The organism is Agrococcus sp. SGAir0287, from assembly GCF_005484985.1.
Taxonomy (GTDB): domain Bacteria; phylum Actinomycetota; class Actinomycetes; order Actinomycetales; family Microbacteriaceae; genus Agrococcus.
The window spans coordinates 282,485-340,155 of sequence record NZ_CP027942.1 but is presented as its reverse complement, the minus strand read 5'-3'; the positions used below and the strand labels follow the sequence as shown (position 1 = coordinate 340,155).

The window sequence follows — 57,671 nt, the reverse complement described above, 5'->3', positions numbered from 1 at the left end:
GCAGCGAGCCTCGAAGGGTTGCCTGGCCGGGCGTTCCTGACGCGGCTCCTTTCGAGGCTCGCTTCGCTCGCACCTCAAGGAGCGGTGCTGGGCGCGTCTCGGATGTAGGAGACCGGTTCTGGGGCGCAGCGCAGCGCAGGGGCTCGGGTGCGGGCTGCTCCCCACCAGCTGGTCGAGGAGCGCGCGAGCGGAGCGAGAACGCGTCACGAGACCACGCGACCGCCCCTCCTGCGCAGCCACGCGCCTGGTCGCGCCCGGCGCGCACGTCGCGTGGTCTCGTGACGGCTCCTCGCCTATGGCTCGGGGCCTCCTCGACCAGCTGGCGGTGCCCCTCACCCGCTCGGCGGAGCCGCGAATCCACCATCCGCCGGATCCTGCGCGCGCGCCGCATCCGTAGCGTCGAAGGCATGATCCAGCTGCGAGGCATCGACAGGACGTTCGGCACGACCCAGGTGCTGACGGACGTGTCGTTCGACATCCGCCCCGGTCGCATGACCGGCTTCGTCGGCGCGAACGGCGCCGGCAAGACCACGACCATGCGCATCATCCTCGGCGTGCTCGACCCGAGCGCGGGCTCGGTGCTCGTCGACGACGCGCCCATCACCGCCGACTACCGCGCGCGCATCGGCTACATGCCCGAGGAGCGCGGCCTCTACCCGAAGATGCCGCTCGACGACCAGCTCGTCTACCTCGCGCGCCTCCACGGCCTCGACGCGAAGACCGCGCGTCGTCGCGCACTCGACCTGCTCGATCGGCTCGGGCTCGGGGACCGCCACCACGACTCCCTCGAGTCGCTGAGCCTCGGCAACCAGCAGCGCGCGCAGATCGCCGCCGCCCTCGTGCACGACCCGGCGGCGCTCGTGCTCGACGAGCCGTTCTCGGGCCTCGACCCCATGGCCGTCGAGGTCACGCTCGAGGTGCTGCGCGACGTCGCCCGCACGGGCGCGCCCGTGCTCTTCTCGAGCCACCAGCTCGACGTCGTCGAGCGCCTCTGCGACGAGCTCGTCATCATCGGCGACGGCCGCGTGCGCGCCGCCGGCACCCGCGACGAGATCCGCGCCGCGCACACGAGCCCCGAGTGGCGGCTCGTCACCACCGGCGACGCCGGATGGGTGCGGGATGCGCAGGGCGTCGAGGTCGTCGACCTCGCGGGCGGCGAGGTGCGGTTCACCGCCGCCGACCCGGCCGCTGCCGACCACGTGCTCCAGGAGGCCGTCGAGCGCGGCGGCGTGCGCGTCTTCTCCCCCGTGACCCGACCGCTGACCGAGATCTTCCAGGAGGTCGTGCGATGAGCACCGCATCCCCCACCCACGTCCACGCCGCGGGGCGCGTGCCCTTCTGGCGCGCCGTCGGCATCGTCGCGCAGCGCGAGATCATGGTGAACCTGCGCTCGAAGGCGTACCTGATCTCCGCCGGCATCGTGCTGCTGGGCGCGCTCGCCGCGGTGATCTTCTCGTCGGTCGGCCCGCAGCTGTTCCAGTCGACGACGACCGTCGCGGTCGTGAGCCAGACCGAGGCCGTCGCCGAGGCCGTGCCCGACACCGAGGTCACCGTCGTGTCGAGCGAGCAGGAGGCGCGCGACCTGGTCGCGAACGAGGAGGTCGACGCGGCCGTGCTGCCTGGCGACGGCCCCTCCGGCATCCTCGTGCTCGGCGACCGCGAGGCGCCCGAGTCGCTCATCGCAGCGCTGTCGCTCGCGCCGGAGGTCGAGCTGCTCGATCCGCTCGCGCCGAACCCCGGCATCCTCTACCTGATCGCGCTGGGCTTCGGGCTCGTGTTCATGATGGCGTCGATGTCGTTCGGCTTCGGCATCGCCAGCTCGGTCGTCGAGGAGAAGCAGACCCGCATCGTCGAGATCCTGCTCGCCTCCGTGCCGGCGAAGGCCCTCATGGCCGGCAAGATCATCGGCAACTCGCTGCTCGCGTTCGTGCAGATCGGGCTCATCGCGGCCGTCGTGCTCATCGGTGGCGCGATCACGGGCAACAGCGTGATCGTGGATGGGCTGGGCGCGCCGATCGCGTGGTTCGTCGGCCTGTTCACGGTGGGCTTCGTGCTCATGGCGTCGCTCTTCGCCGCGGCGGCGGCGCTCGTGTCGCGATCGGAGGACCTCGGCTCGACGACGACGCCGCTCATGATGCTCGTGATGCTGCCGTACTTCGCGATCATCCTGTTCAACTCGAACCCGCTGGCGCTGCAGATCATGTCGTACGTGCCGTTCTCGGCGCCGGTCGCGGTGCCCATGCGCGCCTACCTCGGGGTCATGGAGTGGTGGGAGGGGCTGCTCTCGTTCGGCATCGTGCTCGCCACGACGCTGCTCGTCGTCACGGTCGCGGGGCGCGTGTACGAGCGGTCGCTGCTGCGCACCGGCAAGCCGGTGAAGCTGCGCGAGGCGCTGCGCTGACCCCACCCCTCCCGCAGCAGAGAGGAGGTTCGCGGCCAGATGTGACCTCACATCCGGCCGAGAACCTCCTCTCTGCCGGGGAGCGATGCTGGCGCACGGGACGGCGCCGGGCGGAGCGGGCATGATCGGTGCATGAGCACGGCGCCCGCATCCGCCGCGTCGCGCGTCGTCGCCATCGACCTCGCGCGGTGGCTCGCGATCGTCGGCATGATGTGCGCGCACCTGCTGTCGTCGGTCGCCGCGTCGTGGACGGGCGGCGCGGATGCGCAGGCGAACGCCGCCGACGTCGTCATCGGCGCCGCGAACGGCAACGCCTCGTCGCTGTTCGCCGTGCTCGCCGGCGTGAGCCTCGTGCTCGCGACCCGCTCGCTGCTCGCCCGCGGCGCCCGCGCGGCGGCGCTGCGCTCGGTGCTCGGCCGCGCGATCGTCGTCGGCGCCGTCGGCGTCGTGCTGGCCGCCGCGATGCCGCCCGTCCACGTCGTGCTCAACTACCTGGCCTTCGCGATGGTCGTGGCCGCTCCGCTGCTCCTCGCGCCGAGCTGGGTCGTCGGCGCCGTCGCCGTCGCGCTGTGGCTCGGCGGCTCGCAGCTCGCCCTCGCGGTGCGCACGTGGCGCTTCGGCGACGACGTCTTCCCCACCGGCGACGCGCTCGCCGGCTCGCCGTGGGCGGCGCCGGTCGACCTCGTCGCGACGGGCGAGTACCCGGCCGTCACGTGGGTCGCGATGCTCGCCGTCGGCATCCTCGTCGCCCGCGCGGTCCTCGGCGCCCGCTCGCCGGGCCGCTCGCGCATCCTCGGGCTCGGGATGCTCGCGGTCGGCGCCGCGCTCGCCGGCGTCGCGGCGATCGTCTCGCAGCGCACGATGGATGCGTTCGCCGAATCCTGGGCGGCGCAGCAGGGACTCGTCGAGCTGCTGCCATGGCTGCTGCGCTTCGGCACCGGCACGCCGCCCGATGCGTCGTGGTGGTGGCAGGCGACGGCGATCCCGCACACCGGCACGATCGGCGACGTCGCGCGCGGCACGGGCGTGGGCGTCGCGGCGATCGGCGCGCTCGTCGCGCTGCTGCCGCCGGACGCGCGGATGCCGCGCGCGCTCGCGCCGGTGCGCGCCGCGGGGGCCGCGCCGTTCACGACGTACACGCTGCACGTCTGCGCGCTGCTCGTCGCCTCGGCAGCCTGGGCGGCCGCGGGCGGCGGCGAGGTCGCGGTCGCAGCGGGCTCGGACGCGACGCAGCCGCCCTGGTACGTCGCCGGGTTCGGGATCCTCGCGCTGCACGTCGGCGGCTCGCTGCTGCTCGGCGCGATCCTCGCGCGCACGGATGCGAAGGGGCCGCTCGAGCGAGTGGCGAGCGCGCTCGCCGACTCCTTCGCCCGCCCCCGCGAGGACGCGCAGCTGCGCTGACGACGGTCCGTCGTGCGACTGGCACAGCCCAATGCCCCACGGCACGAGGTCGTCGGCGGCGGACCAGGCTCTCAGCCGGCGAGGAGGAGGCGCACACCGTCGCCGACGGCGGACCACGCCCCGGAGCCGCGACGATCCGCACCGACGCCGACGGCCAGCGGAGGCACGGCGTCGGTCTGCGAGGATCGGTCGGTGACCGCGCAGCCTCCCGCACCCGTCAGCGCCCCGGACCTCCAGGCCGCGGCCGCCATGTGGGCCGCGTACGCCGCCGCCCACCCGGAGGCCGTCGCCGACCCCGAGCACACCGTCGAGCACTTCGGCGATCACGAGGCGCTCGCCGACGAGCTGCTCGACCTCGTGCTGTCGGGCCGCAAGCGCGCGACCGCCGAGCTCGTCGCCGAGTTCGCCGCCCGCGGCGACCGCATGCCGCGCATCGGCTCGCACTGGATCGCCTGCGACGGCCGCGGCGCGCCGCGCATCGTCATCCGCTCCACCGAGCTGCGCCTCAGCGACTTCCCCGGCGTCGACGCGGCGTTCGCCGCCGACGAGGCCGAGGACGACGGCTCGCTCGAGGCGTGGCGCGAGGGCCACCGCCGCTACTGGCAGCGCACGTGCGCCGCCCGCGGTGCCGAGTGGCGCGAGTCCGACGAGATCGTGCTCGAGCGCTTCCTGGTCGTCTGGCCGCCGGAGCACGCCGACCGCCGCGCCTGATCCGCTGGTCCACCCTGCCTGATCCGGCGGCCGCCCGTCCGATTCGTCGGATCCACCTCGTCTGCTCCGCTCGGCCCGACCCGCTGCGCCGGCCCCAGCACGCCTGACCCGCTCCGGCTCGCCCTCGCCCGTCGTGCGCGTGCGCATCCTGGGCAGGGCGGCGGGTCGCCGCACGTTCCGCCTCGCGGCCGCGACGCCATCGACGGGCTCTTGCGCGCTCCGAGGTTCTGTGGTTCATTAGTCGAGTAATGAACCAGCGAGGTCGAGCGGATGCGCACCGCGACGCCGAGCCGGATGCGCGCGCATCCACCACCACCCACCACCCGAGAGGACGAGCACATGCTCGATGACGGGAAGCCGCTGTTCCAGCAGATCGCGGAGCAGCTCGCGAACGACATCCTCGACGGCACCTACCCCGAGGAGACCGCCGTGCCCTCGACGAACGAGCTCGCGCAGTTCCTGCGCATCAACCCCGCCACGGCGGGCAAGGGGCTCAACCTGCTCGTCGACGACGGCGTCCTCTACAAGAAGCGAGGGATCGGCATGTTCGTCGCCACCGGCGCTCGCGACCGCCTCATCGAGGCGAGGACGCGCGCATTCACCCACGAGTACATCGCACCCATGCTGCGCGAGGCCGCCAAGCTCGGCATCACGCCGGCGCAGCTCACGGACATCATCCAGGAGGAGTCGGCATGACCGCCGTCATCGAGACCACGCGTCTCTCGAAGCACTACCCCAAGGGCGTGCGCGCGCTCGACGAGGTGTCGATCGCGCTCGAGCCGAACCGCATCCACGCACTGCTGGGCCGCAACGGCGCCGGCAAGACCACCCTCATGCAGCTGCTGACCGGCCAGCTCGTCGCGACCTCGGGCGACATGCGCGTGCTCGGCGAGCACCCGTTCGAGAACGCCGACGTGCTCTCGCGCACGTGCTTCATCCAGGAGTCGCAGAGGTACCCGGACGGCTACCGTCCGCAGGACGTGCTCGCCATCGCCCGCACGCTGCACCCGCAGTGGGACGAGGATCTCGAGCAGCGGCTCGTCGCCGACTTCCGGCTGCCGGTCGACCGCCAGATCAAGAAGCTCTCCCGCGGGCAGCTGTCGGCGATCGGCATCGTCGTGGGGCTGGCATCCCGCGCGCCCGTGACGTTCTTCGACGAGCCCTACCTCGGCCTCGACGCCGTCGCCCGGCAGCTGTTCTACGACCACCTGCTGGCCGACTTCGCCGAGCACCCGCGCACGATCCTGCTGTCGACGCACCTGATCGACGAGGTCGCGAACCTCCTCGAGCACGTCGTCGTCATCGATCAGGGCAGGGTGCTCGTCGACGCCGACGCCGACGAGCTGCGCGGTCGCGCATACGACGTGTCGGGACGCGCGGATGCCCTCGCCGGCTTCCTCGAGGGGCGCGAGGTCGTGGCGCACCAACGTCTCGGCGGCCTCGCCAACGCGACCGTGCTCGGCCGCATCGACGACGCCACCCGCGCGGCGCTCGTCGCCGCCGACCTCACGACGAGCCCCGTCTCGCTGCAGTCGCTCGTCGTGCACCTCACCCGCACCCCCGAGCTCGCCGACGCGAGCGCATGAGAGGAGCAGGAGCCATGGACCGCACCGCCTCCGTCATCCGGCTGCAGACGCAGCACCGCTTCCAGACCTTCGGGCTGCCCTTCGTGATCCTCGGCATCGCCACCGCGGTCGTGCTGCTCATCGGGATCATCGCCAACGTCGCCGCCGGCGGCGACCGATCCGAGCTCACGGGCATGTACGACGGGATGCGCTGGAACGGCGCCATCTGGTCGCTGCTCGGCCCCCTCATGGGCCTGGGCTTCACCGCGATGCTGCAGATGTTCCCCCTCGCGCTCGGCCTCGGCGTCACGCGCCGCGAGTTCGCGCTGGGATCCGTCGCCGTCTTCGGCATCCTCTCGGTCGGGTTCGCAGCCGTCGTCACGGCGCTGCGCGAGATCGAGCGGGCGACCGACGGCTTCGGCCTCAGCATCCGCATGTTCGACGTCACCTACGTGGGCGAGGGGCCGTGGTGGTTGACGTTCGTGCACACCGCGCTGCTGCTCATGATGGCGATGCTGCTGAGCGCCGCGCTCTCGACCGTCTTCCTGCGCGGTGGGCAGACGGCGCTGTGGATCGTGATCACGAGCGTCGCGGTGCTCGCGCTGCTCGGCGGCACGCTCGCCGTGCTCTTCGTGCCCGGCGGGCTCGCCGCCATCGCGGAGGCGATCTTCGCTGCGCCCTCCTGGGCGTGGCTCGTCGGCTTCGTCGTCGTCGGCGCCGCGTCCGCGTTCGCCTGGATGCTGCTCATCCGCAGGGCGCCCGTGCGCTGAGCGCCCGTCGCGCAGGCGCCCCGTCACCCGCTCGGGTGGCGGGGCGTCGACGCGGGGGGGGGGGGGGGGGGGCGTCTGCGGGCGGTCTTGTGGACGAGTTCCTGCGTCTCGCAGGCGATCGCGGCGGTCCGAGGGAAGATACCCCTCTGCCCACCCGGATCGCCTGCGAAACGCGATCTCTCGTCGCGGGACGTGACCCCCGCGTGCGCCGGGCGTCAGCGCTTCGTCGCCTCGAGCCGCCGCAGCGCCTCCGCGCGCTCCTCCTTGTGGTCGAGGATGCGCTCGGGGTAGCCCTCGTCGTAGGCGCCGTCGACCTTCCACGGCTCGTGCACGGCTCCTCCGCCGATGTGCCGCAGCTCGGGCACCCAGCGGCGCACGTACTCGCCGTCCGGATCGAACCGCTGCCCCTGCAGCACGGGGTTGAAGACGCGGAAGTACGGGGCGGCATCCGTGCCCGTGCCCGCCGTCCACTGCCAGCCGTGGTTGTTGGATGCCATGTCGCCGTCGACGAGGTGGTCGAGGAAGTGGCGGGCGCCGTGCGGCCACCACACGTGCAGGTCCTTCACGAGGAAGGAGGCCGTGAGCATCCGCACGCGATTGTGCATCCATCCCTCGGCGAGCAGCTGCCGCATGCCGGCATCCACCATGGGGTAGCCCGTGCGGCCGGCCTTCCACGCCTCGAACGCCTCGCCCGGCTCGTCGTACTGCATGCCATCGAGCGCGTCGGTGAGGTCGTGCCAGTCGCTGCGCGGCGCGTGCCAGAGCACGTCGGCGTAGAACTCGCGCCACGCGAGCTCCGTGCGGTAGCGCAGCAAACTCGTCATCCGCTTGCCCGTACGACCGCGGGCGCGGCGCTCGAGGTCGGCGAGCATCGTGCGGGGGTGGATGGTGCCCCACTTCAGCTGCGCCGACATGCGGCTCGTGGAGTCGTCGGCCGGGCGGTCGCGGCCATGGTCGTAGTCGTCGAGGTCGTCGTCGAGGAAGGCGTGCCAGCGCTCGAGCGCGGCCTCCTCGGAGATCGTCGGGATGTCGGCGTCGAGGCTCGGCGCGCTCGGCAGGTCGTCGGAGTCGGCCTGCCTGCACCAGCGCAGCCCCTCGGGATCGCCCGCGGGGGCGCGCCATCCGTGCTCGAGCCACGCCTTCGAGAATGGCGTGAAGACCTTGTAGCGCTCGCCCGACCCGTTGCGCACCCGGCCGGGCGTCACGGCGTAGGGGCTGCCCGTCTCGACCCAGGACACGTCCTTCGCCTCGAGTGCCTCCTGCACGCGCCCGTCGCGGCGACGGCCGTAGGGGAAGGGCTCGGCGCTGACGTGCACGGCCTCGGCGTCGACCTCGCGGGCGAGCGAGGGAAGGATGCGGGCGGGATCGCCGGTGCGCACGACGAGCGCGCCGTCGGTGGCGCGGCGGAGGTTCGCGAGCGCGTCGACGAGCGCCGCGACGCGCACGTCGCCGGCGGCCCGCAGCAGGCTCCGGTCGAGGATGAACACCGGCAGCACGTCGCCCTCGGCCGCCGCGGCGCCGAGCGCGGGGTGATCGCCGAGCCGCAGGTCGCGGCGGAACCACAGGATCTGTCGAGGCATCGCCTTCACGCTACGGATGCCGTCCGCGCGCGCACGTGGGCTTGACGCGGCGCGCGTCGGCGACCGCTGGTGCATCCTCACCGCCCGTGGGCACGCGGGTGCGGCGCGGAGCCCCCGCTGATCGGTCACTCGATGTCGTTCCGCGCGGCGTGACGCAGCATCCGGTGACCAATCACCGGAATGCATCGACCAATCGGAGGGATGGAGTCGCGCGGGCGGGATGCGGGAGCGCGGGAGCGTCGGATAGCCTGGCCGCATGGGAACGATCGCCTCGATCCGCATCCGCCGCGCCTGAGCGCGGGCCGATCCCCTCTTCGCTCGGCTCGTCGCCGACCGCCGGTCGCCGGCCGCAGCAGCATGCTGCGCGCGCACCGCTCGGTCCGCTCATCAGGTCGCGGCACTCGTGCTGCCACCGCCACCCACGAGCCTCGCGGAGCCTCCCATGCCCCGGCATCCACGCCGACGCGCCGATCGCGGCGCCCCCGACCACCGACCGCCGCGTCCCTCGCACCATGAGCGACGCCGCCCGTCCGACGACGAGCGCACCGACCCCGTGCGCCGATCGGGCGAGCCGGGCGACGGCGCGCAACCGCGGCGCCACCGCTCCGCGCCCGATGCCGACAACCTCCGCGGCCGCCGATCGCGCCGCACGCCGACCTCGGGTGAGCGCCCCGCGCGGCCGCCGGTCGCATCCCGGCACGCGCCCGGACGGCACGAGCTCGGCCAGAGCTTCCTCGTCGATCGCACTGCAGTGCGGCGCATCGTCGACCTCGTCGCCGACACGGAGGGCCCGATCCTCGAGATCGGCACGGGCGACGGCGCCATCACCCTGCCCCTCGCACGCCTGGGACGCCCGGTGCACGGCCTCGAGCTCGACGGCCGCCGTGCCGAGCGCCTCGATCGCCGCACGCCGGGCCACGTGCGCATCGAGCACGCCGATGCGCTCGCGCACCGTTTCGACGCACGGCCCCACGTGGTCGTGTCGAACCTGCCCTTCCATCTGACGACCGCGCTGCTGCGTCGCCTGCTGCGCGCGCCCGGCTGGACGGATGCGGTGCTCGTCGCGCAGTGGGAGGTCGCGAGACGTCGAGCCGGCGTCGGCGGATCGACGCAGCTGACGGCGCAGGCGGCGCCGTGGTTCGACTTCGCGCTCGATCGACGCATCCCACGCTCCGCGTTCCGGCCCATGCCGGCGGTCGACGCCGGGCTCTTCACGATCGCGAGACGGCCGGACCCGGGCATCCGCTCGCGCGCGGCGTACGAGCGCATGGTCGCCGACGTGTTCGGCGCGTCGGGACGGGGCCTCGCGCGCATGCTCGCGCAGGCGCGCGTGCTGCGGCTCGATGCCGCGACGGCGTGGATGCGCGGGCGCGGCATCGCACGCGACGCATCCCCCACCGCACTCACCCGCGACGACTGGATCGACCTGTGGCGAGCGAGCGGAGGACGATGAGGGCCCGATCGCGCAGGCGAGCAGGTGGGATTCGCCCGCCGTCTGCCGATCGCTCTGCCGGAGTCGTCAGGCGGCATACGGCCGGAATCGGGTGGCAACGAGGGTACACCTGACTTGTCCTCGCGGATGCGAGGGACGCACGCTTGCCGAGTCGGCATGATCGGGAGGTCGAGCAGTGAGAGGTGCAGCCATGACGCAGGAGGCCTCCGACCCACCGCGGCGACCGTCGCTGCGCGAGCGCAAGCGCCTGCACACGCGCCGTGCCATCGCCGACGCCGCCTTCGCGCTCGCCTCCGAGCACGGCCTCGAGGGGCTGCTGCTCGAGGACATCGCCGAGCGCGCGTTCGTGTCGCCGCGCACGCTCTCGAACTACTTCCCCTCGAAGGAGGCGGCGATCGTCGCGGCCGACGAGGACGACCTCGGCCGCCTCACGCGGGCGCTGCTCGCGCGACCCGCCGACGAGCCGCCACTCGACTCGCTGCGCGACCTGCTGGGGCGCGCCGTGCGCGAGTGGACGCCCGAGCAGCTCGCGGCGCTGCGCACGAAGGAGCATCTCGTCGCCGACTACCCCACGCTGCTGCCCTTCCGCATGGCGCAGTACGACGCGCTCGAGGATGCGATCCGCACCGCGCTCGCGGAGCGGATGGGCGTCGCTGCGACCGAGCCGCATCACCGCCTCATCGCGTCGGCCGCCGCGAGCGTCGTGAAGACCGCCGTGCGCACATGGGTGCTGCAGGACGCGGAGGCGCCGACGATCGGCGAGCTCGTCGACGCAGGCTTCGACGACCTCGCCGCCGGGCTGGCGAGCTGACGCCGAGCTCCGCGCGTCCACGACGAGGTTCGCGGCGCTGCGGCGGCCGCCCCCTGCACGCGCCCGGCTCCACGACACGCCGCGGCGACACCCGCTGCGTGAACGTCAGGTAACGACCTCGTCGCGATCCGGTGCGGATGCCTCGCCGATCCATAGGCTGGCCACATCCGTCTCCCTACCGACATGAGGATCACGCACCCATGACTCGATCGAACGCGCGTCGCGGAGCCCTCTCCGCCGTCGCCGCGGCGGGCGCCATCGCGCTCGGCCTCGGCGTCGCCGCACCGGCCTCCGCGACGCTCAACGACGATGGCAGCATCACCGTCGACCTGCTGAACATCACCGACTTCCACGGCGCGCTGCCCACGGCACCGAACATCGCGCAGCAGGTCGCCGCCATCCGCGCCGCGAACCCCGACACGGTCTTCTCGTCCGCGGGCGACTCGATCGGCGGCTCGACGTTCGAGTCCGCCGTCGCCCAGGACGTGCCGACGCTCGACCTGCTCGACGAGGCCGGCCTCGAGGTGTCGGCGGTCGGCAACCACGAGTTCGACCAGGGCTTCGCCGACCTCACCGAGCGCGTGCAGCCGCTCGTCGACTTCCCCTACCTCGGTGCGAACGTCATCGACGAGGCCACGGGCGAGCCCGCGCTGCCGCCCTTCGAGATCATCACGACGGACAGCGGCCTGCGCGTCGGCTACGTCGGCACGGTGACGGAGTCGACGCCCACCATCGTGAGCCCCGCGGGCATCGAGGGCCTCGAGTTCACCGACCCGATCGCCGCGACGAACGAGTGGGCCGCGCTGCTCTCCGACGGCATCGACACCCCCGACAACCCCGAGGCGGACATCGTCGTGGCCCTCGTGCACGAGGGCACGGCCGTCGTCGCGTCGGGCCTCTCGGACGACGTCGACGCCGCGTTCACGGGGCACTCGCACGAGACGACGTCGGCCACGACGCCGTCCGGCGCTCCGGTGGTGCAGGCGGGTGCATCGGGCAACGTCCTCGCGCGCATCCAGCTCACGGTCGCGAACGACGGCGAGGTCACGACGGTCACCACCGTCTCCGCCGCGAACCTCCCCGTCACGGAGATGACGGAGGAGCAGATCGAGTCGACCGAGCCGCTGCCCGCCGAGACCTTCGACGCGGAGTCCGTCGCGATCGTGCGCGCCGCGTACGAGGATGCGGCAGAGCTCGGCGACGAGGAGATCGGCACGATCGGCGCGCCGTTCAACGCCGCGTCGCGGAACAACACGCCGAACACGGGGACGCCCTCGAACCGCGGCGCCGAGTCGCCGCTCGGCAACCTCATCGCCGAGATCGCGCTCGAGACCGTGAACGAGTTCGGTCTCGACGCCGACTTCGGCATCATGAACCCCGGTGGCCTCCGCGCCGACCTCGACCCGAACGCCGACGGCATCGTCACGTTCCGCGAGGCCTTCAACGTCACGTCGTTCAGCAACACGATCGGCACGATCGACCTCACGGGCGAGCAGGTCGTGACGCTGCTCGAGCAGCAGTTCGACCCGCGCCCGCCGCGCCCGATGCTCGCGCTCGGCCTGTCGCCGCAGCTGTCGTACATCTACGACCCGGCCGCCCCCGTCGGCGCCCGCGTCGTGGCCGTGTTCCTGAACGGCGCGCCCATCGACCCCGCGGGCACGTACCGCGTCGCGTCGAACACGTTCCTCCTCGACGGAGCCGACGGCTTCACGGTGCTCGGCGAGGGCACGAACCTGCAGGAGTCGGGCGTCGTCGACTGGCAGGCCACGGCGAACTTCCTCGGCCGCCCCGAGAACGTGGGCCTCGTGCCGACGTACCTGCAGCAGTCGGTAGGCGTCACCGAGGTGACGTCGCTCGACCAGGTGTTCGCCCCGGGCGACGAGATCACCGTGGCGCTCTCGTCGCTGTCGTTCACGTCGACGGAGCCGAACCCGACCGAGGTCGTCGCGACCGTGGCCCCGGAGACGGCGTCCGCTCCCGGCATCGAGCTCGACTCGTCGTACGCGGACGCCGTGCCGGCTGCCGCTCCCGGGACGGTGCTCGCCGAGGTGCCGGTCGACAACACCGTCGTGCTCGTGCCGTCGATCCCGGTCGACGGCGCCCCCGTGCCGCAGCCCGACAACGGTCAGGGGTCGAACGAGACCGGTCGCGCGACCGTCACGATCACCATCCCCGAGGACACGGAGGGCGACCTCTTCACGGTTCGCTACGCGACCGAGGTGATTGGCGAGAGCGGCGGTGTCGCAACCGAGTGGGTCGACGTGACCGTCGCCGTGGCCGCCGACGACGTGCCGCCGACCGAGGAGCCGGAGCCGTCGCAGCCCGCGCCGTCGCAGCCGGGGACCTCGCCCAGCGCCCCGCCCGCCGCGGGCGGCGCCGGTGGCTCGCTGCCGCAGACCGGCGCCGAGCTCGCCGGCCCGGCCGTCGCGCTCGCCGCGCTGCTGCTCGCGATCGGCCTCGGCCTGGTCGTGCGTCGCCGCCGCTCGGCCTGACGCATCCGCTGATCGAAGGCGGTCCCTGCTCGCGCCGGGGCCGCCTTCGGCCGTTCCGCCGACCTGGTCGGCATGCGACCCGCGGACCCGCGAGGATGGAGTCGTGCAGCAGATCCACGACCCCAGCATCCGCACCTTCGCGAGCGACAACTACGCGGGCGTGCACCCGGCGGTGCTCGCCGCGATCGCGACCGCGAACGAGGGGCACGTCGTCTCGTACGGCGCGGACCCGTACACCGTGCGGCTGCAGGAGGTCGTGCGTCGGCACCTCGGACCGCAGGCGGAGGCCTTCCCCGTCTTCAACGGCACCGGCGCCAACGTGCTCGCGCTCCAGTCGTGCCTGCCGCGCTGGGGAGCGGTCATCTGCTCGAGCGGCGCGCACATCCAGGTCGACGAGGGCGGCGCCCCCGAGCGCGTCGGCGGCCTCAAGCTGCTCACGGTGCCGACGCCCGACGGCAAGCTGACGCCCGAGCTCGTCGATCGCGAGGCGTGGGGATTCGGCGACGAGCACCGCGCGCAGCCGGGCATCGTGTCGATCACCCAGTCGACGGAGATCGGCACGCTGTACACGGCCGACGAGATCCGAGCCCTCGCCGACCACGCGCACGAGCGCGGCATGCTGCTGCACGTCGACGGCGCGCGCATCGCCAACGCGGCGGCCGCGCTCGACGCGCCGCTGCATGCCTTCCTCACCGACGCGGGCGTCGACATCCTCTCCCTCGGCGGCACGAAGGACGGCGCGCTCGCCGCCGAGGCCGTCGTGACGCTCTCGGAGCGCGCGGGCGCCGGGCTCACGTACCTGCGCAAGCTCGACATGCAGCTCGCGTCGAAGATGCGCTTCCTCTCGGCGCAGCTGCTCGCCCTCTACGACGGCGACGTCTGGCTCGAGAACGCACGGCACGCGAACGCGATGGCGGCACGGCTGCGCGCGGCGCTCGAGGGCGTCGACGGCGTGGACTTCGTGCAGCCCACGCAGGCGAACGGCGTCTTCGCGCACCTCCCCGCCGGCGTCGCGGATCGCGTGCGCGAGTCGTTCATGTTCTACGACTGGAACGGCACCTCGGGCGAGGTCCGCTGGATGTGCTCGTGGGACACGACGGAGGCCGACGTGGATGCGTTCGCCGCGGCGGTGCGCGCGGCGGTGGCGTCGGCGTAGCGCGCGTCATCCGCGGCGGCCTCGACCACCGTCGATTGGCGACTTCCGCCGTCGATTGGCGACTTCCGCCGTCGATTGGCGACTTCAACCGTGCCGAAGTCGCCAATCACCGGGGCTGGCCCGTGCCGAAGTCGCCGATCACCGGGCGAGGCTGTGCCGCACGGGGCCCGCGACGGGCGGCGGTGTCGCACGCGCGTGGCATCCTGACGGCATGACGTCGCCGGGTACGCCAGGCGGGAGCGCCGAGCGTCCCGCGCTCTTCTTCCGCGACGCGGCCGAGCTCCGCTCCTGGTTCGAGGCGAACCACGAGACGGCGACCGAGCTGTGGATGGGCATCCACAAGCGGTCGTCGCCCGTGGCGGATCCTGGGCTCGGATGGGCGGATGCGGTGCCCGAGGCGCTCTGCTTCGGCTGGATCGACTCCGTCTCGCAGCCGATCGACGAGCACACGCGCCGCCAGCGCTGGACCCCTCGGAAGTCGGTGAGCACGTGGTCGGCCGTCAACGTCGCGCACGTCGAGCGGCTGCTCGTCGAGGGCCGCATGCATCCTGCCGGCATCGCCGCCTACGAGCGACGTCTGCCCGACCGCACCGCGACCTACTCCCACGAGCAGGCATCCGTCGACCTCGCGCCCGCCGAGCAGGCGGCGCTCGCCGCGAGTCCCGTCGCGACCGCGTTTCTCGGCGCGGCCTCGCCCAGCTACCGCAAGGCCGCGCTCCACTGGGTCGCGTCGGCGAAGCGCGACGAGACGCGCGCGCGCCGCATGGCGCAGCTCGTCGAGCGGTGCGAGGCGGGCGAGCTCGTGCCGATGCTCAGCCCGACGACGCCGCCTCGGTGGGTCGAGCGCGCGGCCGCCGCGGGCGACGCCGCGCGCTGAGCTCGGCGATCCGCGGACCGGCTCGACATCCCCGCAAGCGACGCACACGATCGACGCGCGGACCGCAGCATCGACCCGCGCGACTCGACCGACCGAGCCGGCACGATGGAGCGACGCCGGCGTCGCGCATCGACGCACGCAGCACGACGGGCGGCGCCGAGGTCGCACGCACGCCGCACGGGCCATGACGCAGCCCGAGGCACGACCGCACGCCCGACGCACGCGGCGAGCGCCGACGCCGGGCCGCAGACCGTCAGCACGCGGACCTCGGATGCCGTCACCCGCACGCACGCAGCGAGCGCCGACGTCAGGCCGCAGACCGTCAGCGCGCGGCGACCTCGGATGCCGCCGCCCGCACGCACGCGGCGAGCGCCGTCGCCAGGTCGTCGATCGTGAGGGCGGTCGCTGCACCGCCGACCGCGTCGGTCTCGGCCCCCACCCCTGCGACGCCGCTGGATCGGACGGCGGGCACGTGCACGAACGCCGCGGGCACGCCGAGCCCGGCGACCTCGACGGCGATGCGGTTGCAGACGAAGCCTCCCGCATCCTCCGACGCCTCCGCGGGGACGCCGGCCTCGCGGATCGCGGCGACGAGCAGATCGACGTCGAGGGTCGCGGGACGCGCGGGGGCGCCGTCGTCGATGGCCGCGCCGCGCGGCTGGTCACCGCGCTCGTCGGGGATCCGCGCGTCCATGCGGTTGCGCCCATGGCGCTCGGGCGTCACCACCGCGCGACCGCCGGCCTCCCCGACGGCGAGCACGGCATCCGGGGCGTGGGCGTCGACGAGCGCACGGAGCGCGAGCGGTGCCGTCGCGAACGCGACGGGCAGCACGCCCGTCACGACCTCGTCGCCGGCGGCGGCGTGAGAGGCGAGGCGCAGCACCGCCTCGCGGCTCGCGTTCTCGGGGTCGCCGCCGAAGGGCTCGAAGCCGGTGACGAGGATGCGCACGACACCATCCTGCCCCCACGACGGGGTACAGGACTGATGATCCCTCACATGGCGCGGCTAGCATCGGCACTCGGCCCCGCCGCTCGCCCGCGCGATGCGACGTCGACGCGAGAGGAGTGGCGATGACGCTCGAGCTGCACGAGACCGCGGCGATCCGCGCCGTCCTCCGCGACGAATGGGATGCGCTCCAGCCGCGCCTGACCGCGATCGCCCAGCGCGTCGTGCGTCGGCGAGAGGTCGCCGAGGACGTCGTCTCCGCGACCGTCGTCGAGCTCATCGATCGGATCGACCGCGGCGAGGACATCCGCGATCCCGCCGCCTACCTCGCGCGTGGCGTGCGCTTCCGCGCGATCGACGTCGTGCGCTCGAAGGATGGGCAGGCCGTCGTCGGCTCGGAGGTCGCGGACGACGCCCTCGCGTCGATCGCCGACACACGACTCGGGGCCATGGCCGTCGACGACGTGGATGCGCTCGCGCCGGTCCGCGAGGCGTTCGGCGCGCTGTCCGAGCGCCACCGCGAGGTGCTCAGGCGCACCGTGATCGACGACGAGCCCGTGCGCGACGTCGCACGCGACATGGGGATGTCGGCCAACGCCGTCGCCGTGCTCGCGCTGCGCGCCCGCCGTGCCCTGCGTGCGGAGCTGCAGGCGGTGCTCATGGAGCGCGCCGGCGGCGAGTGCGCCGTGCACGCGCGCTCGAAGGGTCGCGCCGCGATCGCGCACGTCTCGCGCTGCGACCATTGCCTCGAGGTGCGCGGCGGCCGCGGCTTCGGTCGCTGGGTCTTCGCGGTCGTGCCGCTGCTCGTGGGCGGCGGGATGGCAGCATCCTCCCGCGCGAGCGTGGCGCAGGCCGCCGTCGGGACGATCGTGCCCAAGCCGCTCGTCGCCGGCATCGCCGTGTTGGGCATGACGGCGGCGACGACGGTCGTCGTCGTCGCGAGCGTCGCGGCGTTCTCGCCCGTGCAGGCGCCGGCGGCGACGCCGATGCCTGCGGCGACGACGCCCGCGACCGCGGCGCCGACGCCGTCGGTCCCGATGACGGAGCCCGTTCCTGCTCCGCAGCCCGTCGCCGAGGACGAGCAGACCACGGCGCCCACGGCGCCCACGGCGCCGGATGCCGCGCCCGCCCCTGCGACGCCGATCACGACGCCCTCGGTCTCGTCGCCCGCGACGCCGCCGGAGACGGAGGCGCCTGCCGAGCCGCCGCCCGCCGAGCCCGCACCGAGGGTCGATCCCACGCCCGTCGACCCCGCACCGATCGACCCCCCGCCCGTCGACCCGGCGCCGGTCGAGCCTCCGCCCGTCGACCCTCCGCCCGTCGAGCCTCCCCCGGTCGAGCCGCCGCCCGTCGAACCTCCGCCGGTCGAGGTGCCGACGCTGACGCTCGCCGCGCAGCCGACGTGGGCGCCGACCTCCCCCATCTCCGTCAGCACGACCTTCGTCGTCACGGGACTCGTCCCAGGTGCGACGTACCAGGTCGCTGCGCCGGCGGGACTCGTCGCGACCTCCGTCGACGGCACGCTCGTCGACGGCGCCTGGGTCGCCACCGCCGACGCGGTGACGTTCCAGGTCGACGCGATCGACGTGGCCGGCATCTGCTCGGCAGCGCATGAGGTCGCGCTGACGCCGACGACGACGGGGCAGACGCCCCTCATCGTCACGCTGCCGCAGCTCGATGACCCGACGACCTGCCTCGTCACCCTCGGTCCCTGACCGCGCGCCGACACGCCCGGGCCGCATGAAGCCGCGCGCAACCGTCATGCGATGCCCACCCCATTCGTCATCCACGTGGCGCAGCGATGCGTCGGCTCGACCTCCCGTGTCGGGTCGAGCGGAGGGGCGCGGGTCGGCGCCTCTCCGCTCGCGAGCGGCGGCGAAGGCGCAGCGAGCAGCGAGCAGCGGTGTCCGCCGTCGCATGCCGCGCACGGCAGGATGGTGCGGTGACTGTGCTCGGGATCGACGTCGGCGGCACCAAGGTCGCGGGCGTCGCGATGACCGAGTCGGGCGAGGTGCTGCACCGGTCGTGGCGCGAGCACCGCATCCGATCCGCCGAAGGCCTGCTCGACGAGATCGCCCGCACCGCCGACGAGCTGCGCGCAGCGCTCGCCGAGGCCGCGCAGCCGATGCCCGAGCGCCTCGGGCTCGGCATCGCGGCGTGGCTGACGCCCGACGCGTCGACGATCGCGTGGGCGGCGCACTTCCGCATCCGCGGCTTCCCCGTGCGCGACGCCGTCGCCGCGCGCGTCGACCTCCCGGTCGTCGTCGACAACGACGGCAACGCGCACGGCCTCGGCGAGCACCGCCTGGGCGCGGGCCGCGGCGCGCAGTCGCTGCTGCTCGTGTCGCTCGGCACGGGCGTCGGCGGCGCGCTGGTCATCGGCGGGCGGCCGCTGCGCGGTGCGCACGGGTTCGCGGGCGAGCTCGGGCACGTCACCGTCGTCGAGGACGGTCCGCTGTGCTCGTGCGAGGCGCACGGATGCCTCGAGGCGTTCGCCGGCGGGCAGGCGCTCGCCCGCGTCGGCTCCCGCATCGCCGCGGCGCGCACGCTCGCGGGCGGCCGCCCCGTGACGGCGAAGGATCTCGTGGATGCCGCGCTCGCGGGGGATCCCGCATCCATCGGCGCCGTCGGCGACGCGGGCATCGCGATCGCCGCCGCGCTGCGACGGATGCTGCCGGCGTTCGACCCCGAGATCGTCGTGCTGGGCGGCTCGGTGGGCATGGCGGCGCACTCGATCCTGCTGCCGATCGTCGAGCAGGAGCTCGACGCGCTCGCACCGCTGCAGTCGGTGCCGCAGCCGCGACGCATCGTGCCCGCCGCCCTCGGCCGCTGGTCGACGGCGATCGGCTCCGCGAGCCTCGCCCTCCCCCAGGAGTGAGGAGCTCGGCCGGATGCGAGGTCGCATCCGGCCGAGAACCTCGAGCCTGTCGGGTCAGACGAGGCCGGCGTCGCGCGCGAGCACCGCGGCGCGCATGCGCGACGGCGCGCCGAGCTTCGCGAGCACGCGCGACACGTGCGTCTTCACCGTCGGCTCCGAGATGCCGAGGCGATCCGCGAGCTGCGCGTTGGAGAGGCCCTCCCCGAGGCCGACGAGCACCTCGCGCTCGCGCGCCGTGAGCTCGTCGATCCCCGCGGGCGGCGCGACCGCCTCCTGCGGCGTCGACCGCATCCGCTCCAGCACGCGCATGGTCACCTCTGGCGCCAGCACGCCCTCGCCGGCAGCGACGCGGCGCACGCCGGCGATGATCGCGTCCGGCTCCGCGGTCTTCAGCAGGTAGCCGGATGCGCCCGCAGCGAGCGCGCCGTCGACGTGCTCGTCGACGTCGTACGTCGTGAGCACGAGCACCGCGACGCCGAGCGCGACGACCTCGGCGGTCGCGGCGATGCCGTCGAGCCGCGGCATCCGCACGTCCATGAGCACGACGTCGGGGCGCAGCGCCGTCGCCTGCTGCACCGCGGCGCGGCCGTCCGCCGCCTCGCCGACGACGACGATGCTCGGATCGGCGGCGAGCACCGCGGCGATGCCCGCGCGCACGGCGGCGTGGTCGTCGGCGACGACGACGCGCACGATCGGCTGTGGCTCCCTCACGCGTGCACCCCGCCCGTCGGCACCGCGACCTGCACGACCCAGCGCCCCTCGCGCTCGCCGACGCTGCCCGACCCGCCGACGGCCCTCCAGCGCTGCGCCATGAGCGCCGTGCCGAGCCCGTTGCCGGCCGACCGATCGGCGTGCTCGACGAGCGCGTTCGTCACCTCGAGCGACGCGACGCCGTCCTCCACCGACGCGCGCAGCCGCACGCGCTCGCCGGGGGCGTGCCGTGCGGCGTTGACGAGCGCCTCCCGCGCGATGCGCACGAGCGCGTGGGATGCGGAGGTCGCGATCGCGCCCTGCGGAACGTCGACGTCGGCGTCGAGATCGACGGCGAAGCGCTCGGCGTCGTGCCGCAGCGCCTCGACGTCGTCGATGCCGACGGGCACCTCGTCGTCCTCACGCCCGGTCGTGAGCACGGCGATGAGCTGCCGCAGCTCGTCGAGCGCCTCGACGCTCGACGAGCGGATGGCGCGCACGGCGGTCGCCGTCGCCTCGTCGGCTGCAGGCCGGGCAGCGAGGGCGGCCGACTGCAGTGCGATCGCCGACAGCCTCGCCGCGAGCTCGTCGTGCAGCTCGCGCGCCATGGCGGCGCGCTCGTCGCGCACCGCGCTCTCGCGCTCCGCCTCGGCGGCGCGGGCGACGGCATCCGCACGCGCCGTCTCCGCGGCGAGCAGGTCGTCGCGCTGCCGCACCGACAGGCCCCACACGGCGGGCGCGGCGACGACGAGCGCGAGCGCGATCGCCAGCTGCACCCCGCCGACGAGGTCGACGTCGCTCGTCACGAGCCACAGGACGATGAGCGCGACCGCGATCGCGACGGCCTCGGCGAACGCGATGCGCCGCACGTGTCGCCGGGCATCGAGCATCGCTGCGTAGATCGTGTCGAAGAACGCGATCACGGGGACGATCGAGAGCGTGTCCGTGACGCTCGACACGTCGAGGATCACGATCGCGCCCGCGACCGGCACGGCGACGAGCGGCGCCGCGCGCTTCACGAGCAGCGCGAGCGCCGCGGCGATCGCGACGGCATAGGGCATCCAGGGCAGGCCGAGCGGCAGCGCGGGATCGGCGGACGCCGTCCATCCGAGCGCCGCGGCGACGATGCCGCCGACGCCCGCGAGCGCCGCGAACGCCACGACGCCCGCACGCGTGCGGTAGCGCACGCGCGGCAGCACGTACTCGTCGATCGGCGCGGGACGCTCGGACATGCATCCATCCCAGCACGAGCGCCGCGGCGCCGGATCATCCGAACGACGGATGCCCGCGCGCCCGCATGCGACCTTCCGCCGACGCGCGCCTGACGCGCGCTCGCGACGGTGGAGCCATGGACCTCCCCACGATCGGCACCCTCGTCGTGCTGGCGCTCGCCGACTCGACGAGCTTCGGCACCCTGCTCATCCCGATCTGGCTGCTGCTGGCGTCGACGAGACCGAGCGTGCCGCGCATGCTCGCCTACCTCGGCACCGTCGCCGGCTCGTACCTCGTCATCGGAGTGCTGCTGTCGCTCGCCGCTCGGCTGCTGCTCGACGACCTGCAGGCCTGGATCGCCTCGCCCGTCGGCGGTGGCGTGCTCATGGCCGCGGGCGTCGCGCTCTTCGCGGCGTCCTTCTGGATCGCCAGGCGTGCGAAGGCGGGGCGCGAGGGCGGCGTGCCCGAGCGCATCCTGCGCTGGCGCGACCGTGCGCTCGACGCGGAGTCCGGCTCGGTCGCGCCCCTCATGACGCTCGCGCTCACCGCGACCGCCCTCGAGGTCGCCACGCTGCTGCCGTACCTCATGGCGATCGGGATCATGGAGGGCGCGGACCTGCCGCTGCCGGTGCACGGCGCCGCGCTCGCGGGCTACGTCGTCGTCATGGTGCTGCCCGCGCTCGTGCTGCTGGTCGTGCGCCTGGTCGCGCATCGACGCATCGAGCCGTGGCTGCAGCGCGTGAACGACTGGCTCATGCGGCAGGCCGGCGAGCTGACCTCCTGGATCGTCGCGATCGTCGGCATCCTGCTCGCGCGGGCGGGCGCGGATGCGTTCGGAGGGATCGGCGAGGTCGCCACCGCGGTCTCGAGCGTCGTGCAGCAGGCCGTGCAGGGGCTCGTGCCGTTCGGGTGACGAGCACGCGGGAGACCTCTTCCGTCTTCCGTCCCCCACGCGGGCCGCGCCCCGTCTCCGGCGCTACGCTCCACCACCACCTGAGCGATGCGACGAGGCGAGGGGCGAGCCATGACCGACGCGAGCGAGGGCTTCGAGCGACTGCTCGGCGCCGACTGGCGGTCGGTGCGCGCCGAGCTCGATGCGCTCGCGGGCCGCTTCGTGCGGCACGCCGACGACGCCTCCGCCGTCGCACGCCACGCGATCGACCAGTGCGACCCATCCGCCTTCGCAGCCGACGCATCCGGCCGCCGGGATGCCGTGGACGCGCTGCGCGCCGCCGTGCGCGCAGCCGCAGCCGAGGCGCTCGACGTCGGCGCGACGCCCGCGGTGCCGCGCTCGATCGACGAGTCGACGCTCGCCGCCTTCGCCGTGCCGATCGCCGACGACCTGGCGGTCTCGCCCGTGCGCGAGGCGCTCGGCGCGTTGCCAGAGCTGCAGCGCGACGCGGTGCTCGCCCGCGTCGTGACGGGCTACCGCGCGTCGGAGGTCGCGGATGCGCTCGGCGTCGACCATCGCACGGCGGCCACCGCCATCCGTGCGGGCCGCCGCGCGCTGCGCGCCGAGGTGCGCGTCATCGTGCTCGACCGCGCGGGCGGCGAGCATGCGGCGTTCGCGCGATCGGGCAGTCAGGCGGCGCGCGCCCACGTCGCCGCGTGCGATCTCTGCCGACGCGTGCGCCATCCCGAGCGGGACGCCGACGTCGACGGTGCGCCATCGGCCCGCGTCGTCGCGGCGACGCGACTGGGGCTCGCCGGCGCAGGCGTCGCCGGGCTCGCAGCAGCGGGTTCGCCGGCGAGGGCGTCGACGGGCGCGGCGTCGAGCGGCCAGGCTCGCGACGACGCAGCGGACCCGATGGACCATGCGCCGGCGGACGGCGACGGCGGTGGCGGTGGCGGTGGTGACGGCGCTGGCACGGACGTCGGAGGCGATGGCGCTCGAGCCGAGGGCCGGGACGACCGCGCTGGTGTCGAGGTCGGCGGCGACGGCGCCGAGACGGGCACGGCGGGCGTCGAGGCCGCGAACGCCGGCGGGACGGATGCCGACGCAGCGGACGCCGACACGGCCGGCTCGTCGGACGACGCCGGCGACGAGGGATCGCGCCTCGGCGCGCCGGCCGCGGTCACGACCGCCACCCTGGGCGCGGTGGACGGCGCCGGCTCGTCGTCGACCGGGACCGCGACCGACGACGCGTCCGCCGCCGCAGGTGCGAGCGCACCTCGGGGTGCGAGTGCGGTCGCGGCCGACGCCGACGCAGCTGGCGTCGGCGACACTGCGGCGGACGACGGCAGCGCGATCGGCGACCCGTCCGCCGCCGACGCCGAGACGGCGCGAACAGGCTCCGAGGGCGGCCCCGCGTCGCCCGAGGCCACCGTCCCGACGGCGTCGGCGGGCGCCGACGACGCACGCGGATCGACGGGCTCGGGCGGCGCGCTCCCCCGCCGCCGGCGTCGACGCGGCGCAGCCGTGACGCTCGCCGCGCTCGGTCTCGCAGCGGGCACGACCGTCGCGGTCGCCATGTGGGGCGGCGGTGCGACGCAGCCTCCCGAGTCGGACCCCGGCGCCGTGATCCCTGCATCCGCGCGGCCCGACCCCTCCCTCGCCGACGACGAGCCGGGCGCCGCGCCGTCCGCGACCGCGAACGCGCAGCCGGCCCCGTCGCCCACGGCGACCCCAGCCGACGGCGGCCCCTCGACCCCGCCGACGACCTTGGCGCCTGCGCCGACCTGGTCGTCCGAGAGCGGATGGACGACGCCAGCGACGACGACGGCTCCGACCTGGTCGAGCCCGCCGACGTGGACCACGCCGCCGACGTCGACGCCGACGCAGCCGGCGCCGAGCGTCACGCCGACCGAGTCCGCGACGCCGACGACGCAACCTCCCGACCCCGCGCCGAGCGATCCGCCGGAGGACGACGACGGCGGGCTGCTGCCGCCCATCCTCCCGCCGATCCTCCCCTCCATCCTGCCGACGCTGCCTCCGCTGCTGCCCTGACGGATCGCGGCGGGACGCGGGCGGGACGACGAACGCGCCGCCGCCCGCGAGGGGCGACGGCGCGCGTCGAGTGGATCGGGGTCAGCCCTGGGCGCGACCGGCGCGACGCGAGCCGCCACCGGAACGTCCGCCGGAGCGACCGCCGCGGCCACCGTCCTGCAGCGAGCCGCCGCCGCCCGACGACCACGCCACCGACGAGCCGCCGCGCGTGCCGCGCTCGTCGCGACGCTGACCACCCTGGCCGGCGCCGCCACCCTGACCGCGCCCGCGGCCCTGGCCGCTCTCGCCGCCGGTGCGCTCGCGGCGCTGCTGCTTGACCTCGGGCCGACCCGAGCGGTCGCGACGCGGACGCCCGGCACCCTGGCCCGCATCCGCGCCCTGACCGCCTGCCGAGCCGCCGCGACCACCGCGGCCGCCGCGCGAGCGACCGCCGCCGCCGCCCTGCTGCGGGATCTCGTTGCCCGAGCCCGGTCCGCCCGGCACCGGCTCGACGTGCGGCGCGATCTCGCCCACGAGGCGCAGCACCGCATCCGACGTCGGCGTCACCTTCTGCGGCTGCACCGAGATGGCGGCCTTGCGCAGCAGGTGCATGGTGTCCGAGCGCTGCGCGGGCAGCATGATCGTCGCGACGTCGCCCTCCGAGCCGGCACGCGCCGTGCGGCCCGAGCGGTGCAGGTACGACTTGTGCTCGAGCGGCGGCTCGACGTGCACGACGAGCTCGATGTGGTCGACGTGCACGCCGCGTGCGGCGACGTCGGTCGCGACGAGCACCTTCACGGAGCCGTCGGTGAATGCGCCGAGATTCCGCTCGCGGGCGTTCTGCGACAGGTTGCCCTGCAGGTCGTGCGCGGGGATGCCCCACGCGGTGAGCTGCTTGGCGAGCTTCTTCGCCTGGTGCTTCGTGCGCGTGAAGAGGATGCGGCGCCCCGAGCCCGAGGCGAGCGTGCGCACGAGCGCCATCTTGTCGTCGGCCGAGACCTCGAACAGGTGGTGCGTCATCGCGGCGACGGGCGAGTTCGCCTCGTCGACCGAGTGCAGCACCTGGTCGTGGAGGAAGCGGTGGACGATCTTGTCCACGCCGTTGTCGAGCGTCGCCGAGAACAGCATCCGCTGCCCCGTCTGCGGCGTCTTGTCGAGGATGCGCGTGACGACGGGCAGGAAGCCGAGGTCGGCCATGTGGTCGGCCTCGTCGACGATCGTGATCTCGATGGCCTCGAGGCTCGCGATGCGCTGCTTCATGAGGTCGTCGAGCCTGCCGGGGCAGGCGACGACGATGTCGACGCCGTTCCGCAGCGCGGTCTCCTGCGGGCCCTGCTTCACGCCGCCGAAGATCGTCGTCACCGTGAGGCCCACCGCGTCGGCGAGCGGACGGATGGTCGCGGCGATCTGCGTCGCGAGCTCGCGCGTCGGCGCGAGCACGAGGCCGAGCGGCAGCCCCTTGCGGCGACGGCCGCCGGCGAGCTCGCCGCTCAGGCGCTGCACGAGCGGGATCGCGAACGCGAGGGTCTTGCCCGAGCCGGTCTTGCCCCGGCCCAGCACGTCGCGACCCGCGAGCGTGTCGGGCAGGGTGTCGGCCTGGATGGGGAACGGCGAGGTGCGGTCCATGCCGCGCAGCGCCTCGACGAGGCGAGGGCTGACGCCGAGGTCTGCGAAGGAGGGCAGGTCGGCGTGCTCCTGGCCGGGGGTGGATGCGGGCGCAGCCGTGGGGCGTGCGCCGGCGATGGTCGATGGGGTGATGGTGCTCATGCTTCTTCTCTGGCAGCGCGGTCGGCATGCCGTGTCGGCCCACGCGCACGCTGTCGCGTGCCGGATGGGCGGTGGGCGTCGTCGCGTCGGAGGGGCGAAGGCGACGGTCGTCGCATCCGTTCGCCGCAGTCCGATCGCCTGCTGCTCGCCGGTTCGAACCGGATCGAGGCTGGGGCGCGTCCACGACGCAGGCGAGCGGGATCCGCTCGCAGGTCCTCCCAGTCTAGCGGGTCGCGGTGCGCGGCGCGCATCCGCCGTCGGCGGACGCGCGAGCACCCGTCCGCCGAGTGGTCGATTCCGTCCGCTGAGTGGTCACGAGAAGCCGCTGATTGGTCACTCGTTGTCGTCGACACGCCGTGCGAGGCAGCACCGAGTGACCACTCCCCGTGGGTCCCGCGAGGAAGGAGGCGGGCGACGCAGCGACGCGGCCGCGTGTCAGCCGCGCGGCGCCGCGAGGTACGTGCGCACGATCGACGCGACGAACGCGTGGTCCTCGAGCTGGGGGAGGCCGGAGACGCCGACCGCGCCGACGACCCCCGCGCCGCGCACCGTGATCGGCAGCACGCCGCCGTGCGCCGCATGCGTCGCCGGGTCGAGCCGCGCCTCCGCGAAGTCCTGTCCGCGCGCGCGGAACCGCTCGCCGACCCCGAGCGACGAGCGGTGGAAGTGCAGCACGACGTTCGTCTTCCGCTCGAGCCAGCGATCGTTCTCGGGCGTCGTGCCGGGCAGCGCGGCGTGGAAGAGCCGCTGTCCGTTCGCGACGATGCCGATGACGAGCGGCAGGCCGCGGTCGACCGCCGCCTCCCGAATCATCGTGCCGAGCCGCCACGCATCCGAGAGGTCGAAGCGCTCGAAGACGAGCTCCGCCTCGTCGCGCTCGACGATCGCGCGCAGCTCGTCGCTGCCGTGCGGGGGCATGTCCACGTCGCTCATGCTCCCCATCCTCGCGCATCCGCCACCGCTCGATTGGGCAGCAGTGGTTCACCCAGCGGCGTGTCGTCGACCACTGCTTCCCAATCGAGCGCCAGAGGTGACCAATCGGGCCGCGTCACTCCTCCGGGTCCGCGTCGGGGTCGAACGACCACTGCGGCGCGGAAGGGCCGGATGCGGCCGGCGGCGTCGCACCCTCCGGTCCGAGCCACAGGCCGTCACCGCCGGGCGCGACGTCGACGTGCACCGTGTCGCCGTCGCGCACCTCGCCCGCGAGCAGCGCCCGCGCGAGGCGGTCGTCGATCTCGCGCTGCATGAGGCGCCGCAGCGGCCTCGCGCCGTAGAGCGGGTCGTAGCCACGCTCCCCCAGCCACCGACGCGCCGCATCCGACACGTGCACCGTGAGCCTCCGCTCCTGCAGCCGCCGGTCGAGACCGCCGATCTGGATGTCGACGATGCGTCCGAGCTCGTCGCCCGACAGCGCGTCGAAGATCACGATGTCGTCGAGCCGGTTCACGAACTCCGGCTTGAACGCCTGCCGCACCGCGCCCATGACCTGCTCGTGCGCCGTGCGCGCGTCGATCGTCGGGTCGATGAGGTACTGCGAGCCGAGGTTCGACGTGAGCACGAGGATGACGTTGCGGAAGTCGACCGTGCGCCCCTGCCCGTCCGTGAGCCGGCCGTCGTCGAGCACCTGCAGCAGCAGGTCGAAGACCTCGGGATGCGCCTTCTCGACCTCGTCGAGCAGCACGACCGAGTACGGACGCCGCCGCACGGCCTCGGTCAGCTGGCCGCCCTGCTCGTAGCCGACGTACCCGGGAGGGGCGCCGACGAGTCGCGCGACCGAGTGCTTCTCGCCGTACTCCGACATGTCGATGCGCACGAGCGCCTTCTCGTCGTCGAACAGCAGCTCGGCGAGCGCCTTCGCGAGCTCGGTCTTGCCGACGCCCGTGGGGCCGAGGAAGAGGAAGGATCCCGTGGGCTTGTTCGGGTCGGACACGCCTGCACGCGAGCGGCGCACGGCATCCGACACGGCGCCGACCGCCTCGCGCTGCCCGACGACGCGGGAGGCCAGCTCGTCCTCGAGCCGCAGGAGCCGCTCCGTCTCGCCCTGCATGAGGCGGCCGACGGGGATGCCGGTCCACGCCGCGACGACGCCGGCGATGTCGTCGGCGGTCACCTGGTCGGAGACCATGCGACCCTCGCCCGACTCGCCGGCCTCGGCCTCCTTCAGCTCGGCCTCGACCTTGGGGATGTCGCCGTAGAGCACGCGCGAGGCGCGCTCGAGGTCGCCTTCGCGCTGGGCGCGCTCGGCCTGGATGCGCAGCTCGTCGAGGCGCTCGCGCAGCGATCCGATGCGGTTGAGGGACGTGCGCTCTGCCTGCCAGCGGCGGTCGAGGTCGCCGAGCTGCGTCTGCTTCTCCTGCAGCGTCTGCTCGAGCGCCGCGAGGCGCGCCTTGGATGCGTCGTCGCGCTCGCGTCGCAGCGCGAGCCGCTCGAGCTGCAGCCGGTCGACGGTGCGGCGCAGCTCGTCGATCTCGACGGGCGCGGAGTCGATCTCCATGCGCAGGCGCGAAGCGGCCTCGTCGATGAGGTCGATGGCCTTGTCGGGCAGCTGGCGAGCGGTGATGTAGCGGTTGGACAGCGCGGCGGCGGCGACGAGCGCCGAGTCGGCGATCGTGACCTTGTGGTGCGCCTCGTAGCGCTCCTTGAGACCGCGGAGGATGGCGACGGTGTCCTCGACGGACGGCTCGCCGACGTAGACCTGCTGGAAGCGCCGCTCCATGGCGGCGTCCTTCTCGATGAACTCGCGGTACTCGTCGAGCGTGGTCGCGCCGATGAGGCGCAGCTCGCCGCGGGCGAGCATGGGCTTCAGCATGTTCGACGCCCCCTGGCTGCCTTCGGCGGCGCCGGCGCCCATGATCATGTGCAGCTCGTCGATGAACGTGATGATGCGCCCGTCGGCCTTCTGGATCTCGGCGAGCACGTTCTTCATGCGCTCCTCGAAGTCGCCGCGGAACTTGCTGCCTGCGACCATCGCGTTGACGTCGAGCGTCACGATCGCCTTGCCCTTGAGGCTCTCGGGCACGTCGCCGGCGACGATGCGCTGCGCGAGGCCCTCGACGACGGCGGTCTTGCCGACGCCGGGCTCGCCGATGAGCACGGGGTTGTTCTTGGTGCGCCGCGACAGCACCTGGCTGATGCGGCGGATCTCGGCGTCGCGCCCGATGACGGGGTCGAGTCGACCGGCCCGCGCGATCGCGGTGAGGTCGGTGCCGAACTGCTCGAGCGCGGAGCGCTCGTCCTGCTGGCCGGGTTGCATCCCGCCCATGCGTGCCATGCGGTCTCCTTCAGATCATGCATCCGCGGCGCCCGTCGGCGCCCGGATCGAAACTTGAGTGTGCTGCGCTCAAGTCTACTCCCGGGCGCATCCGTGCGCCAGGGGATGCGTGCGCCCGGTCCGAGTGCGCCACGGCGTGCCCCACTGCCGCACGCGGTGGAATGTGCGCGCCAGCAGGCACCGGCGACGCTCAGCGTCACGAGTGCCCGCTCACGCGCGCATTCCACGGCTCGCGACGAGCGCAACCCGCTGGGGAGCGGCACGGCATCCCGCATGCGGGCCCGTCGCTCCGCTGACGTGCACGTCTCGCGATCCGCAGCATGGATGCGTGAGCGACGCTGCGGCAAGCCCGCCCGCTCAGCGCCCGACCCAGCGCACCTCGCCGTCGACGATCGTCGTCGTGGGCGCGAGCCCGATCGCACGAGCGACCGCGACGGAGGCGGCGTGCTCGGGATGCACATGCGCGACGAGCTCGTGCACCCCGCGGGCGCGCAGCCACGCGGCGAGCGCGACCGCCGCCTCCGTCGCGATCCCGCGCCCCTGATGGTCTGTGGCGACGACCCACGCGACCTCTGCCGTCGAGCCGTCGCCTGCGACGGTCGCCTGCACCGTGCCGACGAGCACGCGGCTCGCGTCGCGCACCATCCAGCTGCACCAGAGCTGCGAGCCGTCGGGCGAGCGGCCCGCGACCTGTCGCGCGTACCGCGAGCGCAGCTCGTCGGCGGTCGCCGGCGCACCCCCGGTGAACGCGTGCAGCGCGACGTCGTCGAAGGCGACCGCAGCCTCGTCCGCGTGCGCGACGCGCAACGGCTCGAGCAGCAGGCGTGCCGTGCGGATGGGCTCCGCCTCGAACGCGGGCGTCGTCATGCCGCCACGCTACGGGTTCGCGACCGGCAGGATGGATGCGTGAGCGACCTGCACGTGACCCGGCTCGGCGACCACGGCTCGCCCGTCGTCCTCTGCCACGGGCTGTTCGGGCAGGGGCGCAACTGGACGCAGATCGGCAAGGCGCTCGGCCACGACCACCGCGTGACGCTCGTCGACATGCCGAACCACGGGCGCTCGGGGTGGACCGAGCGGATCGACTATGCCGAGATGGCCGACGCCATCGCCGGGCTGCTCGAGGAGCCGACCGCCCTCGTCGGGCACTCGATGGGCGGGAAGGTCGCGATGCTCGTCGCGCTGCGCCATCCGGGGCTCGTCTCGCGGCTCTGCGTCGTCGACGTCGCGCCCGTCGCGTACCGCGCCTCCGACGAGTTCGCGGGCTTCATCGACGCCATGCTCGCCATCGACCTCGCCTCGCTGACGTCGCGGGCGGATGCCGACGCGGCGCTCGCCGACGCCGTGCCCGATCCCGGCGTGCGCGCCTTCCTGCTGCAGAGCCTGCGGCGCGACGACGCTGGCTGGGCATGGATGTCGAACCTCGAGGTGCTGCGCCGCGACCTCGGCGTCATCCGCGACTGGCCGGCGACCGAGGGCTCCTTCGACGGCCCCGTGCTGTGGATCGCCGGCGGCGACTCGCGCTACGTGCGCGACGAGCACCGCGCCGCCATGGAGGCGCTGTTCCCGCGCGTGCGTCGCGCGACGGTCAAGGGCGCCGGCCACTGGGTGCACTCGCAGGAGCCTGCGATCGTCACCGAGCTGCTGACGCGCTTCCTCGCCGACTGAGCGAGCGCTCGGCTCAGCGCGCGAACACGGTGCGCCCGGCCACGATCGTCCGCTCGATCCGCGCGTCGAGCAGCGCGCGCTCGCCGTCGACGAACGGGTCGCGGTCGACGATCACGAGGTCGGCGGCGAACCCTGCCGCGAGGCGGCCGCGCCATGCGCCGTCGCCGACCGACGCGGCGGCGTCGCGCGTGGCATGCCCGATCGCGTGGGCGAGCGGGATCGCGAGCGCCGGCTGCTTCGCGTCGACCGACGGGTCGAGCGCCGAGGCGCGCGTCGACGCGACGTACATGCTGGCGAGCGCCTCGTGCGGCGCCGTGGGGGTGTCGGTCGAGAATGCGAGCAGCGCGCCGGCGTCCTCGTACTCCGCCCACGCGAAGCCGCGGTCGACGCGCGCGTCGCCGAGCATCGCCGCCCAGTTGTCGAAGATCGCCGGATCGGCGTGCACGGGCTGCATGGATGCCGTGACCCCGAGCCGCGCCATGCGCTCGGCCGTGCCAGGTGCGGCGTACTCGAGGTGCTCGATGCGGTGGCGGCGCGGGCGCTGGCCGTTCGCGGCGATCGCGGCCTCGATCGCATCGAGGGCAACGTCGCTCGCGCGGTCGCCGATCGCGTGCATGGCGATCTGCAGGCTGGCGGCATCCGCCGCGGCCACGACCGGCTGCAGATGGTCGACCGGCCAGATGAGCTCGCCGACCGTCCCATCCGCGTAGGGCAGGTGCAGCGCGGCCGTGCACGCGTCGATGACGCCGTCGAGGATGAGCTTGATGCCGACGACGCGCAGCCACGGCGAGTCGATCGTGGCGGCGAGCTCGGCCGCACGTCGCACCTGCGCGAGGTGCTCGTCGGCGTCGCCGGTGCAGGCGACGAGCCAGTGCGCGGCGACGCGCAGCGGCAGCGTGCCGCCGCGCCGATCCATCGCGCGCTGCAGCGCCGCGAGCGCGAGCTCGTCGAGCCCCATGTCGACGGCCCCCGTGATGCCGGCGGCGGCGAACGCCTCGAGCACGCGCTCGATCGCCGCGTCGCGCTCCGCGTCGTCGACGACGCGGTCGCGCAGCGCACGCACGTGCACGATGGCGGCGGTCTCGAGCAGGAGGCCTGTCTCCGCACCGTCGGCGTCGCGCACGATCTCGCCGCCGATCGGGTCGGGCGTGCCCGCGTCGATGCCGAGCTCGCGCAGCGCGGCGCCGTTCACCCACGTCGAGTGGTAGTCGTTGGCGTCGAGGTACACGGGCACGTCCGCGACGGCGGCGTCGAGCATCGCCGCCGTCGGCCGCCCGCCCGGCACGGCGTCGAACAGCCACCCGCGGCCCCAGATGCGGGGCGCGTCCGGTGCCGCCTCGCGAGCGGCGCGCAGCCGCGCCTGGATCTCCTCGAGGCTCCGGGCGTCCGTGAGGCCGACCTGGCCGAGCGCCTCCCCCGTCATGAGCAGGTGCACGTGCGCATCCGTGAAGCCGGGCAGCACGAGGCGGCCGCCGAGGTCGACCGTCTCGTCGGCGGCGGGCGCATCCGCCTCCGCACCGACGAAGGCGAGCGTCTCGCCATCGACGACGAGGGCATGGGCCCACGCCTCGTCGGGATCGGGCGCGGCGGTGAGGATGCGGGCGTTGCGGTAGAGCGTGGTCACGGGCGACCGTCCTTCGCGATCGGGCTGCGCAGCAGCAGGGCGTAGAGCGCGCCGGCGACGAGCATGCCGACGGGCACCGAGAGGTCGACGACTCCGAGGGCGAGCGCGACGGGGCCGACCCAGACGTCGGTGGCGAGGCACACGGCCGACGCGATCCCGCCGACGCCGAGCGCCGTCATGCCGGGCACGCTCCAGCCGCGGTGGTACCAGAAGCGTCCGCCCGGGCGGTCGTCGAACAGCTGGGCCCCGTCGTAGCGCGCGCGACGCAGCAGGACGTCGGCGGCGAAGATCGCCATGGCGGGCGCCGACACGACGACGAGGAACTGCAGCATGAGGTTCACGGCGGCGAGCAGGTTCGAGGTGAGGACCAGGGCGATGGTCAGCGCCGTGCCGACGACGCCGACGATGATGGCCGCGGGGATGCGCTGCAGCCGCAGCCCGATCGCCTGCAGCGCCATGCTCGACGTGTAGGTGGTCATGGCGTTGAGGGCGATCGTGTTCACGACGACGCCGAGCACGAGCACGGGCGCGAGCCACGAGGGCAGCAGGTCGAAGATGGCGGCGTCGATGCCGCCTGCGAGCGCGTCGGGCGTGAGCGCGGTGCCGAGCAGCACGCCGACGACCGTGAAGACGACGGTCGGCGCCGCCCCGCCGACGGCCGTGGCGAGGGCGATGCGCACGGGGCTCGTCGAGCGTGGCAGGTAGCGGGCGATGTCGGGGCTGTTGATGAACGACAGCGGCGTCGAGGCGAGGATCGTGAAGCCGATCGACGCCGCGGACAGCAGGGCGACGCCCTCGAGCGGCTCTGGGTTGGCGTAGGCCCAGTCGACGGCGGGCATGATGCTGACGCCGACGGCGAGGAAGATCGCGAGCAGCACGGCGGCGAGCACGGGGTAGATCCGCAGGATGAGGCCGTGGCCGAAGATCGCGACCACGACCGTGACGGCGGAGACGACGAGGGTGACGCCGATCGGCGTCCACACGGGGTCGTCGAGGCCGACGCGGCGCAGCACGTCGGCGCCCATGAACGACGACGCCAGCCAGCTGAGCGAGAGGAACACGGCGCCGATGAGCCATCCCACGACCGTCACGAACAACCGGTTGCCCGCGATGCCGTACATCGCTCGCGTGATGACGGAGCCGGACGTGCCTGCGGCGGGACCGCTCGCGGCGACGATGCCCGGCAGGATCCACAGCAGCGAGGCGAGCAGCACCAGCCCGACGGCCTGCCACGGCTCCAGGCCGAGCAGCACGAGCGTGACGCCGATCGTGAGGTTCAGGATGCTGACGCCGGGCGCGGCCCACACGAGCACGAGGTCGCGGGCGCGGCCGTGGCGCTCGGCGTCGGACACGAGGTCGATGCCGCGCGTCTCGGGGTGGGTGCCGTCGTCCACACGAGCGTCGTGCTGCGCTCCCGACGATTCGAGCTGGGTCGTCATGCGTGCTCCTCCGAGACCGACGCCGTTGTTGGTCACCTGGCCAATGGCTGTTGGCCACAGAGTCAATAGCATGGATGTCATGGCGTCAAGCACGACCCCGCGACGGATCCGCAAGCAGCCCGACGAGCGGCGCGCCGAGATCCTCGAGACCGCCGCCGCCATCGCGCTCGAGCGCGGTCTCGAGCGCATCACGCTGCGCGCCCTCGCCGAGCGCCTCGGCGTGCGGCCGGGGCTCATCACCCACTACTTCCCCGCCGTCGAGGACGTCGTCGTGCAGGGATTCGAGCGCGCGGCGGTCATGGAGCGCGAACGCTTCTTCCCGCGCGAGCTGCACGGCATCGACGGCCTGCGCCACTTCGTCGCGCATGTCGAGAGCGGCGCATCCGAGCCGCTCGCGCGCCTCTGGCTCAACGCCCGCCACCTGTCGCGGTTCACGCCGGCGCTCGAGGCCGCGCTGCGCGAGCAGGACGCGCTCGATCGCGATCGCCTGCTCGGCCTGCTCGCCGAGGGCATGGCAGCCGGCGACATCCCGGAGTCCGATCCCGAGGTCGCGGCCGCACGCATCTGGATCGCGGTCGACGGCTCGGGCTCCTACGTCAACGTCACCGAGCTCCCCTCCCCCGCGACGCATCGCGCGTTCGTCGCCGACGTCGCCGAATGGTCCCTCGGACTCCCCTCGGGATCCCTGCCCCGTCCGCCCGGCGCGCTCGGCAGTTCGGCGGGCTGAGCGTCAGCGCGGCGGGCGCTCGCCGGAGCCGCGCGGCACGAGGGTCGCGGGCACCGCGCGCGTCGCGGGCGCGTGCTCGCCCTCGCGACGGCGGAGCAGGGCGTCGACCGCCTCGCGACCGAGGTCGGCCGTGTCGGCGCCGACCGTCGAGATGCCGAGGGCGTCCGCGAGCTCGAAGTGGTCGAATCCGACGAGCGCGGGCGGATGCGCGACGTCGCGGAAGGCGGCGATCGCCCCGATCGTGACGCGGTTGTTGGCCGTGAACACCGCCGTGGGCGGCTCGTCGAGCGCGAGCAGGTCGCGCACGGCCGCCTCGGCCGTCGCCGCCGAGTGGGCGCCGCGCACGACGAGCGCCGCGTCGATCGGCAGCCCGGATGCCGCGAGCGCGGCGGCGTAGGCGGCGTGGCGCTCGCGCTGCGGCGGCAGGCGCTCGAGATCCCCCACGAAGGCGATGCGCCGATGGCCGCGCGCGACGAACCCGGCGATCGCGGCGGTCGTGCCCGCGACGTTGTCGATGACGACGGCGTCGGCGTCGAGGCCGGACGGGGCGCGATCGACGAGCACGAGCGGCACGCCGCGGTCGCCGACGGAGCGCAGCTCCGCGTGGTCGTCGAGCGTGGACACGAGGAGGATGCCGTCGGCGCGGCGATGCACGAGGTCCTCGACGATCGCACGCTCGGCAGCGGCATCCTCGTCGGACGACGCCATCGTCAGCTGCAGGCCGTGCTCGCGCAGCGCGTGCTCGACGCCCGTCGCGAGCCCCATGTAGAAGGGGTTCGCGAGGTCGCCGACCACGAGGCCCACGGTCCGCACCGCCGTGCCGCGGCGCAGCTGGCTCGCGGCCGAGTTCATCGTGAAGCCGAGCGTCGCCGCGGCCGCCCGCACGCGGCCGCGCGTCGCGTCGGCGACGTTCGGCTCGCCGCCGAGGGCTCGCGACGCCGTCTTGATGCTGACGCCCGCCGCGGCCGCGACGTCCGCGAGGGTCAGCCGTCGACCGTCGCCCCAGGCGCGCACGTCGGTGCGCTCGCCCGCGTCGTCGGTCGTCATCGCGGCACCTCCTCGGATCGTGCGCTCCCCCGGGTCGCCGCGTCGCATCCCTCGTCGCCCTAGGGTCGCACGGCGCGCGGCGCGCTCGCACGGATCGGCTCGGACGCGTCGTGCGCCCGAGCCGATCCGGCGACCGCTACCCGCAGGTGGTGCTCCACGCGGTGGGCGACAGCACGGCCGACCCGCCCAGGTTGCGCACGACGTCCGGCGCGGCAGCGGTGACGAGCGCGGCGACGGGTGCCGTCGTGCAGGAGCCGACCGCCAGCAGCAGCGGATCTCCCGTCGCGCCCACGACCGCGCTCGCGGACAGCGCGTCGGGGAAGCCGGCGCCCGTCGCGATGACGAGCCCCTGCGGCTGCTCGAGCTCGACGAAGCGCTCGACGAGCAGCGCGTTCGTCTCGTAGCGGTCGGCGCCGCCGATGCGCTCGGCGCCTCCCGTCTCCATGCGCGCGTCGACGACGACGGCGTACGCGAGGCTCGCGCGACCACCGATGACCCACGCCTGCTCGACCCCCAGGTCGTGCAGCGCCTCCGCCGACGCATCCGGCAGCGCCTCTCGGCCCGACAGCAGCACCGGCGCGTCGCCGATCGCCGCGGCGACGCCGCTGGCCGAGAGCGCGTCGGGGAAGACCTCGCCGCTCGCGATGAACGCCGTCTCGGCCGAGCCGAACACCTCGGTCGCGATGCGCGCCGCGGTCTCGTAGCGATCGCTGCCCGAGATGCGCCGCACGTCGGCGTCCGGGTAGCGCTGCTCGAGCTGCCGCTCGACCTGCGCCGTGATCGTCGCCGTGCCGCCGACGATCGTGATGCTCGGCGGCTGGAGCCGGTCGAGCTCGACGAGCGTGACGTCGAGGATGGCGTCGCCGGGCGTGAGCAGGAGGCTCGCGCCGTCGTGCGCCGCCGCGGGACCGGCCGCCAGCGCATCCGGGAAGGTGCCGCCGGCCGTGAGGTACGCCGGCGAGCCGGGCTCGAAGAGGTCGCGCGAGGCGAGCACGCTCGTCTCGTACCGCGACGCTCCGGCGTAGGTGATGACCTCGGCGCCCGCCTCCGGCACGACCGACACCGTGACGGATGCCGAGACGCTGCCGTCGACGCCGTCGCCGCCCGAGAAGGTCGCGACGAACGCTCGATCGCCGAGCGCGGGCGTCGGCAGGCTCAGCGACGCCGTGCCCGCCTCGACGGGCGCGGTGCCGACCGCGACGCCGCCCTCCGAGAACGTCACCGACCCGGAGGTCGCGGCGACCCCGCCGACCGACACCGAGGCCGTGAGCTCGATCGGGTCGCCGATCTCCACGCTCGACGACGCCGCCTGCAGCGTGGTCGTGGACGCCACCGCGGGGGTCGCGACCGTGATGGATGCGGTCGCGGGCGTGCCGGACTGCGCGCCGGTCGCCGTGACGACGTAGGCGCCGTCCGCGACGTCGCCCACGGGGAGCTCGGCCTGGAAGGTGCCGTCGGTCGCCGTGACGACGATCGCGTCGCCGCCGCCGGAGAAGACGATCTCGACGGACTCGCCCGGCACGAAGCCGGAGCCGCTCACGGGCACGATCGCGCCGGGTGCGACCGTGCCTGCCGGCACCGAGATCGTCGGCGCCGGCTGCTCGGCGGGGCCGACGGCGACCGGGATGGTCGTCGCCGTGCTCGCCGTGCCGTCGTCGACCGTGACCGTGATCGTGTACGAGCCCTCGGTGAGGTAGACGTGCTGGCCGCGCACGACCTGCTCGACGATCTCGGCCTGCAGGCTCGCGGCGACCTCGCTCGGCGCGTCCAGCTCCACGCCCGACAGGTCGATGCGTGCGATGTCGGACGGCGAGCCGTCTCCCCAGCTCACGACCGCCGTGACCTGGTCGGCGCTCGGGTCGACGCCCGCGAAGGTCGCGAGGTCGACGTCGAGCTCGGCGTCGACCGACGCCTCGAGCGCGGGTGCGACGGGCGCCACCTGCAGCGACGGCTCGGGGATCGTGCCGTCGAAGGCCACGGCCGCGACGTGCACCTGCCCTCCCCGCAGCGTGCCCGAGGCGTCGGGGAACCCGATCGAGACGAGCTGCAGCGGTGCGCCGTCGGCACCGGTCGCGAGCGCGACGGGCACGGTGGCGAACAGCGACGACGGCTTGCCGTCGTTCGAGCCCGGGCCCACGAGGCGGCCGGGCACCGTGGCGACCGGCACGTTGCCGGCCACGGGCGACGTCGTGCCGCCCACCCAGTCGCCGAACGTCACCGGCAGCTGCTGCGTCGTGCCGTCGGCGTAGGTCAGCGTCAGGGTCGTCGACTGCTGCCCCTCGTTCGCGGTGCCGATGATGGACACGTGGGTCGCGTCCGCGCCGACGCGCACCGGCAGCACCTGGCCCTCGGGCACGATCGTGTCGTCCGCGCCGCCCGGCAGGGCCGGGAGCGAGAACGTGAACGCGCGGGGGGTGCCGCCCACGGGCAGCTGCACGGACTGCTGGGAGCCGAACGCGATGCCCGCGGCCTGCAGCTGGGCGAGGTCGAGCGCGGCGCCCTGGCCGTCGCAGTCGCCGCCGACGGATGCGTCGGCGAAGCAGTCGACGTTCGCGAGCGCGGCGATGGCCTCCGCGGTCGTCGACGGACGCGCGACCGTCACCTGCGTGCGAGTGGTCGCCACGAGGTCGCCGGCCGTCACCGAGACGTAGGCGGTGAACACGCCGGCCGCGTCGAACGCGTGCGGAGCGATCACCTCGTAGCCGCCGCCGACGGGCAGCGCCCGCAGCTCGGCCTCCACGGGGCCCGCGCCGTCGAGGTAGTCGACGCTCGCGGTCGGCTCGGCGCCCTCCGGCGTGCCGAGCACGGTCGCGACCGGAGCGTCGACCTCGACGCCGACCCACGCCGTCACGCCCTCTGCGGGTGCCACGGAGAACGGGCCGGGGTCGACCTCGCCGAGCAGCTCGAGCTCCGAGAGCGTCGGCGCACCGTCGCTCGACGACTGCACCTCGAGCCGGTACTGCGCATACGCGCCGGGCGAGTCGACGACGAACGGACGCGTCTGCGTCGCCCAGGCGAACGACTCGCCCGCGCGCTCGTCGACGACCTCCCACGATGTGCCGTCGTTCGAGCCCGACAGCGTCCACGCCGTCGGCGACGACCCGGTCGCGCCGTTCGTGATCGTGTAGATGGTCGTCGTCGCCGAGCCGCCGCGCAGCTGCACCTGCAGCGTCGGGGTCTCGGTCGGGAACGTCACCTCGGTCGTCGAGTTGTCGTCGACGAGGGATGCGACGGACGGACCCTCGAGGCCGGCGCCGATCGTGCTCACGAAGCGGCTCGTCGCGTCGACGAGCGGCTGGTGCACGGGCTCGGACGTGCTCGACGAGCCCCACGTCGACGGCTCGGCCTGCATCGTGAACGACAGCTCGCTCGCCTCGGCGAGCGCTGCCTGCGAGAGCATCGGCGAGTCGAGCGCCTGGCCGTCGAGGCTCACGCCGCCGACGTAGATCGTGGCGTCGTCGTTGCCGGGCGCCGTGATCGTGAGGTCGCCCCCGCGGTCGGCGTCGCGGTGCACGACGGCGTGGTCGAACAGCGGCGAGCCGATGACGTACTCGCCGGAGCCGAGCGCGAGCGGGTAGAAGCCGAGCGCCGAGAAGACGTACCAGGACGACGTCTCGCCGTTGTCCTCGTCGCCGGCGTAGCCCTGGCCGATCTCGCTGCCGACGTAGAGGCGCGACAGCACCTCGCGCACGACCTCCTGCGTCGTCGTCGGGTCGCCGTTCGCCGACGAGATGTACGGGGTGTGGTGCGAGACCTGGTTCGAGAACCCGAACTGCCCCATCCGCACGTCGCGCGCCTCGAAGGCCTCGTGGATCGCGCTCGACGTCGCCGTCTCGGGCGTCGCGTAGAACTCGTCGAGCTTCGCGTCGAGGCCGTCGCTGCCGCCGTAGAGCGCGGCGAGGGCCGGCACGTCGAACGGCGCGTGGAAGGCGAACGTCCATCCCGGCGCCTCGGTGTAGGCGTGGTTCTGCCAGTCCGTCGGGTCGTACTCCTCGGGCGACAGCTCCCAGCTGCCGTCGGGCTCGCGCGCCTGGAAGAAGCCCACGTTCGGGTCGAACATGTTCACGAAGTCGCTCGCGCGCGCCTCGAAGTACGCGGCGTGCTCGGCGTAGGCCGCCTGCCGCTCGGGGTCGACCTCGGGGTCGACGGCGAGCAGCGCCGCCATGTCCGCCAGCGCCGCGTCGTTGATGTTCCCCTCGAGCCCCCAGGACACGCTCTGCCCCGTCGTCGAGGCCGTGTAGCCGAGGAACTGCGACGTCGTGATGCCCTTTCGTCCGACGGCGTTCGGGTTCTCGAGCGTCGTGTCGCTGCCGGACGAGACGGTCGCGTTGCGCAGCGCGGCGGCGAACGCCTCCTCGGCGAGCGCGGTCGAGATCGCGCCCGACGTGTATGCCTCCGCGAACGAGGCGTCGGAGGACGTCCCCGTCATGAGGTCGGCGTAGCCGGGCGACGACCAGCGCGCGATCCAGCCGCCGTCGCGGTACTGCTGCACGAAGCCGTCGACGAGCCGCTCCGTCACGTCCGGGTACAGCATCGAGTACAGGGGCCACACGGTGCGGTACGTGTCCCAGAAGCCGTTGTTGACGTAGATCTGCCCGTCCATGATCTGCGCGTTCGTCTGCGTCGCGGTCGCCGATCCCTCGCGGGCGCGCACCGGCGACGCGTACTGCCACACCGGCGACTCGGCGGTGCCGGTGTTCTCCGACTGCGAGTTCGGGTAGAGGTTCAGGCGGTAGAGACCCGAGTAGAACGAGACGAGCTCGGTGGGCGTCGCGTCCGAGGCCGAGAGGTCGACGACCTCGAGGCGCTCGAGCCACAGCGCCTCGGCGGCGGCGCGCACGTCTTCGTACGAGACGCCTGCCACCTCGAGGTCGAGGTTGCGCTGCGCCTGGTCGAGCGAGATGAACGACGTCGCGAAGCGCAGCTCGAGCGGCTCGTCTCCGGTGGCGAAGCGCGCCCACGCGGCGCTCGTGCGCTGCGACGCGGTGCCGGTCGCGACCGGTGCCGCGTCGAAGACGCCGTAGACGAACATGCGCGAGGCGCCGACGGAGAGGCCGCTGCCGCCCTCGACCCAGCCGGTCACGACGCCGCTCGAGGAGATCTGCAGGCCGGACTGGCCCTGCACGCGGTCGACCATGACGGTGCCGACGCTCGCACCCTCGGGGAACTCGAAGCGCATGACGCCGCCGTGGTCGGAGGGCGTCATCGACGCGGAGAGCCCGTTCACGAAGTCGACGGCGTACTCCTGCGGCGTCGCGACCTCGTCGTCGTGGCTGAACTCGAGCCTGCGCGACGCGGGCGTGCCCGAGGGCTGCCCGGCGTCGAGGCTCGGCATGATCGCGAGCTGCGCGCGGTCGCCCATCCACGGGCTCGGCTCGTGGCTGATGCCGAGCGCCTCGAGCGCAGGGAGGTTGTTCGCGGTGTTGCGCGACTGCCAGTCGTACAGCCACGTCTGCGAGGTCGCGTTCGTCATCGGCACGAGGAAGTTGAACCCGTTGGGCACGGCCGTCGCGGGGATGTTGTTGCCGCGCGAGAAGCCGCCGGAGGAGTTCGTGCCGCGGCGAGTGTCGACGTGGTCGAGCACCGTCTCCGCCTCGAGCGGCGTCGCCGCCGCGATCGACAGGTCGTCGACCCAGCCCGAGAATCGCGTCGACGCGCTGCCGCCGGGGTTGTCGTAGGCGAGCAGCACCTGCGTGACGGTGCCGCCGGCGAAGGCGCCGAGGTCGACGCGGATGCGGTTCCACTGGTCGGCGTAGAGCGAGCGCGCCTCGCCCTGCCCCGCCGCCGTCGCGAGGAATCCGTACTGGTCGCGCGGCTGCGCGTCCGACAGCAGCACCGTCTCGCCGTCGGCGGTCTCGATCACGAGGTCGATCGCCACGTAGGTCGAGGGGTACTGCAGGTCCTGCGGGTAGAGCGTGGGGAGGACGGCGTAGGCGAGCTCGGAGTCGGCGGCGAGCGCGACGTCAAGGTCGTCGACGAGCACGTTCGTCGACGACGCGGGCCCGTCGGCGAGGTGCTGCCCGCCGTACTGCACCGCGGCGCGGCCGTCGAAGCCGCGGCCCGACGCGATGTTGTAGCCCGTCGTGGGGCCGCTGCCCACGGTGGTGCGCATCGGCGAGGCGACGGCACCGGTGTCCTCGCCACGCAGGTCGAGGTCGGCGAGCTGCACGATCGAGGCGCCGCCGTTCGCGGCGATCTGCAGGCGGAAGTGCTGGTAGGTGGCCGGTGCGGCGAGCGTGAAGACGACCTGCGTGAACGGCGCGGCGCCGACGAGCTGACCGACCTGCTGGTCGACGTCGACCCACGTGGAGCCGTCGACCGAGCCCTGCAGCGTCCAGTCCCGCGGGTTGCGCGTGGGTGCGTCGTTGGCCGTCGTAAGCGCGTACGTCGCGACGGTCACGGGCGCCGCGAAGTCCATGCGCACCCATGCGGTCGGCGTGAAGACGAGCCACTTCGTGCCCGCGTCGCCGTCGAAGAGGCGCGCCGCCGTCTCGTTCGGCGCGTTCTCGCCCGAGGCGGTGACGCTCGAGAGCTGCGAGGTGAGGCTCGACGCGGGCAGGGTGCCGCCCTGCACGTTGACCGGCGGCTCGTACGCCAGCGACGGCGGCACCGGGTGCGCGGCGACGTCGGCGGTCTCGAACGACGTCGTGAAGGGCGGGTCCGCCGCCTCCGCAGGTGCGGCGTCGAGTCCCACGATCGGCACGGCGAGCAGGGCCGCGAGCGCTGCCGCCACGGGTGCGAGGATCCGACGGGATCGAGGCGACGACGGCGTGCGACGGTGCAGCATGCGAACTCCTGGTGCGGGACTGACATCGTTGTCAATCTGGGTGCAGCGTAGGAGCGGGGTGCGAGCGACGTCAAGCGTCGGGCTGCGGATGCGGCGTGTCGCGGCCCGACACGCGCTCGTCATGCGACGCGGCCCCGCACGTGCACGGGCGCGTGATGCATGCCGCCGGGGTGCATGGCGACCTGGTCGTCCCGATGGAAGGAGCCGTCATGTCGTCCACCGCACACCGCACCCCGCTCGCCACCGACGCGGCCCTCGCCATGCTCCGCATCGTGCTCGGCGGCGTCATGCTCGCGCACGGCCTCCAGAAGCTCCTCGGCGGCGGCATCGTCGGCACGGCCGCGGGCTTCCGCGACATGGGCGTTCCGTTCGCAGAGCTCGCGGCGCCCGCGGTCATCGCGGTCGGGGTGCTCGGCGGCGCCGCGATGATCGCCGGACTCCTCGTGCCGCTCGTCGGCATCGCCTTCGTGGGCGTGCTGGGCGTGGCCGCGGTGCTCGTGCACGGCCCGGCGGGCTTCTTCGCGCAGGACGGCGGCTTCGAGCACCCCGCGGTGCTCGCCGTCGCATCGGCCGCCGTCGCCGTGGCGGGCAGCGGTCGCCTCGGCCTCGACGCCGTCCTCGCTGCGCGCCTGCCGCGACGCGCCTCGCGCGTCGGCGCGCCCGCGACGGCGCGCTGACGCGTCGGCGCGAGCGGCGGCAGCGGCGCACGTCCAGCGACGGGTCTTAGCCTCGCAGCATGCCCTCCACCCGTCGTCGCGCGCTCGCGGCAGCAGCCGCCCTCGCCGCGGCCGCGGTCGCCCTGACCGGCTGCATCCCGTCGGCGCCTCAGCCGCCGAGCCCGACCCCGACGGGTGCGACGCCGACGGGTCCGTCGACGCAGCCGCCCGCCGACGCGGCCCTCGACGACTACCTCACCGCCGCGACCGCCGAGGGCGGCGCAGCCGTCGGGGCCGCGTCGGGCGACGCGGTGCGGGGCGGCAGCGGCGGCGCGGTGCAGACGACCGACTCGGCGATCGCCGTGAACGGCGGCTCGGTCGAGATCGAGGTCCAGGCCGACGAGCCCTTCGACACGATCCTCGTCGGCGTCGGCCCGATGGGGGTCGGCTCGACGGTGCCGACCGCGTGGCCGGGCTCGTACGAGATCGCGCTCGGCGCGCCGACGACGTCGACCTCGATCGTCGTCACGGTCTCCCAGGCGCCGCCGTCGACCGACTTCTCGGTCGTCGTCGCCACGGCCTCGGCGGATGGCACCGCGAGCGGCACGGACGCGACGAACGTGACGATCGTCGAGGTCGGCACGGGCGACGTGCAGGTGAGCGTGTCGTGGAACGAGGAGATGGACGTCGACCTCTACGTCGTCGATCCGAACGGCGAGACCATCTACTACGGCTCGACGACCTCGTCGTCCGGCGGCGAGCTCGACCTCGACTCGAACCCCTCGTGCGCCATCGACGGCATTCGCAACGAGAACGTCACGTGGCCCACGGGCGAGGCGCCGTCCGGCACCTACGAGGTGCGCCTCAACCTCTTCGCCGACTGCGGCATCGACCAGACGGGATGGGTCGTCACGGTGCAGGCCGTCGGCCGCACGTATCGATGGGAGGGCGTGCTCGAGGCGCCGGGCGTCGGCGGCGCCGAGGACGCCGGGTTCGTCGTCGGTCGCTTCGACGTGCCCTAGGCGCCCGGCGCGAGCAGCGCGCGTTCGCGCAGCGTCGATCCGACGGGCGCCGGCCTGAGCCCGCGCGTGGGAGCATGGAGCCCATGCCCGAGCCGACGACCGAGCCCGTCTCGGCCGCCGGCGACCGCATCCGCGCGCGCATGCTGCTCGTGGGCGGCGCCTCGGGCTCCGGCAAGTCCCGCCTCGCGGAGGCGTCGGGTCTGCCGGTGCTGCGGCTCGACGACTTCTACCGCGTCGCGGGTGATCCCGAGCTGCCGCGGCTCGCCTCGGGCGAGGTCGACTGGGACCACCCGGGCTCGTGGCATCTGCCCGATGCGCTCGCCGCGATCGAGGAGCTCGCCACCACCGGCGTCACGAAGGTGCCCGACTACGACATCGCGCTGAGCGACCGCGTCGGGTGGCGCACGCTCGAGCTCGGACCGGCGCGCACGTTCGTCGCCGAGGGCATCTTCGCCAGCGAGGTCGTGACGCCCGCGCGCGAGCGCGGGCTGCTGCTCGACGCGATCGCCGTGCGTCGATCGCGCGGCGCGACCATGGCGTTCCGCCTCCTGCGCGACCTGCGCGAGCGGCGCAAGAGCCCGGGCTTCCTCGTGCGCCGCGGGCTGCTGCTCGCGCGCCGCGAGCCGGCGATCCTCCGCGCCCTGACGGATGCGGGATGCCGCCCCATGCGGCCGCGCGCGATCCGGCGCGCCCTCGAGCGGCACGCGCGCTGAGTGGTCAGCCGCGCCCGGCCGCGGCGCGCTCCGCCTCGTGCCGCACGCGCGCGACCCAGAGGCGCGGGCCCGCGAGGTAGCCGATCAGCGCCGACAGCGCGAGCGACGTCGCGAGCCAGGCGCCGACGACGATCGGGACGCCGAGGCCGCCCGTCACGAGACCGAGGAGCGCGGTCACGCCGCTCGATGCGATCGTGAGCGCACCCTGCACGAGGGTGCCGACGCCGCAGCACCACCAGGTGATCTCGCGCGCACGCGGCACCCCCGCGCGGCGCAGGATGCGGATGCTCGCCGTCGCGCCGAGCGCGACGAGCCCCGCCGCGACGAGTAGCGCGACGACGACCATGATGATCCACGGGGTCGGATCGATGCGCTGCAGCCACGCGTCGACGGCATCCTCGACCCCCTCCGAGCCCGCGACGAGCTCGACGAGCAGCCACCTCGCGATCGCGACCAGCGTCGCGACCGCCGAGAGCGCGACGACGATCGTCGCGCCCATCGAGGCGAGCGTGAGCCCCCAGCCGCCGGCATCGCGCGCCGCACGCCGCACGTGCGGCGGCATGGGTGCGGGGCGGACGCGCGCCGAGCGCGGCACGCGTGCGGCCACGTCAGTCGACCCGGGAGAGCTCGGCGGCATCCGCCTCGGCGGCGCGCCGCTCGGCGTCGAGCTCGGCCTGACGTCGCTCGGCGTCGAGCTGCTCCCACGTCGGTCTGGGCCGGAACGCGAGCAGGTACACCCAGCCGAACAGCATCCCGAGGGAGCCCGTGAGCGCGATGGACGTCGCGAGGCACGTGAAGAGGTAGCCCCATGCCGCGCCGAGCGAGAAGGTGCCGTAGCCGGCGGCCGCGAAGAACAGCCCGCCGACGAGCAGGATCGGCCAGACGGCCATGCCCACGAAGCCGCCGATCGCGGTCGTCGTGACGTAGGCGAGCGCGATGGACCGCTTGATGCCGACGATCCCGGCGGCGCGTTGCCAGAGCACCGTGACGACGCAGCCGATCCCGCCGACGACGCCGGCGATGAGCAGGAGGATGACGATCGTGATCGGGATGCGCGCAGGATCCGCCCAGAACGCCACGACGTCGGTGAGGCTGTCGGCCTCGAGCGCATCCATCCCGTCGGTGCCGCCCTCCGACAGCGTGCCCCACAGGAACAGCACGAAGGCGGCGGTGACGAGGAGGTGCGTCGCTGCCGCGAGGAGCAGCTGGCCCACGAGCGAGCCGAGCAGCGCCGCGCGCGTCTGCCGGCGCGTGAACCGGCGCTTCGGCGGGGCGAGCAGCACCGGCGGCATCGGCATGGGCGGGGGCGCGAAGGGCGGGCCGTACGGCTGCTGCTGCCCGGAGGAGCCGGGCATGCCGTACGGCGTCGGCGGTTGGGCGTACGGGCCAGGCATGCCGTACGGCGTCGGTTGGGCGTACGGGCCAGGCATGCCGTAGGGCGTCGGCTGGGGGGAGAGGCCCGGCATGGCGTAGGGCGTCGGCATGGCGTACGGGCCCGGCATGGCGGACGCCCGCGGCCCGTTCGGGCCGGCCACGCCGTACGGCGTCGGCTGGGCGAGGGCAGCGACCGGTCCGGGGATCGCCGCCTGCCCGTGCGTCGCGGGCGCCGCCTGCGGCGCGTACGCACCCGCTCCGCCGACGAGGGACGCCTGCTGCGCCTGCCAGGCGAGCTGCGCGGCGACCGCGGGCGGCACCGCGTTCGCCATGGGGTTCGCGAGCGGTGGCGGCAGCGTCCGCGCCGCGCGCTCGCGCGCCCGGCGCTCGGCGCGCTGCTCGAGCGCCGTCTTCGGCACGAGCCCGTCGGGCGCCGAGGCCTTGGCGCGACGTCGGCGCGGCGTCGCGGCGACGTCCGCGGGCACGGGGGTGTCGCTGCCTGGCGGCGGCGGGGCCTCGAGCGATGACACGTCGGCGACGCTACTCGGCCTCGCTGGGACGATCGTGGACCGTCGCTCGACGGCCCGTGGATGCGCGGCCCGGCTCGTTGCGAGCCGCGATCGGCGGAGGGTCAGTCCGCGGCGGGCTCGGTGCGCTCGCGCACGATGCGCACCATCCACAGCCACACGAGGGCGCCGGTCGCGACCGTCGCGGCGCCGGAGCCGATCGCCGTGAGCGCGATGGCGATGGCGGCGTTGCCGAGCACCTGGCTCAGGCTGTCGCTCGTGCCGAACAGCAGGCCGCCGACCGCGCCGATCGTGGCGGCGACGATCGACGCGACGACGACGCCCATCGGCATCGCGATCGTCGTCGCCATCGCGGGTCGATGGACGCCGTGCGCTCGCAGCACGAGCACGCTCACGAGCGCTCCGGCCACGACGAGCACGGCACCGACGATCGCGAGCGCGATCGTGAGGCCCGACATGGCGTCCGGATCGATGGATGCGAGGGTCGCGTTGGCGTCGGAGGCGGCGCTCGTGCCCGCGACGGCGTTGGCGATGACGACGACGATCGTCTTCACGATCGTCGCGAGCTGCCAGATCGCGAGCGGCACCGCGAGCAGCGCGAGGCCTGCCGTGACGAGCGGCAGCGCGATGGCGCCGGCGACGATCGCGCCGCGTTGGGCGCGACGCTCCGGCGTGAGCGGCGCGGCCGGCGTCGCCGCCTCGGTGGGCGTCCGCACGGCCTTCGCCGCGGGCGACGCGGGCCGGGCCGGCACCGCGGCGGCCGGGGCGTCCAGCGCCGGCGTGGTCGGGCGGGTCGGCTCGCTCGGCGAGGTCGCGGTGGTGTCGCTCACGGCCCCATCATGCACCGACGGAGCCGGTCCGGATGCGCACCTGCGCGGCTCGCTTCGAGGCTCGCTGCGCTCGCACCTCACCGAGCGGTCCCCCGGAGCGACCGGGCTGCAGAGCGCACCTGCGCGGGCTCGCTTCGAGGCTCGCTGCGCTCGCACCTCACCGAGCGGTCCCCCGGAGCGACCGGGGCTGCAGATGCGCACCTGCGCGGCTCGCCTCGAGGCTCGCTCCGCTCGCACCTCACCGAGCGGTCCCCCGGAGCGACCGAGGCTGCAGAGCGCACCAGCGCGACTCGCCTCGAGGCTCGCTCCGCGCGCACCTCACCGAGCGGTCCCGGGCAGCGACCGGGGCTGCAGAGCGCACCAGCGCGGCTCGCCTCGAGGCTCGCTCTGCTCGCACCTCACCGAGCGGTCCCGGGGAGCGACCCCCAGCCAGGGCTCAGCCGCGATGCATGGGCCGCCAGACGACGACCTGGTTTCGCTTCGCGGGGCGGGCGCCCGAGCGCAGCGTCGTGACGCCCTCCGCCCCGGCGGCGAAGACGCGCCCACGCCGATCCATGACCTGGTCGGCGAGCGTCGCCTCGAGCTCGCGCACGCGCGCGCGCAGCCCGCGCACCTCGTTCGAGAGCTCGAGGATGCGGCGGATGCCCTCGAGCGAGACGCCCTCCTGCGACAGCAGCTGCACCTGCCGCAGCTGGCCGACGTCGCGCATCGAGTAGCGCCGGGTGTTGCCGGCGGTGCGCTGCGGCTGCACGAGACCGATGCGGTCGTACTGGCGGAGGGTCTGCGGATGCATCCCGGCGAGCTCCGCCGCGGCCGCGATCGAGAAGATCGGGCTCGACTCGTCGAGGTCCTCCGGGATGCGTCCCACCGTCACCTCGCCTTCGCCAGCAGGTCGTCGCGCGGCGACTCGTCGCCGGACGCCGCCACGAACGCCTCGAGGGCCTCGCGCTGCTTCGCGCTCAGGTGCGAGGGCACCGCGACCTGCACGGTCGCGAGCAGGTCGCCGGGGCCCTGCTTCGACGGCACGCCCTTGCCCTTGACCCGCAGCACGCGACCCGACGGCGTGCCGGGCGCCACCTTGAGGCGCACGGTGCCGCCGCCGAGCGTCGGCACCTCGATCGTCGCGCCGAGCGCAGCCTCGCCGAACGTCACCGGCACGTCGACGCGGATGTCGCGCCCATCCATGCGGAAGACGGGATGGGGTCGCACCTGCACCGTGACGATGAGGTCGCCCGGCTGCCCGTTCGTCATCGACGGCTGACCCTTGCCGGCGAGGCGGATCTTCTGGCCGTCGTGCACGCCGGCGGGGATCTTCACCGTCATCGACCTGCCGCCGACCGTGAGCTTGAGCGTGTCGCCCTGCACGGCCGAGAGGAAGTCGAGCTGCGCGTTCGCGGTGACGTCGCGGCCGCGCTGCGGGGCGCGCTGGCCGAAGCCGCCGCCGCCGAACATGCCGCCGAGGATGTCCTCGAAGTCGCTCTGCTGGTACTGCACGCGCGGGCCGCCGCCCTGGCCGAACATGCCGCCGAAGACGTCCTCGAAGCCGCCCTGCGCGCCGGGCGCGAAGCGCGGACGCCCGCCCGCCATGGCGCGCACGGCGTCGTACTCCTCGCGCTGCTTCGGGTCGGAGAGCACCGAGAACGCCTCGGAGATCTCCTTGAAGCGCGCCTCCGCCTTCGCGTCGCCCGGGTTCGAGTCGGGGTGGAACTGCCGCGCGAGCTTGCGGTACTGCTTCTTCAGGTCGGCCGCCGAGACGTCCTTCGCGACGCCCAGGACCGCGTAGAAGTCCTTGTCGAACCAGTCATTGCTCGCCATGCGACCCCTACTCGCTCGCGGGCACGAACACGGCGACCTTGGCGGCGCGCACGAGGCGCTCCCCCATGCGATAGCCGCGCTGCACGACGTCGGCGACCACCATCTCGGTCACCTCGGGGTTCGGCAGCTGCGCGATCGCCTCGTGCACGGCCGTGTCGAAGGGCTCGCCCACCGCACCGACGGGCTCGAGCCCGAGCCCGTCGATCGCGCCGCGCAGCTTCTGCGCGACGATCGCGAGCGGCGAGCCCTCGAGGTCGCCGTGCTGCTCGGCGCGGTCGAGGTCGTCGAGCGCGGGCAGCAGCGCCGACAGCACGGATGCCGTCGTCGAGACCTTGTCCGCCGCCCGCTCGCGCTCGACACGGTTGCGGTAGTTGACGTACTCGGCCTGCAGCCTGCGCACCTCGTCCTCGGCCGCCGCGATCCGCGCCTCGACGCTCGCAGCCTCCTCGGCGAGGCGCTTGGCCTCGCCGTCGAGCAGCGCGCGGTCCTCGGCGCTCAGGTCGTCGGGACCGGGGGCGGATGCGGGCGCCTGGGCACCCGCATCCGAGGCTCCCTGCTCCGACGCGCCCTGGGGCTCGCCGGCCGCCGCGCGCTCCGCAGCCGCCTGGGCGTCCGCGGGGCTCTGGCGCGCCTCGCCGGTCTCGGGGTCGATCCGCCGCTTGTCGCGGAAGACGGGGCCCTCGTCCTGCGTGTCGTCGGTCATCGTCCTACTTCTTCTCGTCCTCGTCGTCGACGATCTCGGCGTCGACCACGTCGTCGTCGTTCGCCGAGGCCTGCTCGCCCTGCGGCTGCTCGCCTGCGCCGGCGTCGCCCGTGGGGGCCTGCGCCTGCTGCTGGTAGAGCGCCTCGCCGAGCTTCTGCTGCGACGCGTTCAGGGTGTCGAACGCGGCCTTCACCGCGTCGTCGTCGTCGCCCGCGAGCGCCGTCTTCAGCGCGTCGACGTCGGCCTGCACCGAGGTCTTCACGTCCTCCGGCAGCTGCTCGGCGTTGTCGGCGAGGAGCTTCTCGACCGAGTAGACGAGCTGCTCGGCGTTGTTGCGCGTCTCGGCGGCCTCGCGGCGCGCCTTGTCGGCCGCGGCGTTCTCCTCCGCGTCCTTCACCATGCGCTCGATGTCCTCCTTCGACAGGCTCGAGCCGCCGGTGATCGTCATCGACTGCTCCTTGCCGGTGCCCTTGTCCTTCGCGGACACGTGCACGATGCCGTTGGCGTCGATGTCGAAGGTGACCTCGACCTGCGGGATGCCGCGCGGCGCGGGCGCGATGCCCGTGAGCTCGAACGTGCCGAGCGCCTTGTTGTCGCGCGTGAAGTCGCGCTCGCCCTGGAAGACCTGGATGGCGACCGACGGCTGGTTGTCCTCGGCCGTCGTGAACGTCTCCGAGCGCTTCGTCGGGATGGCGGTGTTGCGCTCGATGAGCTTCGTCATCATGCCGCCCTTGGTCTCGATGCCGAGCGACAGGGGCGTGACGTCGATGAGCAGCACGTCCTTGCGCTCGCCGCGCAGCACGCCGGCCTGCAGGGCGGCGCCCACCGCGACGACCTCGTCGGGGTTCACGCCCTTGTTAGGCTCCTTGCCGCCCGTGAGCTGCTTGACGAGCTCCGAGACGGCCGGCATGCGGGTCGAGCCGCCGACGAGCACGACGTGCGCGATGTCGCCGACCGTGACGCCCGCCTCGCGGATGACGTCCTCGAAGGGCTTCTTCGTGCGCTCGAGGAGGTCGGAGGTCATCTGCTCGAACTGCGCGCGCGTGAGCGTCTCGTCGAGGTTCGCCGGGCCGTTCTCGGTGAGCGAGAGGTACGGCAGCTGGATGCTCGTCGACGTCGACGACGACAGCTCCTTCTTCGCCTGCTCCGCGGCCTCCTTGAGGCGCTGCCTCGCGATCTTGTCGTTCGAGACGTCGACGCCCGTCGACTCCTTGAACTTCTTCGTGAGCCACTCGACGACGCGCTCGTCCCAGTCGTCGCCACCGAGGCGGTTGTCGCCGGCGGTCGCGCGCACCTGGATCGTCGAGAAGTCGTCGTCCTTGCCCACCTCGAGCAGCGAGACGTCGAACGTGCCGCCACCGAGGTCGAAGACGAGGATGAGCTCGTCCTCCTTGCCCTTGTCGAGGCCGTAGGCGAGCGCGGCTGCCGTCGGCTCGTTGATGATGCGGAGGACGTTGAGGCCCGCGACCTCGCCGGCCTCCTTCGTCGCCTGGCGCTCGGCGTCGTTGAAGTACGCCGGCACCGTGATGACGGCGTCGGTGACGGGCTCACCGAGGTAGGTCTCGGCGTCGCGCTTCAGCTTGCCGAGGATGCGCGCCGAGATCTCCTGCGGCGTGTAGCGCTTGTCGTCGATCGCCGTCGTCCAGTCGGTGCCCATGTGGCGCTTGACGGATGCGATGGTGCGGTCGACGTTCGTGACGGCCTGGCGCTTGGCCGGCTCGCCGACGAGCGTCTCGCCGTCCTTCGCGAAGGCGACGACCGACGGGGTCGTGCGGAAGCCCTCCGCGTTGGCGATGACGGTGGGCTGACCGGCGTCGAGGAAGGCGACGACGGAGTTGGTGGTGCCGAGGTCGATGCCGACTGCTCGTGCCATGGTGGCTGCTCCTTGGTTCGTGGTCTGGATGTCTGCGCTCACGCGCTCGGGGTCTGCAGCTGATTCCGGTGGAGGAGCCTGCCGGCAACCCCCCATGACTGACGGCAGGCTCGTCCTCCGGAACCATCGCAGGGCGTCGACCCCGACTTGAGCCGTGCAGACTCAAGATTGGCACTTGAGTCGAGGGCAGTCAAGTTCGCGGGCCATGCATCTCCTGTGCATCGCGCCCGCCCCTGCGGTCGTCGCTCGCGTCCAGCGGCTACCGTGAGCGCATGGCCACGAACCGACGTCCCCGCGGCCCCGCGGGCGCGCGTCGCCCGGGCGACTCGCGACCGACGACCGGGCTCGATCGTCCGTCGACGCGGCCCTCGCACCCGTCGGAGCGCTCCCGCCGGATCCGGCACCGCCTGCACGACGAGGCGCTGCGGCACACGCTCTCGATCAGCGTCTCGGGCATCCTCATCGCCCTGCTCGTCGCCGTCGTGGCGATCGCCGTCGGCGGTCGCATCGAGTACGCCGACACGCTGCTCGTCAGCATGACGCTCGTGTTCGCCGTCTACGGGCCGCTCTTCCTGCTGCTGACGCACCTCGCCTTCGGGCATCTGCACGGCTCGCGACTGCGCGAGCACCTCCGCCGCTCGACGGAGCGCCGTCGGCTCGTGCGCCTGCTGTTCCTCGGCGGCCCCAAATCGTGGGCCGGGCTCATCGTGACCATCGGCCTGTCGGCCGTGCTGCTGCTCGCGACCGGCGGCGCGCGCGACAGCCTCTGGCTCGTCGCCGCGTGCGTCGCGTGCGTCATCGGCACGTGGGTGCTGCTCGTCGGCGTCTTCGCCGCCGAGTACATGCGCGCATGGGCGAACGACGACTCGCTGCAGTTCCCGGGCGGCGACGACCTCCGGCTCGCCGACTTCGTCTACGTCTCCGTGCAGCTGTCGACGACGTTCTCGGCCTCCGACGTGAACCTCGTCGCCACGTCCGCCCGGCGGCTCGCGACCGTCCACTCGATCGTCGCCTTCGCCTACTCCACCGTCATCGTCGCGGTCTTCGCCTCGCTGCTCATCTCGTCGGCGCAGTGAAGGATCGCGCGGCCTGCGCCGCGCACGCATCCCGCGCGGCACTGCCAGCCCGGTCGCTGATCGGTCACTGCTGTCGCTCGATCGGGCAGCAGTGGCTCGCGACACGCCGCAGAGCGAACCACGACTGCCCGATCGGCGTCAGAGCTCACGCGCCTCGAACGTGCGGTCGCCGCCCGCGTCGCCGGTGTTCACCGTGCCGACGCGCTCGATGAGGATCGCCTCGACCTCCTCGTGCGCGAGCGGGCAGTGCTCGACGCCAGCCGGGATGACGTAGACGTCGCCCGGGCCCAGCGTCACGTCGCCGTCGCGCAGCTGGATCACGAGCGTGCCCGGCCGGACCATCCGCACCTCCGTGGCCCGCGCAACCATCGATTGGGCAGCAGTGGCGAACTCGGCGGCGTGTCGCGAACCACTGCTGCCCGATCGAGCGACAGGAGTGACCAATCGGGACGCGGGGCGCTCACGCGACGGCAGCGGCGGCGCGCGGGGCGCGCACGATGAAGCGCGCGGCGAGCGGACCTGCGATGGCGAGGATGAGCACGTAGCAGGCGGCGAGCGGACCGAGCTCGGGGTAGCCGGCCCCCACGGCGAGCGCGGCGATGATGATCGAGAACTCGCCGCGCGCGATGAGCGTCGCCCCGGCGCGCAGTCGGCCCTTGCGCTGCACCCCGTCGCGCCTCGCCGCCATCCAGCCCGTCGCCATCTTCGTGCCGGCCGTGACGACGGCGAGCAGCAGCGCCGCCGGCAGCACCGGCAGCAGGTCGGCGGGCACGATCGGCAGCCCGAAGGAGAGGAAGAAGATCGCCGCGAAGAGGTCGCGCAGCGGTCCGAGGATCGCCCGCGCGCGCTCGGCGATCGACGGCGGCACCGCGATGCCGACGAGGAACGCGCCGACGGCGGCCGACGCGCCGAGCAGCTGCGTGAGGCCGGCCACGAGCAGCGTGACGCCGAACAGTCGCAGCAGCACCTGCTCGTCGCTCGGGTGGCTCAGCAGCCAGCGGATGCCGCCGGAGGCGCGCTGCGAGGCGACGAGGATGATCGTGACGGCGGCGACCGCGAGCGCGACGGCACCGAGCGCCTGCCACCACGCGGCACCCGTGAGCACGGCGATGAGGATCGGCAGGAAGATCGCCATCGCGATGTCCTCGATCACGAGGATCGACAGCACCGCCGGCGTCTCGCGGTTCGCGATGCGGCCGAGGTCGTCGAGCAGCCGCGCGACGATGCCCGACGACGACACCCACGCGATGCCCGCGAGCGCGAGCGCCGCCTGCCACGGCATCCCGAGCAGCAGGCCGATGCCGAAGCCCGCCGACGCGTTGAGGGCGAAGTCGATGGCGCCCGAGGTCGAGTGGCGCTTGAGCGACTGCCCGAGCTCGCCCGCCGTGAACTCGAGGCCCAGCATGAGCAGCAGCAGCAGCACGCCGATCTCGGCCGCGGGCTCGATGAACGGCTCGGCCGCCTCGAGGTCGATGACCGACCCGGAGCCGAGCACGAGCCCGGCGAGCAGCATGAGCGGGATCGGCGAGATGCCGACGCGGTGGGCGATGAGGCCCAGGACGGACACGCCGAGGACGACAGCCCCGAGCTCGAGAAGCAGCGCGGAGATGTCGTGCACGGGCTACCCGCTCAGACGGGTGCGCAGCTGGTCGAGCCCTTCCTTGGAACCGATCGCGACGAGGGCGTCGCCCGCGAGCAGCGGCTCGGCGGGCGTCGGGGCGGCGATGACGTCGTCGTCGCGCACGATGGCGACGATCGAGCAGCCGGTGAGGGTGCGCGCCTTCGTGTCCCCGAGCGTGCGGCCCGCGAAGGGCGAGCCGACGTCGACGAGCAGCCTCGCCGTCTCGAGCCCGGGGATCGGCCGGGTCACGTCGGCCATCGACTGGGTGATGCGATGCGCGCCGAGCACGTCGGTGAGCGCGTCGATCTCCTCCTCGTCGAGGTGCAGCGCGAGGCGCACGTCGTCGGGGTCGTGCTTGCTCGACACGCACAGGTCGGCGGGGCCCTCGCGATGCACGACGACGCTGACCGGCACGCCGGTGCGCGTCGTCATGTCGTACCGCACTCCCACGCCGGGGAGGAGCGTCTGCGTGATGTCCACGCGAGGATCATGCCACCATCGGGCGCCGCGGCGTGTCGTGCGCGCTGCGTCGCCGCGGCACGGGCGTCCGGACCGATCCGTCGGTCTCGTGAGGCGCGCTCGCGGCACGGCCATCCAGCCGGTCGAGGAGGCCGTAGCCGGCTTGCGACGCGTCATCCCCGACGGCCTTCGATGACTCGGGTCTCGTGACGCGTGCTCGCTCTCGCTCGCGCGCTCCTCGACCAGCTGGAGGGGAGCCGCCCCTCCCAGCTGGTCGAGGAGGCCGCAGCCGCAGGCTGCAGCCGTCACGAGACCCGCGTCACCGCCAGCACGCTCATCGGTCAGACGCCCCCGCGGACGACGGGTCCCGGGACGCGGGCTCGCCTGCGGGTCGCCCGCTCCTCCACCAGCCGATGGGGATCGGCGAACGTCGGATGAACGGGGCCGCGTCGGCACGGGACGCCCGCACGCGTGCGACCTATGCTCGGCTTCGTGAGCACCGCCGCCGTCGACGACCGCACCCTGCGCAGGAGGGCACGCGCCTGGGCGCTGTGGGACTGGGGCTCCGCCTCCTTCAACGCGGTCGTCACGACCTTCGTCTTCAGCCGCTACATCGCCTCCGACCTCTTCGTCGACCCCGCGATCGTCCAGGCGGGCACCGAGACCGAGGACGTCACGCCGACCGCCGAGGGGGCGCGTGCGCTCACCGAGGCACTCGCCGACAACGCCGCCGTCGTCGCCTGGGCCGTCGCGATCGCCGGCGTGCTCGTGGCCCTGCTCGCCCCCGTGCTCGGCCAGCGATCCGACGGCACGGGCCGCAGGCGGCTGTGGCTCGGCGTGAACACCGGCATCACGATCGTCGCGATGCTCGGGATGTTCTTCGTCGTGCCCGTGCCCGAGTACATCTGGGTGGGCGCCGCCCTCCTCGCGGTCGGCAACCTCTTCTTCGAGTTCGCGAGCGTCAACTACAACGCGATGCTGCATCAGGTCTCGACGAAGCAGACCATGGGCCGCGTCTCCGGCTTCGGCTGGGGGATGGGCTACGTCGGCGGCATCGTGCTGCTCGCGCTGCTGCTCGTGCTCTTCCTGTTCCCGGTGCGGGGCGACGGCACGAACGGCATCCTCGGCCTGCCCACCGGTCTCGAGGGCCAGGGCCTCGACGTGCGCGTCGCGATCGTCGTGTCCGCCGCATGGTTCGCGATCTTCGCGATCCCCGTGCTCGTCGCCGTGCCCGAGCTGCCGCGCACCGAGCGCGCGAACGCCGTGAGCCTGCCCGAGTCGTACCGCCGGCTGTTCCGCACCATCGCGCGCATCGGCCGCCGCAGCCCCAAGACGCTGCTCTTCCTCGTGTCGAGCGCGATCTTCCGCGACGGGCTGTCGGCGATCTTCACGTTCGGCGCGATCATCGCCTCCACGGTCTTCGGGTTCTCGGCGACGGAGGTGCTCATCTTCGCCGTCGCCGCGAACGTCACGGCGGGCCTCGGCACGTTCGTCGGCGGCTGGGCCGACGACCGCTTCGGTCCGAAGGCCGTGATCATGACGTCGCTCGTCGTGCTGTCCGTCGCCGGCACCGCCGCGATCTTCATCGAGGGCAAGGCGGCGTTCTGGGTCGTCGGCCTCGTGCTCACCATCTTCGTCGGCCCGGTGCAGGCATCGGCGCGCTCGTTCATGGCTCGCATCACGCCCGACGGCCGCGAGGGCGAGATGTTCGGTCTCTACGCGACGACGGGCCGTGCGGTGTCGTTCCTCGCGCCGACGCTCTTCGGCCTCTTCGTCACGATCGCGGGCGACACGCGCTTCGGCATCGTGGGCATCGTCATCGTGCTGCTCGCCGGACTCGGCCTGCTCATCCCGGTGTCGGCGCGCCCCGCGCTCATCGACGACGCGGACGAGGATGCGGCAGCGAGCACCGAGGCGGGGGACGGGCTGCCCACGCCGCCGCTGCGGGGCGAGGAGGGCCCGCGCGACTGACGCTCGCTCGGCTCGGCTTGCATGGACCGTCCTCGCCCGAGAGGGTGGAGGCAGGTGCGTCGAGGTCGGTGCGCCGCTCGCCGCCGACCCGGGAGTGCCTCATCCGCAAGCCGTCCCAGCCCTACGAGATCCGCCACCGCTCGACGTACGTCGACCCCGAAGCCGCAGCCTCCGAGGCCGTCGCCGACGGCGTCCCGCGCGTGCGGGCGAGCCGGACGGCGCGGCATCGCCGTCGCGCGATGTACCGCCGTCGCCGCATCCTCGCGCTCGTCGGCGGCTCGCTGGCCGTGGCGCTCGTGGCCGTCGTCGCGTTCGTCGCGACGACCTCGGTGCGCGTGCTCGACACCATCGGCGACAACGCCGTCGCACGCCCGGGCGTCGAGCCCGAGGAGGTCGAGGCGCCGCGATGGGACGGGCCGGTCGACCTGCTCATCATGGGATCCGACACGCGCGACGGGCAGGAGACCGGCGACTACGGCGAGGCCGCTGGCGCCCGCTCCGACGTCACGATGCTGCTGCACGTCGCCGCCGACCGCTCGAGCGCGACGCTCGTGAGCATCCCCCGCGACACCATGCTGCCGTCGCCGGAGTGCACGACGGAGGACGGCCGCACGATCCCTGCCCAGTCGATGGTGCAGGTCAACGGGCTGCTCGAGCACGGTCCCTACTGCTCGCTCGACGCCATCCGCGACTTCACGGGCCTCGACCTGCAGCACTTCCTCGTCGTCGGCTTCGACGGCGTGATCGGCATCACCGAGGCGGTGGGCGGCGTCGAGGTCTGCGTGTCGCACGACGTCGCGGACCCGTACTCGGGGCTGTACCTCGACGCCGG

General features: G+C 73.8%; 45 protein-coding genes and 1 pseudogene (1 of these 46 cut by a window edge). 24 read left to right on the top strand and 22 right to left on the bottom strand.

Features of this window, described 5'->3' with window-relative positions; genetic code table 11:
• Positions 1-407: 407 nt before the first annotated feature.
• The 7 genes from C1N71_RS01525 (at position 408) to C1N71_RS01495 (ending at position 6,848) form a co-directional block, all read left to right on the top strand.
• A complete protein-coding gene (locus C1N71_RS01525; RefSeq protein WP_137754794.1) occupies positions 408-1,292 on the top strand; it encodes an ABC transporter ATP-binding protein in 885 nt (294 codons plus the stop codon).
• Positions 1,289-2,401, top strand: coding sequence for an ABC transporter permease (locus tag C1N71_RS01520; RefSeq protein WP_137754793.1), 1,113 nt, complete (start codon positions 1,289-1,291; stop codon positions 2,399-2,401). Before C1N71_RS01525 ends, C1N71_RS01520 begins: the two co-directional genes overlap by 4 nt.
• A gap of 132 nt (positions 2,402-2,533) precedes the next feature.
• Positions 2,534-3,802, top strand: coding sequence for a heparan-alpha-glucosaminide N-acetyltransferase domain-containing protein (locus C1N71_RS01515; RefSeq protein WP_137754792.1), 1,269 nt, complete (start codon positions 2,534-2,536; stop codon positions 3,800-3,802).
• 249 nt (positions 3,803-4,051) lie between these two features.
• Positions 4,052-4,513: an ASCH domain-containing protein gene (locus C1N71_RS01510; protein ID WP_137757144.1), complete on the top strand. Its 462-nt coding sequence runs from the start codon at positions 4,052-4,054 to the stop codon at positions 4,511-4,513.
• Between the two features lie 339 nt (positions 4,514-4,852).
• Complete coding sequence (locus C1N71_RS01505; protein ID WP_137754791.1) at positions 4,853-5,209, top strand: GntR family transcriptional regulator; 357 nt, start codon at positions 4,853-4,855, stop codon at positions 5,207-5,209.
• Positions 5,206-6,099 (top strand): ABC transporter ATP-binding protein, encoded by an 894-nt coding sequence (locus C1N71_RS01500; RefSeq protein WP_137754790.1) that lies wholly within the window; start codon positions 5,206-5,208, stop codon positions 6,097-6,099. The genes C1N71_RS01505 and C1N71_RS01500 overlap by 4 nt, the downstream gene beginning before the upstream one ends.
• A 14-nt stretch (positions 6,100-6,113) precedes the next feature.
• Positions 6,114-6,848, top strand: coding sequence for a hypothetical protein (locus tag C1N71_RS01495; RefSeq protein WP_137754789.1), 735 nt, complete (start codon positions 6,114-6,116; stop codon positions 6,846-6,848).
• A 215-nt stretch (positions 6,849-7,063) separates the two neighbouring features.
• Here the strand turns inward: C1N71_RS01495 and C1N71_RS01490 are convergent, their stop codons facing one another.
• Positions 7,064-8,428, bottom strand: coding sequence for a cryptochrome/photolyase family protein (locus tag C1N71_RS01490; protein WP_137754788.1), 1,365 nt, complete (start codon positions 8,426-8,428; stop codon positions 7,064-7,066).
• Positions 8,429-9,134: 706 nt separating this feature from the next.
• Here C1N71_RS01490 and erm point away from each other — a divergent pair.
• The 5 genes and pseudogenes from erm to C1N71_RS01465 all read left to right on the top strand — a co-directional run.
• Positions 9,135-9,881 (top strand): annotated as a pseudogene (gene erm / locus C1N71_RS01485) (23S ribosomal RNA methyltransferase Erm); the annotation flags it as partial.
• A 190-nt stretch (positions 9,882-10,071) separates the two neighbouring features.
• Positions 10,072-10,692 (top strand): TetR/AcrR family transcriptional regulator, encoded by a 621-nt coding sequence (locus tag C1N71_RS01480; protein WP_137754787.1) that lies wholly within the window; start codon positions 10,072-10,074, stop codon positions 10,690-10,692.
• A 200-nt stretch (positions 10,693-10,892) separates the two neighbouring features.
• Entirely contained in the window at positions 10,893-13,184 is a 2,292-nt protein-coding gene (locus C1N71_RS01475) for a bifunctional metallophosphatase/5'-nucleotidase (protein WP_175414050.1), read from the top strand.
• Positions 13,185-13,287: 103 nt separating this feature from the next.
• Entirely contained in the window at positions 13,288-14,340 is a 1,053-nt protein-coding gene (locus tag C1N71_RS01470) for a threonine aldolase family protein (RefSeq protein ID WP_137754785.1), read from the top strand.
• 211 nt (positions 14,341-14,551) lie between these two features.
• Complete coding sequence (locus C1N71_RS01465) at positions 14,552-15,217, top strand: YdeI/OmpD-associated family protein (RefSeq protein WP_137754784.1); 666 nt, start codon at positions 14,552-14,554, stop codon at positions 15,215-15,217.
• A gap of 322 nt (positions 15,218-15,539) precedes the next feature.
• On the opposite strand, the gene C1N71_RS01460 is transcribed toward C1N71_RS01465, so the two are convergent.
• The gene (locus C1N71_RS01460) at positions 15,540-16,166 is read right to left on the bottom strand and encodes a pyroglutamyl-peptidase I (RefSeq protein WP_137754783.1); all 627 of its coding nucleotides are present in this window, start codon (positions 16,164-16,166) and stop codon (positions 15,540-15,542) included.
• A 122-nt stretch (positions 16,167-16,288) separates the two neighbouring features.
• Here C1N71_RS01460 and C1N71_RS15420 point away from each other — a divergent pair, with 122 nt between their 5' ends.
• Together C1N71_RS15420 and C1N71_RS01450 are read left to right on the top strand one after the other, a co-directional pair.
• A complete protein-coding gene (locus C1N71_RS15420) occupies positions 16,289-17,878 on the top strand; it encodes a sigma-70 family RNA polymerase sigma factor (RefSeq protein ID WP_137754782.1) in 1,590 nt (529 codons plus the stop codon).
• 227 nt (positions 17,879-18,105) lie between these two features.
• Positions 18,106-19,041, top strand: a complete 936-nt coding sequence (locus tag C1N71_RS01450; protein ID WP_175414049.1) for an ROK family protein — start codon at positions 18,106-18,108, stop codon at positions 19,039-19,041.
• Between the two features lie 54 nt (positions 19,042-19,095).
• Here the strand turns inward: C1N71_RS01450 and C1N71_RS01445 are convergent, their stop codons facing one another.
• A complete protein-coding gene (locus C1N71_RS01445; RefSeq protein ID WP_254678055.1) occupies positions 19,096-19,752 on the bottom strand; it encodes a response regulator in 657 nt (218 codons plus the stop codon).
• A complete protein-coding gene (locus tag C1N71_RS01440; protein WP_137754780.1) occupies positions 19,749-20,963 on the bottom strand; it encodes a sensor histidine kinase in 1,215 nt (404 codons plus the stop codon). The genes C1N71_RS01445 and C1N71_RS01440 overlap by 4 nt, the downstream gene beginning before the upstream one ends.
• Before the next feature lie 116 nt (positions 20,964-21,079).
• Here C1N71_RS01440 and C1N71_RS01435 point away from each other — a divergent pair, with 116 nt between their 5' ends.
• Positions 21,080-21,856, top strand: a complete 777-nt coding sequence (locus C1N71_RS01435; protein WP_137754779.1) for a GAP family protein — start codon at positions 21,080-21,082, stop codon at positions 21,854-21,856.
• A gap of 111 nt (positions 21,857-21,967) precedes the next feature.
• On the top strand, positions 21,968-23,890 hold the full coding sequence (locus tag C1N71_RS01430; protein ID WP_175414048.1) for a sigma factor-like helix-turn-helix DNA-binding protein: 1,923 nt from the start codon (positions 21,968-21,970) through the stop codon (positions 23,888-23,890).
• 81 nt (positions 23,891-23,971) lie between these two features.
• Here C1N71_RS01430 and C1N71_RS01425 read toward each other — a convergent pair whose 3' ends face one another.
• From C1N71_RS01425 to C1N71_RS01410, 4 genes are all read right to left on the bottom strand, one after another.
• Complete coding sequence (locus C1N71_RS01425) at positions 23,972-25,636, bottom strand: DEAD/DEAH box helicase (protein WP_137754777.1); 1,665 nt, start codon at positions 25,634-25,636, stop codon at positions 23,972-23,974.
• A gap of 435 nt (positions 25,637-26,071) precedes the next feature.
• On the bottom strand, positions 26,072-26,569 hold the full coding sequence (locus C1N71_RS01420; RefSeq protein WP_254678054.1) for a heme-degrading domain-containing protein: 498 nt from the start codon (positions 26,567-26,569) through the stop codon (positions 26,072-26,074).
• 115 nt (positions 26,570-26,684) lie between these two features.
• Positions 26,685-28,907, bottom strand: a complete 2,223-nt coding sequence (locus C1N71_RS01415; RefSeq protein WP_175414047.1) for an ATP-dependent Clp protease ATP-binding subunit — start codon at positions 28,905-28,907, stop codon at positions 26,685-26,687.
• Between the two features lie 357 nt (positions 28,908-29,264).
• On the bottom strand, positions 29,265-29,774 hold the full coding sequence (locus tag C1N71_RS01410; protein ID WP_137754776.1) for a GNAT family N-acetyltransferase: 510 nt from the start codon (positions 29,772-29,774) through the stop codon (positions 29,265-29,267).
• Between the two features lie 39 nt (positions 29,775-29,813).
• Between C1N71_RS01410 and C1N71_RS01405 the strand changes: the two genes are divergently transcribed.
• Positions 29,814-30,575: an alpha/beta fold hydrolase gene (locus C1N71_RS01405; RefSeq protein WP_175414046.1), complete on the top strand. Its 762-nt coding sequence runs from the start codon at positions 29,814-29,816 to the stop codon at positions 30,573-30,575.
• A 13-nt stretch (positions 30,576-30,588) separates the two neighbouring features.
• On the opposite strand, the gene C1N71_RS15120 is transcribed toward C1N71_RS01405, so the two are convergent.
• Together C1N71_RS15120 and C1N71_RS15115 are read right to left on the bottom strand one after the other, a co-directional pair.
• Positions 30,589-32,199 carry an amidohydrolase gene (locus tag C1N71_RS15120; protein ID WP_217496022.1) on the bottom strand — a complete coding sequence of 537 codons (1,611 nt, stop codon included), beginning with the start codon at positions 32,197-32,199 and terminating at the stop codon, positions 30,589-30,591.
• A complete protein-coding gene (locus C1N71_RS15115) occupies positions 32,196-33,638 on the bottom strand; it encodes a purine-cytosine permease family protein (protein ID WP_217496021.1) in 1,443 nt (480 codons plus the stop codon). Before C1N71_RS15115 ends, C1N71_RS15120 begins: the two co-directional genes overlap by 4 nt.
• 79 nt (positions 33,639-33,717) lie before the next feature.
• Between C1N71_RS15115 and C1N71_RS01395 the strand changes: the two genes are divergently transcribed.
• Positions 33,718-34,365 carry a TetR/AcrR family transcriptional regulator gene (locus C1N71_RS01395; protein ID WP_137754774.1) on the top strand — a complete coding sequence of 216 codons (648 nt, stop codon included), beginning with the start codon at positions 33,718-33,720 and terminating at the stop codon, positions 34,363-34,365.
• A 3-nt stretch (positions 34,366-34,368) separates the two neighbouring features.
• On the opposite strand, the gene C1N71_RS01390 is transcribed toward C1N71_RS01395, so the two are convergent.
• Complete coding sequence (locus C1N71_RS01390; protein ID WP_137754773.1) at positions 34,369-35,412, bottom strand: LacI family DNA-binding transcriptional regulator; 1,044 nt, start codon at positions 35,410-35,412, stop codon at positions 34,369-34,371.
• Between the two features lie 136 nt (positions 35,413-35,548).
• A complete protein-coding gene (locus C1N71_RS01385; RefSeq protein WP_175414045.1) occupies positions 35,549-42,145 on the bottom strand; it encodes a GH92 family glycosyl hydrolase in 6,597 nt (2,198 codons plus the stop codon).
• 263 nt (positions 42,146-42,408) lie between these two features.
• On the opposite strand from C1N71_RS01385, the gene C1N71_RS01380 reads away from it, so the two are divergent.
• From C1N71_RS01380 to C1N71_RS01370, 3 genes are all read left to right on the top strand, one after another.
• Entirely contained in the window at positions 42,409-42,876 is a 468-nt protein-coding gene (locus tag C1N71_RS01380) for a DoxX family protein (protein ID WP_137754771.1), read from the top strand.
• A gap of 59 nt (positions 42,877-42,935) precedes the next feature.
• Positions 42,936-43,877 (top strand): YfaP family protein, encoded by a 942-nt coding sequence (locus C1N71_RS01375; RefSeq protein WP_137754770.1) that lies wholly within the window; start codon positions 42,936-42,938, stop codon positions 43,875-43,877.
• Between the two features lie 83 nt (positions 43,878-43,960).
• Positions 43,961-44,590: an ATP-binding protein gene (locus tag C1N71_RS01370; RefSeq protein WP_217496020.1), complete on the top strand. Its 630-nt coding sequence runs from the start codon at positions 43,961-43,963 to the stop codon at positions 44,588-44,590.
• Between the two features lie 4 nt (positions 44,591-44,594).
• Here the strand turns inward: C1N71_RS01370 and C1N71_RS01365 are convergent, their stop codons facing one another.
• The 7 genes from C1N71_RS01365 to dnaK form a co-directional block, all read right to left on the bottom strand.
• Positions 44,595-45,197, bottom strand: coding sequence for a hypothetical protein (locus C1N71_RS01365; RefSeq protein WP_137754769.1), 603 nt, complete (start codon positions 45,195-45,197; stop codon positions 44,595-44,597).
• 1 nt (position 45,198) lies between these two features.
• Entirely contained in the window at positions 45,199-46,494 is a 1,296-nt protein-coding gene (locus C1N71_RS01360; RefSeq protein WP_137754768.1) for a hypothetical protein, read from the bottom strand.
• A 101-nt stretch (positions 46,495-46,595) separates the two neighbouring features.
• Positions 46,596-47,321: a hypothetical protein gene (locus C1N71_RS14840; RefSeq protein ID WP_175414044.1), complete on the bottom strand. Its 726-nt coding sequence runs from the start codon at positions 47,319-47,321 to the stop codon at positions 46,596-46,598.
• A 436-nt stretch (positions 47,322-47,757) separates the two neighbouring features.
• A complete protein-coding gene (locus tag C1N71_RS01350) occupies positions 47,758-48,114 on the bottom strand; it encodes a heat shock protein transcriptional repressor HspR (RefSeq protein WP_137757137.1) in 357 nt (118 codons plus the stop codon).
• A 77-nt stretch (positions 48,115-48,191) separates the two neighbouring features.
• On the bottom strand, positions 48,192-49,136 hold the full coding sequence (locus C1N71_RS01345) for a DnaJ C-terminal domain-containing protein (protein ID WP_137754767.1): 945 nt from the start codon (positions 49,134-49,136) through the stop codon (positions 48,192-48,194).
• Positions 49,137-49,143: 7 nt separating this feature from the next.
• Complete coding sequence (locus C1N71_RS01340; RefSeq protein ID WP_137754766.1) at positions 49,144-49,839, bottom strand: nucleotide exchange factor GrpE; 696 nt, start codon at positions 49,837-49,839, stop codon at positions 49,144-49,146.
• 4 nt (positions 49,840-49,843) lie between these two features.
• Positions 49,844-51,712, bottom strand: coding sequence for a molecular chaperone DnaK (gene dnaK, locus C1N71_RS01335; RefSeq protein WP_137754765.1), 1,869 nt, complete (start codon positions 51,710-51,712; stop codon positions 49,844-49,846).
• 272 nt (positions 51,713-51,984) lie between these two features.
• Here dnaK and C1N71_RS01330 point away from each other — a divergent pair, with 272 nt between their 5' ends.
• Positions 51,985-52,788 (top strand): DUF1345 domain-containing protein, encoded by an 804-nt coding sequence (locus C1N71_RS01330; protein ID WP_137754764.1) that lies wholly within the window; start codon positions 51,985-51,987, stop codon positions 52,786-52,788.
• 138 nt (positions 52,789-52,926) lie between these two features.
• On the opposite strand, the gene C1N71_RS01325 is transcribed toward C1N71_RS01330, so the two are convergent.
• The 3 genes from C1N71_RS01325 to C1N71_RS01315 all read right to left on the bottom strand — a co-directional run bounded on the left by C1N71_RS01325 (position 52,927) and on the right by C1N71_RS01315 (position 54,889).
• A complete protein-coding gene (locus tag C1N71_RS01325) occupies positions 52,927-53,130 on the bottom strand; it encodes a cupin domain-containing protein (protein WP_254678053.1) in 204 nt (67 codons plus the stop codon).
• 118 nt (positions 53,131-53,248) lie between these two features.
• Positions 53,249-54,406 carry a cation:proton antiporter gene (locus C1N71_RS01320; RefSeq protein ID WP_137754762.1) on the bottom strand — a complete coding sequence of 386 codons (1,158 nt, stop codon included), beginning with the start codon at positions 54,404-54,406 and terminating at the stop codon, positions 53,249-53,251.
• Positions 54,407-54,409: 3 nt separating this feature from the next.
• A complete protein-coding gene (locus C1N71_RS01315; protein WP_137754761.1) occupies positions 54,410-54,889 on the bottom strand; it encodes a cation:proton antiporter regulatory subunit in 480 nt (159 codons plus the stop codon).
• A 459-nt stretch (positions 54,890-55,348) separates the two neighbouring features.
• Between C1N71_RS01315 and C1N71_RS01310 the strand changes: the two genes are divergently transcribed.
• Positions 55,349-56,839: an MFS transporter gene (locus tag C1N71_RS01310; protein ID WP_137754760.1), complete on the top strand. Its 1,491-nt coding sequence runs from the start codon at positions 55,349-55,351 to the stop codon at positions 56,837-56,839.
• A 68-nt stretch (positions 56,840-56,907) separates the two neighbouring features.
• On the top strand, positions 56,908-57,671 hold the 5' portion of the coding sequence (locus C1N71_RS01305; RefSeq protein ID WP_137754759.1) for an LCP family protein. The gene runs 550 nt beyond the window's last position; the window shows 764 of its 1,314 coding nt (coding positions 1-764); its start codon is at positions 56,908-56,910; its stop codon lies off the right edge, out of view.

Excerpts from the sequence above, each read along its gene's own strand:
- C1N71_RS01395 (WP_137754774.1), top strand. The coding sequence starts at position 33,718 with ATGGCGTCAAGCACGACCCCGCGACGGATCCGCAAGCAGCCCGACGAG.
- C1N71_RS01495 (WP_137754789.1), top strand. The coding sequence starts at position 6,114 with ATGGACCGCACCGCCTCCGTCATCCGGCTGCAGACGCAGCACCGCTTC.
- C1N71_RS01390 (WP_137754773.1), bottom strand. The coding sequence starts at position 35,412 with ATGACGACCGACGACGCGGGCGAGCGCACCGACGTGCGCGCCTGGGGC.
- C1N71_RS01375 (WP_137754770.1), top strand. The coding sequence starts at position 42,936 with ATGCCCTCCACCCGTCGTCGCGCGCTCGCGGCAGCAGCCGCCCTCGCC.
- C1N71_RS01435 (WP_137754779.1), top strand. The coding sequence starts at position 21,080 with ATGGACCTCCCCACGATCGGCACCCTCGTCGTGCTGGCGCTCGCCGAC.
- C1N71_RS01500 (WP_137754790.1), top strand. The coding sequence starts at position 5,206 with ATGACCGCCGTCATCGAGACCACGCGTCTCTCGAAGCACTACCCCAAG.
- C1N71_RS01415 (WP_175414047.1), bottom strand. The coding sequence starts at position 28,907 with ATGGCACGCATGGGCGGGATGCAACCCGGCCAGCAGGACGAGCGCTCC.
- C1N71_RS01345 (WP_137754767.1), bottom strand. The coding sequence starts at position 49,136 with ATGGCGAGCAATGACTGGTTCGACAAGGACTTCTACGCGGTCCTGGGC.
- C1N71_RS01440 (WP_137754780.1), bottom strand. The coding sequence starts at position 20,963 with ATGTCCGAGCGTCCCGCGCCGATCGACGAGTACGTGCTGCCGCGCGTG.
- C1N71_RS01350 (WP_137757137.1), bottom strand. The coding sequence starts at position 48,114 with ATGCATCCGCAGACCCTCCGCCAGTACGACCGCATCGGTCTCGTGCAG.
- C1N71_RS01465 (WP_137754784.1), top strand. The coding sequence starts at position 14,552 with ATGACGTCGCCGGGTACGCCAGGCGGGAGCGCCGAGCGTCCCGCGCTC.
- C1N71_RS01370 (WP_217496020.1), top strand. The coding sequence starts at position 43,961 with ATGCCCGAGCCGACGACCGAGCCCGTCTCGGCCGCCGGCGACCGCATC.
- C1N71_RS01430 (WP_175414048.1), top strand. The coding sequence starts at position 21,968 with ATGACCGACGCGAGCGAGGGCTTCGAGCGACTGCTCGGCGCCGACTGG.
- C1N71_RS15420 (WP_137754782.1), top strand. The coding sequence starts at position 16,289 with ATGACGCTCGAGCTGCACGAGACCGCGGCGATCCGCGCCGTCCTCCGC.
- C1N71_RS01480 (WP_137754787.1), top strand. The coding sequence starts at position 10,072 with ATGACGCAGGAGGCCTCCGACCCACCGCGGCGACCGTCGCTGCGCGAG.
- C1N71_RS01340 (WP_137754766.1), bottom strand. The coding sequence starts at position 49,839 with ATGACCGACGACACGCAGGACGAGGGCCCCGTCTTCCGCGACAAGCGG.
- C1N71_RS01310 (WP_137754760.1), top strand. The coding sequence starts at position 55,349 with ATGCTCGGCTTCGTGAGCACCGCCGCCGTCGACGACCGCACCCTGCGC.
- C1N71_RS01505 (WP_137754791.1), top strand. The coding sequence starts at position 4,853 with ATGCTCGATGACGGGAAGCCGCTGTTCCAGCAGATCGCGGAGCAGCTC.
- C1N71_RS01490 (WP_137754788.1), bottom strand. The coding sequence starts at position 8,428 with ATGCCTCGACAGATCCTGTGGTTCCGCCGCGACCTGCGGCTCGGCGAT.
- C1N71_RS01520 (WP_137754793.1), top strand. The coding sequence starts at position 1,289 with ATGAGCACCGCATCCCCCACCCACGTCCACGCCGCGGGGCGCGTGCCC.
- C1N71_RS01420 (WP_254678054.1), bottom strand. The coding sequence starts at position 26,569 with ATGAGCGACGTGGACATGCCCCCGCACGGCAGCGACGAGCTGCGCGCG.
- C1N71_RS01515 (WP_137754792.1), top strand. The coding sequence starts at position 2,534 with ATGAGCACGGCGCCCGCATCCGCCGCGTCGCGCGTCGTCGCCATCGAC.
- dnaK (WP_137754765.1), bottom strand. The coding sequence starts at position 51,712 with ATGGCACGAGCAGTCGGCATCGACCTCGGCACCACCAACTCCGTCGTC.
- C1N71_RS01330 (WP_137754764.1), top strand. The coding sequence starts at position 51,985 with ATGGCCACGAACCGACGTCCCCGCGGCCCCGCGGGCGCGCGTCGCCCG.
- C1N71_RS01475 (WP_175414050.1), top strand. The coding sequence starts at position 10,893 with ATGACTCGATCGAACGCGCGTCGCGGAGCCCTCTCCGCCGTCGCCGCG.
- C1N71_RS01425 (WP_137754777.1), bottom strand. The coding sequence starts at position 25,636 with ATGAGCACCATCACCCCATCGACCATCGCCGGCGCACGCCCCACGGCT.
- C1N71_RS01510 (WP_137757144.1), top strand. The coding sequence starts at position 4,052 with ATGTGGGCCGCGTACGCCGCCGCCCACCCGGAGGCCGTCGCCGACCCC.
- C1N71_RS15115 (WP_217496021.1), bottom strand. The coding sequence starts at position 33,638 with ATGACGACCCAGCTCGAATCGTCGGGAGCGCAGCACGACGCTCGTGTG.
- C1N71_RS01410 (WP_137754776.1), bottom strand. The coding sequence starts at position 29,774 with ATGACGACGCCCGCGTTCGAGGCGGAGCCCATCCGCACGGCACGCCTG.
- C1N71_RS01380 (WP_137754771.1), top strand. The coding sequence starts at position 42,409 with ATGTCGTCCACCGCACACCGCACCCCGCTCGCCACCGACGCGGCCCTC.
- C1N71_RS01525 (WP_137754794.1), top strand. The coding sequence starts at position 408 with ATGATCCAGCTGCGAGGCATCGACAGGACGTTCGGCACGACCCAGGTG.
- C1N71_RS01325 (WP_254678053.1), bottom strand. The coding sequence starts at position 53,130 with ATGGTCCGGCCGGGCACGCTCGTGATCCAGCTGCGCGACGGCGACGTG.